This window comes from Janthinobacterium sp. FW305-128 (genome assembly GCF_020858135.1).
Lineage (GTDB): Bacteria > Pseudomonadota > Gammaproteobacteria > Burkholderiales > Burkholderiaceae_D > Janthinobacterium.
The window spans coordinates 114,940-172,610 of sequence record NZ_JACYMK010000008.1 but is presented as its reverse complement, the minus strand read 5'-3'; the positions used below and the strand labels follow the sequence as shown (position 1 = coordinate 172,610).

The 57,671-nt window shown below is 61.5% G+C and carries 49 protein-coding genes (2 of these 49 only partly in view); 18 read left to right on the top strand and 31 right to left on the bottom strand.

Translation table 11 applies throughout. From position 1 onward, the window contains the following. The 3 genes in view from IGS60_RS17895 to tssF are tightly spaced (at most 48 nt apart) and all read right to left on the bottom strand, a layout consistent with a single transcriptional unit that may run on beyond the window. On the bottom strand, positions 1-352 hold the beginning of the coding sequence (locus tag IGS60_RS17895) for a type VI secretion system Vgr family protein (protein WP_230505718.1). It extends 2,393 nt beyond the left edge of the window; the window shows 352 of its 2,745 coding nt (coding positions 1-352); it begins with the start codon at positions 350-352; its stop codon lies beyond the left edge, outside the window. A gap of 48 nt (positions 353-400) precedes the next feature. Beyond that, a complete protein-coding gene (tssG, locus tag IGS60_RS17890; RefSeq protein ID WP_230505717.1) occupies positions 401-1,429 on the bottom strand; it encodes a type VI secretion system baseplate subunit TssG in 1,029 nt (342 codons plus the stop codon). Beyond that, complete coding sequence (gene tssF, locus IGS60_RS17885) at positions 1,390-3,222, bottom strand: type VI secretion system baseplate subunit TssF (RefSeq protein WP_230505716.1); 1,833 nt, start codon at positions 3,220-3,222, stop codon at positions 1,390-1,392. Before tssF ends, tssG begins: the two co-directional genes overlap by 40 nt. Before the next feature lie 291 nt (positions 3,223-3,513). On the opposite strand from tssF, the gene IGS60_RS17880 reads away from it, so the two are divergent. Further along, a complete protein-coding gene (locus IGS60_RS17880) occupies positions 3,514-5,748 on the top strand; it encodes a serine/threonine-protein kinase (protein ID WP_070221417.1) in 2,235 nt (744 codons plus the stop codon). A 17-nt stretch (positions 5,749-5,765) separates the two neighbouring features. Then, positions 5,766-6,302 (top strand): hypothetical protein, encoded by a 537-nt coding sequence (locus IGS60_RS17875; protein ID WP_070221418.1) that lies wholly within the window; start codon positions 5,766-5,768, stop codon positions 6,300-6,302. A 285-nt stretch (positions 6,303-6,587) separates the two neighbouring features. On the opposite strand, the gene IGS60_RS17870 is transcribed toward IGS60_RS17875, so the two are convergent. Beyond that, the gene (locus IGS60_RS17870; RefSeq protein ID WP_230505715.1) at positions 6,588-6,902 is read right to left on the bottom strand and encodes a hypothetical protein; all 315 of its coding nucleotides are present in this window, start codon (positions 6,900-6,902) and stop codon (positions 6,588-6,590) included. A 340-nt stretch (positions 6,903-7,242) separates the two neighbouring features. Continuing rightward, positions 7,243-8,997, bottom strand: coding sequence for a hypothetical protein (locus IGS60_RS17865; protein WP_230505714.1), 1,755 nt, complete (start codon positions 8,995-8,997; stop codon positions 7,243-7,245). 502 nt (positions 8,998-9,499) lie between these two features. Between IGS60_RS17865 and mutS the strand changes: the two genes are divergently transcribed. After that, entirely contained in the window at positions 9,500-12,193 is a 2,694-nt protein-coding gene (gene mutS, locus IGS60_RS17860) for a DNA mismatch repair protein MutS (protein ID WP_230505713.1), read from the top strand. Next, the gene (locus IGS60_RS17855; protein ID WP_070311009.1) at positions 12,190-13,227 is read left to right on the top strand and encodes a hypothetical protein; all 1,038 of its coding nucleotides are present in this window, start codon (positions 12,190-12,192) and stop codon (positions 13,225-13,227) included. Before mutS ends, IGS60_RS17855 begins: the two co-directional genes overlap by 4 nt. A gap of 54 nt (positions 13,228-13,281) precedes the next feature. Here the strand turns inward: IGS60_RS17855 and IGS60_RS17850 are convergent, their stop codons facing one another. After that, entirely contained in the window at positions 13,282-13,827 is a 546-nt protein-coding gene (locus IGS60_RS17850; RefSeq protein ID WP_070221423.1) for a peptidylprolyl isomerase, read from the bottom strand. Positions 13,828-13,920: 93 nt separating this feature from the next. Here IGS60_RS17850 and IGS60_RS17845 point away from each other — a divergent pair, with 93 nt between their 5' ends. Together IGS60_RS17845 and IGS60_RS17840 are read left to right on the top strand one after the other, a co-directional pair. After that, positions 13,921-15,042 carry a cupin domain-containing protein gene (locus IGS60_RS17845; protein ID WP_070291793.1) on the top strand — a complete coding sequence of 374 codons (1,122 nt, stop codon included), beginning with the start codon at positions 13,921-13,923 and terminating at the stop codon, positions 15,040-15,042. Between the two features lie 353 nt (positions 15,043-15,395). Then, positions 15,396-15,650, top strand: a complete 255-nt coding sequence (locus tag IGS60_RS17840) for a hypothetical protein (protein WP_071650198.1) — start codon at positions 15,396-15,398, stop codon at positions 15,648-15,650. Between the two features lie 276 nt (positions 15,651-15,926). Here IGS60_RS17840 and bamC read toward each other — a convergent pair whose 3' ends face one another. The 8 genes from bamC to IGS60_RS17800 form a co-directional block, all read right to left on the bottom strand. Continuing rightward, complete coding sequence (gene bamC, locus IGS60_RS17835) at positions 15,927-17,120, bottom strand: outer membrane protein assembly factor BamC (protein WP_070221425.1); 1,194 nt, start codon at positions 17,118-17,120, stop codon at positions 15,927-15,929. 81 nt (positions 17,121-17,201) lie between these two features. Continuing rightward, positions 17,202-18,080, bottom strand: coding sequence for a 4-hydroxy-tetrahydrodipicolinate synthase (gene dapA / locus IGS60_RS17830; RefSeq protein WP_070221426.1), 879 nt, complete (start codon positions 18,078-18,080; stop codon positions 17,202-17,204). An 84-nt stretch (positions 18,081-18,164) separates the two neighbouring features. Then, positions 18,165-18,737, bottom strand: coding sequence for a bifunctional 2-polyprenyl-6-hydroxyphenol methylase/3-demethylubiquinol 3-O-methyltransferase UbiG (locus IGS60_RS17825; protein WP_121670209.1), 573 nt, complete (start codon positions 18,735-18,737; stop codon positions 18,165-18,167). A gap of 42 nt (positions 18,738-18,779) precedes the next feature. Beyond that, positions 18,780-19,457 (bottom strand): site-2 protease family protein, encoded by a 678-nt coding sequence (locus IGS60_RS17820; protein ID WP_070221427.1) that lies wholly within the window; start codon positions 19,455-19,457, stop codon positions 18,780-18,782. Positions 19,458-19,551: 94 nt separating this feature from the next. Next, positions 19,552-20,175, bottom strand: coding sequence for an L-threonylcarbamoyladenylate synthase (locus IGS60_RS17815; RefSeq protein ID WP_070221428.1), 624 nt, complete (start codon positions 20,173-20,175; stop codon positions 19,552-19,554). A gap of 38 nt (positions 20,176-20,213) precedes the next feature. After that, positions 20,214-21,098: a protease HtpX gene (gene htpX / locus IGS60_RS17810; protein WP_230505712.1), complete on the bottom strand. Its 885-nt coding sequence runs from the start codon at positions 21,096-21,098 to the stop codon at positions 20,214-20,216. 213 nt (positions 21,099-21,311) lie between these two features. Continuing rightward, positions 21,312-22,145: a 3',5'-nucleoside bisphosphate phosphatase gene (locus IGS60_RS17805; protein ID WP_230505711.1), complete on the bottom strand. Its 834-nt coding sequence runs from the start codon at positions 22,143-22,145 to the stop codon at positions 21,312-21,314. Positions 22,146-22,235: 90 nt separating this feature from the next. Then, on the bottom strand, positions 22,236-23,111 hold the full coding sequence (locus IGS60_RS17800) for an alpha/beta fold hydrolase (RefSeq protein WP_230505710.1): 876 nt from the start codon (positions 23,109-23,111) through the stop codon (positions 22,236-22,238). Positions 23,112-23,330: 219 nt separating this feature from the next. On the opposite strand from IGS60_RS17800, the gene IGS60_RS17795 reads away from it, so the two are divergent. The 5 genes from IGS60_RS17795 (at position 23,331) to IGS60_RS17775 (ending at position 28,957) form a co-directional block, all read left to right on the top strand. Then, positions 23,331-23,855 carry a gamma carbonic anhydrase family protein gene (locus tag IGS60_RS17795; protein WP_230505709.1) on the top strand — a complete coding sequence of 175 codons (525 nt, stop codon included), beginning with the start codon at positions 23,331-23,333 and terminating at the stop codon, positions 23,853-23,855. A 4-nt stretch (positions 23,856-23,859) separates the two neighbouring features. Then, positions 23,860-24,840 carry an Hsp33 family molecular chaperone HslO gene (gene hslO, locus IGS60_RS17790; protein WP_230505708.1) on the top strand — a complete coding sequence of 327 codons (981 nt, stop codon included), beginning with the start codon at positions 23,860-23,862 and terminating at the stop codon, positions 24,838-24,840. A 138-nt stretch (positions 24,841-24,978) separates the two neighbouring features. Next, positions 24,979-27,393 (top strand): TonB-dependent receptor, encoded by a 2,415-nt coding sequence (locus tag IGS60_RS17785; RefSeq protein WP_230505707.1) that lies wholly within the window; start codon positions 24,979-24,981, stop codon positions 27,391-27,393. Beyond that, on the top strand, positions 27,393-28,523 hold the full coding sequence (locus IGS60_RS17780; RefSeq protein WP_230505706.1) for a glycerophosphodiester phosphodiesterase: 1,131 nt from the start codon (positions 27,393-27,395) through the stop codon (positions 28,521-28,523). The genes IGS60_RS17785 and IGS60_RS17780 overlap by 1 nt, the downstream gene beginning before the upstream one ends. A gap of 152 nt (positions 28,524-28,675) precedes the next feature. Further along, complete coding sequence (locus IGS60_RS17775; RefSeq protein ID WP_230505705.1) at positions 28,676-28,957, top strand: hypothetical protein; 282 nt, start codon at positions 28,676-28,678, stop codon at positions 28,955-28,957. A 224-nt stretch (positions 28,958-29,181) separates the two neighbouring features. Here the strand turns inward: IGS60_RS17775 and ftsB are convergent, their stop codons facing one another. The 3 genes from ftsB to IGS60_RS17760 all read right to left on the bottom strand — a co-directional run bounded on the left by ftsB (position 29,182) and on the right by IGS60_RS17760 (position 32,643). Then, positions 29,182-29,505, bottom strand: a complete 324-nt coding sequence (ftsB, locus tag IGS60_RS17770; protein ID WP_035821182.1) for a cell division protein FtsB — start codon at positions 29,503-29,505, stop codon at positions 29,182-29,184. Positions 29,506-29,566: 61 nt separating this feature from the next. Further along, complete coding sequence (eno, locus tag IGS60_RS17765) at positions 29,567-30,850, bottom strand: phosphopyruvate hydratase (protein WP_070260371.1); 1,284 nt, start codon at positions 30,848-30,850, stop codon at positions 29,567-29,569. A 140-nt stretch (positions 30,851-30,990) separates the two neighbouring features. After that, positions 30,991-32,643 (bottom strand): CTP synthase, encoded by a 1,653-nt coding sequence (locus tag IGS60_RS17760; protein ID WP_070291785.1) that lies wholly within the window; start codon positions 32,641-32,643, stop codon positions 30,991-30,993. A gap of 246 nt (positions 32,644-32,889) precedes the next feature. Between IGS60_RS17760 and IGS60_RS17755 the strand changes: the two genes are divergently transcribed. After that, complete coding sequence (locus IGS60_RS17755; RefSeq protein WP_070221439.1) at positions 32,890-33,297, top strand: PRC-barrel domain-containing protein; 408 nt, start codon at positions 32,890-32,892, stop codon at positions 33,295-33,297. A gap of 30 nt (positions 33,298-33,327) precedes the next feature. On the opposite strand, the gene IGS60_RS17750 is transcribed toward IGS60_RS17755, so the two are convergent. From IGS60_RS17750 to IGS60_RS17730, 5 genes are all read right to left on the bottom strand, one after another. After that, entirely contained in the window at positions 33,328-35,583 is a 2,256-nt protein-coding gene (locus tag IGS60_RS17750; protein WP_230505704.1) for a TonB-dependent receptor, read from the bottom strand. Between the two features lie 50 nt (positions 35,584-35,633). Further along, complete coding sequence (locus tag IGS60_RS28515) at positions 35,634-36,407, bottom strand: energy transducer TonB (RefSeq protein ID WP_230505703.1); 774 nt, start codon at positions 36,405-36,407, stop codon at positions 35,634-35,636. After that, a complete protein-coding gene (gene exbD / locus IGS60_RS17740; protein WP_230505702.1) occupies positions 36,404-36,829 on the bottom strand; it encodes a TonB system transport protein ExbD in 426 nt (141 codons plus the stop codon). The genes IGS60_RS28515 and exbD overlap by 4 nt, the downstream gene beginning before the upstream one ends. Before the next feature lie 3 nt (positions 36,830-36,832). Then, the gene (gene exbB / locus IGS60_RS17735) at positions 36,833-37,588 is read right to left on the bottom strand and encodes a tonB-system energizer ExbB (RefSeq protein WP_230505701.1); all 756 of its coding nucleotides are present in this window, start codon (positions 37,586-37,588) and stop codon (positions 36,833-36,835) included. Positions 37,589-37,729: 141 nt separating this feature from the next. Next, a complete protein-coding gene (locus tag IGS60_RS17730; protein ID WP_230505700.1) occupies positions 37,730-38,638 on the bottom strand; it encodes a ChaN family lipoprotein in 909 nt (302 codons plus the stop codon). A 181-nt stretch (positions 38,639-38,819) separates the two neighbouring features. On the opposite strand from IGS60_RS17730, the gene IGS60_RS17725 reads away from it, so the two are divergent. Then, a complete protein-coding gene (locus IGS60_RS17725) occupies positions 38,820-40,229 on the top strand; it encodes an FAD-linked oxidase C-terminal domain-containing protein (protein WP_230505699.1) in 1,410 nt (469 codons plus the stop codon). 166 nt (positions 40,230-40,395) lie between these two features. On the opposite strand, the gene IGS60_RS17720 is transcribed toward IGS60_RS17725, so the two are convergent. The 4 genes from IGS60_RS17720 to IGS60_RS17705 all read right to left on the bottom strand — a co-directional run bounded on the left by IGS60_RS17720 (position 40,396) and on the right by IGS60_RS17705 (position 44,942). Beyond that, positions 40,396-40,869 carry a GNAT family N-acetyltransferase gene (locus tag IGS60_RS17720; protein WP_230505698.1) on the bottom strand — a complete coding sequence of 158 codons (474 nt, stop codon included), beginning with the start codon at positions 40,867-40,869 and terminating at the stop codon, positions 40,396-40,398. 39 nt (positions 40,870-40,908) lie between these two features. Continuing rightward, positions 40,909-44,064, bottom strand: coding sequence for an error-prone DNA polymerase (locus IGS60_RS17715; RefSeq protein WP_230505697.1), 3,156 nt, complete (start codon positions 44,062-44,064; stop codon positions 40,909-40,911). Positions 44,065-44,229: 165 nt separating this feature from the next. Continuing rightward, positions 44,230-44,580, bottom strand: coding sequence for a transcriptional regulator (locus IGS60_RS17710; RefSeq protein WP_070291776.1), 351 nt, complete (start codon positions 44,578-44,580; stop codon positions 44,230-44,232). After that, positions 44,577-44,942 (bottom strand): DUF6516 family protein, encoded by a 366-nt coding sequence (locus IGS60_RS17705; protein ID WP_099408966.1) that lies wholly within the window; start codon positions 44,940-44,942, stop codon positions 44,577-44,579. Before IGS60_RS17705 ends, IGS60_RS17710 begins: the two co-directional genes overlap by 4 nt. Before the next feature lie 142 nt (positions 44,943-45,084). Here IGS60_RS17705 and IGS60_RS17700 point away from each other — a divergent pair, with 142 nt between their 5' ends. Both IGS60_RS17700 and IGS60_RS17695 read left to right on the top strand, forming a co-directional pair. After that, entirely contained in the window at positions 45,085-45,870 is a 786-nt protein-coding gene (locus IGS60_RS17700) for a PhzF family phenazine biosynthesis protein (RefSeq protein ID WP_230505696.1), read from the top strand. Between the two features lie 177 nt (positions 45,871-46,047). After that, positions 46,048-48,450, top strand: a complete 2,403-nt coding sequence (locus tag IGS60_RS17695; RefSeq protein WP_230505695.1) for a TonB-dependent receptor — start codon at positions 46,048-46,050, stop codon at positions 48,448-48,450. Positions 48,451-48,568: 118 nt separating this feature from the next. Here the strand turns inward: IGS60_RS17695 and IGS60_RS17690 are convergent, their stop codons facing one another. Further along, positions 48,569-48,964: a VOC family protein gene (locus IGS60_RS17690; protein ID WP_230505694.1), complete on the bottom strand. Its 396-nt coding sequence runs from the start codon at positions 48,962-48,964 to the stop codon at positions 48,569-48,571. Between the two features lie 254 nt (positions 48,965-49,218). On the opposite strand from IGS60_RS17690, the gene IGS60_RS17685 reads away from it, so the two are divergent. The 3 genes from IGS60_RS17685 to IGS60_RS17675 all read left to right on the top strand — a co-directional run bounded on the left by IGS60_RS17685 (position 49,219) and on the right by IGS60_RS17675 (position 53,488). Beyond that, positions 49,219-51,417 (top strand): OsmC domain/YcaO domain-containing protein, encoded by a 2,199-nt coding sequence (locus IGS60_RS17685; RefSeq protein ID WP_230505693.1) that lies wholly within the window; start codon positions 49,219-49,221, stop codon positions 51,415-51,417. Between the two features lie 15 nt (positions 51,418-51,432). Then, positions 51,433-52,080 carry a 2-hydroxychromene-2-carboxylate isomerase gene (locus IGS60_RS17680; protein ID WP_230505692.1) on the top strand — a complete coding sequence of 216 codons (648 nt, stop codon included), beginning with the start codon at positions 51,433-51,435 and terminating at the stop codon, positions 52,078-52,080. A gap of 157 nt (positions 52,081-52,237) precedes the next feature. Next, positions 52,238-53,488 (top strand): hypothetical protein, encoded by a 1,251-nt coding sequence (locus IGS60_RS17675; RefSeq protein WP_230505691.1) that lies wholly within the window; start codon positions 52,238-52,240, stop codon positions 53,486-53,488. Between the two features lie 32 nt (positions 53,489-53,520). Here the strand turns inward: IGS60_RS17675 and coaD are convergent, their stop codons facing one another. From coaD to IGS60_RS17655, 4 genes are all read right to left on the bottom strand, one after another. After that, positions 53,521-54,669: a pantetheine-phosphate adenylyltransferase gene (coaD, locus tag IGS60_RS17670; protein WP_230505690.1), complete on the bottom strand. Its 1,149-nt coding sequence runs from the start codon at positions 54,667-54,669 to the stop codon at positions 53,521-53,523. Between the two features lie 96 nt (positions 54,670-54,765). Then, complete coding sequence (locus tag IGS60_RS17665) at positions 54,766-56,097, bottom strand: ATP-binding protein (RefSeq protein WP_070221453.1); 1,332 nt, start codon at positions 56,095-56,097, stop codon at positions 54,766-54,768. 2 nt (positions 56,098-56,099) lie between these two features. Continuing rightward, positions 56,100-56,759: a response regulator transcription factor gene (locus IGS60_RS17660; RefSeq protein WP_070221454.1), complete on the bottom strand. Its 660-nt coding sequence runs from the start codon at positions 56,757-56,759 to the stop codon at positions 56,100-56,102. Positions 56,760-56,832: 73 nt separating this feature from the next. Further along, positions 56,833-57,671, bottom strand: the 3' portion of a protein-coding gene (locus tag IGS60_RS17655; protein WP_070291803.1) for a Do family serine endopeptidase. It continues 679 nt past the right edge of the window; only the last 839 of its 1,518 coding nucleotides appear in the window; the start codon falls outside the window, past its right edge; it ends in the stop codon at positions 56,833-56,835.

Genomic DNA, 57,671 nt, shown 5'->3' with positions numbered 1-57,671 from the left:
TCAACGCCAGGCCGTCGCGCAGCACCAATTGATAGGTCGCCAGACCGCCATCGCTTTGCCCCGCGCTCGCTTCGGCGACGATGCCGCAGACCCTGCGCAGCTGCCCCTGGTCCGTCACGATCTGCAATTCGGCCGGCACGGCGATGAACTGTTTCAGCGGCAACCGCGCTTCGGTGGCGACGCACAGGATGCGGTATTCCAGGCCACCGCAGACGGCCTCGCTTCCGCTGATGCGCTGCGGCAGCAAGACATCCTCATTGCTGCCTTCCGGATAAGCGAGGCGCAGCCGCAAGGCTCGGTTACCAGCGGTCAAGGCCTTGTCCACGGCCAGCCATTGCGCGAAGTCTTCCATGGTTTTCTTCCTTCCAGCGGTCATCGGGGCACAATATGTATGGCGGTCTCAGGCGGAACCATCAAATCGTATGTCGTAATGCATGTCGTCACGGTCGCGAGCCGGCAGCTTGCCGGCCAGAAAGGCATCCTGCGCCAGGCAGGCGCCCATGCCCAGGACGCAGGTGCGCACGTCTTCCCGCCGCAGCACCAGGCGTATCTCGAAGCCCACGCCGGGCAAGCCGAACAGCGCCAGCATCTGGCGCAGGGCCAGCGCGCCCGTCCGGCCGGGCAAGAAATCCTCGTAGACACGGCGCTCCAACGGTCCCTGCACCAGGCGCACGCGCAAGTCGGCGCGCCGGCAGCGCTCGCCCAGCATGGCGCCGTGCCCCAGCCGGGCGTGCGCGGTGGCCAGCAGGGTGCGCTCCTGCGGCGCGCGCCGGAACCAGGTACCCACAAAACGTTGCATGCGCACGGGCACGCCAAAATACTCGGCCAGCACCGCCTGCATCACATCGGCCGCCACGGGCCGATGCCGCAGCAAGGCCGCGTAATGGGCCAGCACATGCGCAGGCAAGCCATCCGCCTGCCGTGCCACCTCGGCAGGCCAGGCACCGGCCAGGGCCAGTTGCAGGGGCAGGAAATCGCCGCCGTCGGCGTCCATCTGGCATTCGATGCGGTAACGTGCCCAGGCCTGGTAAAACAGGGCCAGCGCGCGCTGCGACAGCGTATCGAGCCAGTCACGGGGACCGCCATCGCCCGTTTGCCGTTCGTGGCGGGCGAACGTTTCCGTGTAATGCAGCGGCAAGCTGCCATGCACGCCCAAAAAACCCAGCATTGCCGCTCGCACATGCACCTGCATATCGCCGTCCGCCTTCGGCTCCAGCCACAGCTGTTCGATTTCTCCCGGCGCAAACGACAGCGATGCGCTGCCATGCAGGCGCAGGCAATCATCAAACACCTGCTCCTGCGAGATACCCTGCTGCATCAGCCAGGCAGACAGCAGCCGCACCGCCTGAAAGAAAGTGGTGCCGGACGGGTCGGCCAGCAGGCGCGCGACTACACCAGCGTCTGGTTTCCATTGCGGGGCAGGCAGCACAGCAACTCCTTTCCCGTCTTCTGCGACAAGACGATCAGGCGGGTAAACGAGCCCAGATGCACATACAGCCCGAGAAAACGTTCGATCACCTGGGCAAACGCATGCAAGCCGCTGCCGACAAAGGCTTCCTCATCGACGGATAGCAGGACGTCGATGCCGAACACCAGGCTGCCGCCCGCCTCGTCGTGCAGCCAGGTACTGGCGGCGCGCTGGCGCAGTCCCGTCAAGCCCGCGATCTGGCGCGCGGCACTGGCCGAACCGGGCAAGTTGTACAACTCGAGTATTTGCTTGAAGAGCGGCAAACCCTGCTCGCTCAGCGACTGATGATTCAGGGACAATTGCGCGATCAGCCGCCAGTGCGACGCCACTCCCGCAGGGAAGCGGCCTGCAGCGCTGGGCTTGCGCAGCAGGCGCACCGGCAAGGCGCTGGCCATGCCGTCATGGCGCAAATCGCCCGCGGCATTGCCGAACACCAGGCGGCTGGGCAAATCGCGGTTGCTGCAGGTGAGCATGATGGACACCGTTTGCGTCGCGTCGTGCAGCGGCTGCATGGCGCCGTCGACAAAGGCGATGCGCATGTCATAGCCGGGATTGCTCAGCGCCATGTCTTCGTCGCGCCGCGTCACCCAGTAGCGCCCCTGACGGCCGCCCGCCTCGCCGTGGCGCATCGAATAGAACGGGTGAAACGTGTCCAGCGTGCCGCCCTGCGGCGTTTCACCGAGCACCTGCACACTGTCGACGCTGTGGATATCGTAGCAATGCGCCTGCCTGACCGATGGCAGCAGCACATGCTCAGCGCTCGTGTGCGTCAGGCGGATGGGACTGGCCGCCTGGCGGAACAGGTTGACGACGGGCGTGCATCCCAACACCAGATGCCTTGCCGACAGCGGCCGCAGGATGCGCGCGATATCCGTATCGACCTGCACCTCGGCCAGCAGCAGATGCACGGTGCAACGCCGGCACGCCGGAGGCAACAGGGGACGCATCGCGGCCATATCCAGGTCGACGAAATTGAATTTATCCGGGAAGGCAAACCATTCGCCCAGCAGGCGGTAAGCGGGATGCGATGCGGCCCGGGCCGGTATCAAGGCGTCTTCGGCGGAAAAACCGACCGGATGCAAGGGCACCGCGTCCAGCGCATGCCAGGCGCCATCGACTTCCACACAGGCGCGCCGGGTGCGCAGGAACAGGCTGTCGCGCAAGGTGGCGCAAAACGCAGGCTCGCCGTCGAGGAACAGACGCAGCATCGACAGCGGCAGCCCATCCAGCGTGGCTGTGGCGCCCGTCGCTTCGAGCGTGATGCTGATCGCCGCCCCCAAATCCGGCGTCAGGCGCAATGCGGGCGGCGCCGACACGATGGACTGAAAGCGCACGTCGGACAGGCGCAGCGGCGCCACGGCGACATCGTAGACAGTGGTGAACTTGCAGGTGACTCCCTGATGCTCGGCAGCATGCATGACCGTGCCGTACGGGATCATGGCCGGCTCGGTCACCGTCGCAAGGTCGTTATCGATGCGGGCAATGGCGCAGGCAGGAAACGGGCGCAAATAATGGGGGAAATTCACTTCCAGCAAGGTTTCGCTGAAGGTGCCGAAACCATCAGCCAGCCGTTTGGCCGTACGTGCGTTGAACATGGCAAACGCCTGCAGCATGCGCGCCAGGTGCGGGTCGCCCGTGTCTCCGCCCTGGATGCCCAGCGCCCCCGCGATGGCCGGATAGCGCCGGGCAAACGCCTCGTTGTGCGCATGCAAGGTGCCCAGCTCGTGCTCGTAAAATTGCAACAACTCATCCATGCCAGCTCCCAACGCCTGACCCGCATATGTAGGTACAGCCCCATCAGCATTATTGAGGAAGCGGGGAAAAGGAAAATTGAGTTTGAACAAGATTGCAAGCATGAATCGGCAAGCAATGCCTTGCCCACGGCAGCAACTTTTGTTCACTCCTTGTCAATACCAATTGACTTATTCGAAACAATCGTTTTAAATCAGGAAGTTACTCAAAATCAATCATTTTGCGCACACAGCCATCGCAATTCCCTTCCCGATGCCTGCTGCGCACCTTGATGCACTCTGAAGCCAAGGTATATGGAACTGCTCGACTCCCTGCGTCAGACCCCGTCGCAAGACGACACGATCAGCGGGCACTACGAAGTGCGCCGCTTGCTGGGCGAAGGCGGTTTCGGCCATGTATTCGAAGCGTGGGATGCCAAGCTGTGCCGTAGCGTGGCGCTGAAGCGCCTGAAACCGCAAGCCGATGTGCTGCATCCCGAAAAACTCATCAATGAAGCGCGCCTGGCCGCCTCGCTCAGGCATGCAGCCTTCGTACGCATTTTCGCCATCGAGGGCCAGGGCACGAGCCAGTCCATCGTCATGGAACTGGTCGAAGGCCAGACCCTGGGGCAGTTCATGCACAGCGGCAAGGCTGACCTGCAGTCTGCGCTCGACATCGCCTACCAGATCGCCGACGCCATGGACGAGGCGCATGCGATGGACTTGGTCCATGGCGACCTGAAACCATCGAACCTGATGCTGGAAGCAAACGGCAGGGTGCGCATCCTCGACTTCGGCCTGGCGCGCCACATCGACCCGCAAGCCACACAAACGACCACCCTGTGCGACCTGCAGGGCACGATCGCCTACATGGCGCCCGAGCGCCTGATGGGCCGCCTGCCCGACACGCGCGGCGACGTGTATGCCTTGGGCGCCATGCTCTACGAAATGCTGGCCGGCCAGCGCCACTTCGCCCACCTGAACGGCCTGGCCCTGGCCGCCGCTCACATGCAGGCAACAGAACCGTGGCCCGACCTGCCGGACTCCGTCCCGCCCGCCATCAACGCCCTCGTGCGCGCGATGACGGCGCACGATCCGGCCGAACGGCCACGCACCATGCGCGACGTGCGCGAGGCGATAGGCGGGGGGCACAGGGAGACGACAACATTGGCAACACCTGTCGTGGCGACGCCACCGCCAGTAGATGTGGCGCCCGCAGTCTCTATCCGCTTGCCCATTCCACGCAAGCGCACATTACAAATCACTGCCGGGATTGCGCTGCTGGCTTTGGCTGCATGGCAAATGCCAATCATTTCTTCCACAGTGAAGTCATTCATCACAGCCAAAGAAGCGCCCGCACCTTTTTCGGAAATCGCCAGCATGGCAGCCGGTATGGAAGCTCTGCGGGTTTTCGACCGCGAGACCAGCCAGACGCAAGCGATCGAACATTTCAACACGGTACTCAAGCATAGTCCGCACAATGCGGCCGCAGCGGCAGGTCTCTCCCTCGCCTACAGCCTGCGCTATATTGGCGATGGCCGCGATGATACCTGGCTCCAGCGCGCCGATGCCAGTGCCCAGCAGGCCCTGATGTCCGACAATCAAGTGGCACTGGCCCATGTCGCCCATGCTTGGGTTCTGGATCTTCAAGGCAAGCAGGATGCAGCAATGCAGGCAACGGCGATTGCGCTCAATCTCGATCCACATAATATGCTGGGACTTGCAGGCAAAGCGCGCCTGTTGATACAGGCAAGTAAATTTGACTTGGCTCAAGTGACGCTGGACAAGGCCATCGAAATTTATCCACGCGAACGCCTTTTCCCTTTGCTCTTAGGCATGATGCGTTATCGTCAAACAGATTATGCAATGGCAGAGCAAGCCTTCCGCACCAGCATAAAACTGGACCCGCAATCGTCAAACGCCTACGCCTATCTGAATGCGGTTCTCCTACGTCAGAATCGCAATGATGAGGCACTTCAAGTACTTCAACAAGGCTTGCAACTACAACCGCATTGGGAGCTATACAGCAACCTTGGTACAAGCCTCTTTGCGAAAGGCGACTATTTAGGAGCAGTGCAGGCTTTTGAAAATGCAGTCTCATCCAATAAGGGTGGCCCTGGCATTTATATGCTTTGGGCTAACCTTGCTGATGCACAACGTTGGATCCCTGCACAAGCCGCCGCCTCCAAAAAATCTTATCAACGCGCAGTCACATTGCTCAAGCCGATATTGGCGCGCCAGCCTGACAATGCCACCTTTAACTCCCGTATGGCGCTGTACTCAGCCTATCTGGGAGAAAAAAAATATGCCATGGAACGGATGCGGCAAGCTATTTCAATTGCACCTGACAGCGCTGATGTCCATTTCAGAGCAGCCTTGACCCATGAGTTACTTGGCAATCGTACAGAAGCGATTCAGGCAGTGCTACATGCCTCCAAACTCGGCTACCCCATCAACCTGATCGATTCGGCCCCCGATCTGTTGAACCTGCGGCGAGATGCCCGCTACCAGCAATTTCTTATCAACATGGAAAGAGATAGTAAAAAATGACACTTGTAAGCCCTTGGATGAAGCTATCCGTACACTTCGATGCAGATCAAATCACTAACCAATTGGATTACAGCTTCACCTCGTGCGATGGAACGGCAGACCCCCGCCACGGTCCCTACATGGGCGGCGTACACTTCCAGAAAGGCCAGCACGTTTACCTCGACGTTACCTGCTGTGGCTCCAAGGAAAGCGGCTTCACCTCGTTCCAGATCGTCGACTGCTGCATCATCACCGTACCGCAATTGACGCAAATCGGTCCGAAAGTACCGACCGTGTACTCGCCGCCATCCCCATTCTTGCAAGCCGTGGGCGCCACCTATCATTTACCACTGGACTTCGAAATTCAGCAACTGCTGGGCGAACCGGAACTGCCGCCCCTGCACCGCATCCGCCAGGAGTGGAAACACAATCTGGACGTAGGCTATGCTGCCGGTCGCTGGGAATTGTCCTTCGTCATGACCGTGCGCATTATGCGCGGCGAAGACGTTCAACCGGAACTGCGCGTATTTTCTTTCGACCCGGAAAGTTCGGTCGGCGGTACCGTCGCTCTTTAAGGTCTGGCACCACTGGCTGAAACAGAAACGCATTACTGGAACAGGGCGCGAGCCCTTACGCGCCACTACCCTGTAAAACGCGAATGACGCCAGGCTTTATGTCAGCACACAAGCTAGTGTGCTGACCGTCAGTAGTAGACGCGTTGTTGGCTGGAGATATTCCTTCCTCGCAGGTATCTACTCCGCCTCGGACGACTTTGAAAAATGGACGTGTCCCGCGACCTTCGCCAGTTCCAGTGCCAAATTTCAGTAATATGGATGGTGACATAACCATTCTGACGCCACTCACTTCCTTGTCCTGACCGCATCGAAATAAAAGCCGTTCCAATAGACCAGGATGCGGCCCGGTTCCTTCAAAAAGAGGTGGGTGCAGCAGATGTCGATCGCCGTGACCGGGTCGGGCAACCCCATGTTTGCCGAGCTCACATGCCCCTGCTCTCGAAACGAGCGCGCCAAGTCGTTGACGCTTCGCTCGTAGGTCGGCGATGCACACGCCGCTCCATTAAACACGAACTTGTCCTTGGTGACCGCGACGGTTTTGCCGATCAACGCACGCGCCTGCCGGTCCGACATCGAGGCGATGTCGGCGGCGTCGATCACCTTCGTCAACCGCTACTGGCCAAGGATGTCCGCGTTGAGCTCGGCTCCGGCGCGCACGCCAGGAACTGGCTCGGCATCCACAGCCGCCGTTATGACGGATGCCCACACCAGCCCCACGAGGAAGAGCGCGAGACCACCTGCAATTTGCGGATCCTTCCAGGAACGGCGCTCACCGACATGACTCTTCCTTTCGTGATGTGGTCCTGATGCTCTGTGGCCTTATGCTGCGTGCCTTTGGTGCTGTGGCCAGGTGCTGAGCCTGAGCTGGCGGGCTACTTCGCCGCGTCGCGGAAAGGTGTGCGTTGCTGGTATGGCCGGTGAGAAAAGTCTATCCAATCGATTAGGTGTAGGGACGTATTACGCGCAGCGTGGCGTTTCCCCTCATGCGGCACCATAGCGATGCAGATGGCAATGCTAGATCAAATCCATACCTCGCCTGCTCTCGGTCTTGTTTTTCGCGCGGTAGTTGCGCCAGATTGCCACCGGCCATCGTGTAAAAATAGTCCAGAACCTGATTTGGGTCTTCGAGCTTCAGCATAGTGTGATGCCGATGCTCGGGCAGGACGATGGCCACGGCATGCGGCCCGCCTGTCCACATGCTACGCTCCATTGCGCCCCTTTGCAGTAGCCTGCGGAACAGGTTCCATTCGTAGATTGCGACACCATCGATCTGATAAGCGCTGAAAGACGGCAGCGTGTGCACAACGACATAATGCGAGTTCGCGAGAATATGCTGGTCGGTCAGCCTGATATCGCCCAGTGCGCCCTTAATCTTTGCAAGCACGTCCTTTTCCGTAAGTCGTTGGCGCAAGGCGACCAGTCGCTTCACGCCTTTCGTCAGCGGCCAATTCTTGCCGCCCCAATAATTCAATTCATCGCCCAGATCAGCCGTACGGCTATTGCGCTTCCACTTCGCCTGGATGAAAAATATCTGCCGCCGCGCCACCTCGAAAATGATCAGGTCGCAGTCGTACATCTTGCCTTTGCCATTTTCGCTCCGCTTGAATCCGGCCCGCACCACATAATCCGCTGGAGAAACGCGTCGCGTGATGTATTCCGTAATTTCCTTTTCAAATTTTTCGCCGAGGTCACGGGCCTGCTCCCCGCTCAGGGCGGCGGATTTGCAGCAATGGACCGCGTGTCCGAGCCCCGTTTTTCCCAGGCTCAGGCAGCCGCCAGCGTGCACGTAAATGCCGCGATTAGATGGAATAGCAGCGGCGCGATCAGCCAGCACGAGGTTCAGCAGGTCTCGATCAAGTTCAAGTCGCTCACATAGAGCATCGTTCGGTATGACGCCCGCTTCGTCGGCGAGTCGGACAATTTCAAGCAGCGCGAACCAACGACACAGTTCGCGCGCGCCGCTGATCAGTTCCGACGACGAGGCATCGCGTGCCATATACGCGCCGATAGAGAAGAAACTGTCCAGAAAAGCGTCTTCCAGCGTGTCGAGCAGCTCGGGCTGCAACAGTGTCAGGATGCTGGCGGTGCGGGTCAGGTCGCCATGACGCAGGTGGGTAATAACGTCACGCAGCACCAGCGTCAACGACAGTTGAGACTGCACCTCCATGGTCGTTGTGATCGTCCGGTTGTACAAGATTTCTCCACCGCGCGGCGTGAAGGAAAACGTCAGCAGTTGGCGCGTTACCTGCGCTTTCAATATCCCCATCAGCGTCAGGAAGACCACTTCGTGGAAGCTGAATGCACGCACGGCATCCCGGCTGCTGTCAGCGTCGAGCTTGAACCGCTGGTTTGGCTGCTCGCTGCGCTGATGAACGAAGTCGGCATGATCGCGGACGAGTTCCTCCAGCAGTTCGACCTGTCGGGCGAGCACCAGTTCCGGAACCAGCGGAAGTTGGTCAGGTCCCAACTGCGCGACCTGCTGAAAGACGCGCTCAGCCTGGTGCACCTGCGACAACAATGTTCCACCTCGCCACGTCGGCATTGAGCCTGCCAGCGCCCGATAAACCTGCGCCAGATGCGGCAACCGCTCAGCCACCAGCGCACAACTTTCGTCGGTAAAGGGCTTTCTAAAAAAACGGGAAAGTGTCTTCCTTTCCGGCTCTTCCAGCATGGCGGCATCGAGATATATCAGCATGGGCAACAGAAAGCGATGGCATCAGGTCGAATAATGATAAACAAGTTTATGATTGTTGCCACCTGTTGCTTTTGAGAGCGGCCCTATGACCAGCGTCTTTCCAGCTGCAATCGCCAGAGCGCAGCATGCCAAGATTGACTGGGCCCAAGAATAACGATGGCCACTTTCGCGAAATGGAGAGCGGAGCCTCCCCGTCCCGAAACACTCGCTCGATGGTCTACTTGAAGACTTGCTCTGCAAAGGCGGCCACGGCCACGGCCAAAGCAAGCACATCGTCTTGCGAAATGGAAATAGAATTTCATTCTACCCAGGCCGCCCCGACCTCCACGAGCGCGGCTTTTTCACGCCCGCACGCAATACCCCGCTCCGCCCGCCGAAAGCGGTAAAATGACGGCCTTGAACCCAAGCTCCGCCCCACTGGCGCGGCTTGGCACGCACAACAGCACCACCCACAGCCCGGCAGGCATGCCTCCCCTGCCGCCGGACCAACGACAAAGAACACATGACCACCGTCCCAAAAGAAATCAACGCCGCCGCGGCAAAGAAGAATTCGGCTGAAAAGCTCACGCCCATGATGCAACAATATATGGGCATCAAGGAAAACCACCCGACGATGCTGGTCTTCTACCGCATGGGCGATTTCTACGAGCTGTTTTTCGAGGATGCGGAAAAAGCGGCGCGCCTGCTGGGCATTACCCTGACGGCGCGCGGCGTGGCCAGCGGCAACCCCATCAAGATGTGCGGCGTGCCGTTTCATTCGCTCGACGGCTACCTGGCCAAGCTGGTCAAGCTGGGCGAGTCGGTGGCCATTTGCGAACAGATCGGCGATCCGGCCACCAGCAAGGGTCCCGTCGAGCGCAAGGTCATGCGCGTGGTCACGCCCGGCACCCTGACGGATGCGGACTTGCTGCCCGAAAAGGCCGAGCGCCCGCTGCTGGCCATGTGCAGCATCACGCAGCGCAAGACAGTGACGACGGGCCTGGCCTGGCTGTCGTTGGCCAGCGGCGCCTTGAAACTGATGGAGTTTTCCGGCGACAGCGCCACCGTGGCGGCGCGCCTGCAGCAGGAATTGGAACGCATCGTGCCCGCTGAAATTCTCAGCGGCGACAACGGCAACCTGTTCGACGACTACGCGGGCACCCACATCAACCGCGTGCCGGATTGGCATTTCGACGTGGTGGGCGGCCACAAGGCACTGCTCGATCAATTGGGCGTGGCGACCCTGACGGGCTTTGGCGCCGATGGCCTCGGCGCCGCGTTCGGCGCGGCCGGCGCCCTGCTGCGCTATGCGCAATCGACGCAAGGGCGGGGCTTGCAGCACGTGCGCTCGCTGACGACGGAAACGGAAAGCGAATTCATCGGCCTGGACGCGGCCACGCGGCGCAACCTGGAATTGACGGAAACCATCCGCGGGCAGGAATCGCCGACCTTGTTCTCCCTGCTGGATCATTGCCGCACGGCCATGGGTTCGCGCATGCTGCGCCACTGGCTGCACCATGCGCGGCGCGACCAGAACGTGGCGCGCGCGCGCCATGAAGCGATTGCCGCGCTGGCGCAAAGCGAGGCGGCCGGTCCGCTCGCCGCCACGTTGGCGCAAGTGCCCGATATCGAACGCATCACCACGCGCATCGCCCTGCTGTCGGCGCGTCCGCGCGACCTGGCCGCCCTGCGCGACGGCCTGCTGCAACTGCCGGCCCTGCGCGGCGACGTCGTGCGCTGCTACGGTCCCGGCCAGGGCGGCGAAAGCGGTTTGCTGGCCGCCATCCACGCGGCCCTGGCCACGCCGACGGCCTGCCTGGATTTGCTGGTGCGCGCCGTGGCGCAGGAACCGGCCGCGATGGTGCGCGACGGCGGCGTGTTTGCCACCGGTTTCGATGCCGAACTCGATGAATTGCGCGCCCTGTCGGAGAACGCGGGCCAGTTCCTGCTCGACCTGGAAACGCGCGAACGGGCGCGCACGGGCATCGCCAACCTGCGCGTCGAATACAACAAGGTGCACGGCTTCTATATCGAAGTCACGCACGGCCAGACGGACAAGGTGCCGGACGACTACCGCCGCCGCCAGACCCTGAAAAATGCCGAACGCTACATCACGCCCGAACTGAAAGTATTCGAAGACAAGGCCCTGTCGGCGCAAGACAAGGCCCTCGTACGTGAAAAACTGCTGTACGACCTGCTGCTGGCCGAGCTGGCGCCGCACATCGGCACCTTGCAGACGATCTCGCAAGGCCTGGCCCAGCTCGACACCCTGAATGCGCTGACGGAACATGCGCAGCAGCACAACTGGGCAGCGCCGCAACTGGTCGACGAGCCGTGCATCAACATCGTCGAAGGCCGCCACCCGGTGGTGGAAAAGCAGATCGAACGCTTCATCGCCAATGACTGCCGCCTCGTCAACGAACGCCGCCTGCTCTTGATTACCGGTCCGAACATGGGCGGTAAATCGACGTTCATGCGCCAGGTGGCATTGATCACCCTGCTGGCCTACGTGGGCAGCTACGTGCCGGCCGCATCCGCCACCATCGGCCCCATCGACCGCATCTTCACGCGCATCGGCGCCACCGACGACCTGGCGGGCGGACGCTCGACCTTCATGGTGGAAATGACGGAATCGGCCGCGATTTTGAACGGCGCCACCGAGCATTCGCTGGTGCTGATGGATGAAGTGGGCCGCGGCACTTCGACCTTCGACGGCCTGGCCCTGGCCTGGGCCATCGCGCGCCATCTGATCGACAGCAGCCGCAGCTTCACTCTGTTCGCCACGCATTACTTTGAGCTGACGCAATTGCCGGACAGCCATCCGAGCGCCGCCAACGTGCATCTGTCCGCCGTCGAACACAAGGACAGCATCGTCTTTCTGCACGCCGTGCAGGCCGGTCCCGCTTCGCAAAGCTACGGCTTGCAGGTGGCGCAGCTGGCCGGCGTGCCGCAACCCGTGATCAAGGCTGCGCGCAAGCACCTGGCGCGCCTGGAAGCGCAGGCGCTGGACGCCACGCCGCAACGCGACCTGTTCGCCGCCCCCGCCGCCGATCCGTATGCGCAAGAGGAAGAAGAGGCAGCGGCGGCGCCGCTGGCCGCGCTGAACGCGGCGCAGCAAGCCCTGCTCGACGCCATCGCCGACCTCGATCCCGACGCGCTCACGCCGCGCGATGCGCTGGAGCAGCTGTATCAGTTGAAACGGCTGGCCGCCGCATGACGATCCGGCGCGGCACGATCCGCCTGCTGGCCGCCGGCTTGCTGGCCGTCAGCCTGCCATGGCAAGCGGCGCTGGCCGCCGCTGGCGACCAGGCCGGCTTCGAGTTTGCCGTGCTGGGCCATTCCTTCAACGCGGGGCCCGACGATGGTCCCCTGAAAAAAGCCATCGCGGACACCAGCGCTTTCAACGCGTCCTTCGTCGTGGCCACCGGCATCAAGGCCGCCAGCGAATCGTGCAGCGACAAGCTGTACAGCCAACGCAAGGACTTGCTGGACGCCAGCGGCCCGCCGCTGATCGTCTCGCTGTCGGCCAGCGACTGGGCCAACTGCCGCAATTCGCGCGGCCGCATCAACGCCATCGAGCGCCTGAACCGCCTGCGCGACGTGTATTTCGCCGACGACCAGAGCCTGGGCCAGCGCAAGCTGACCCTGTCACGATTGTCATCGACGGCGAAATTCCGCAGCTATGCGGAAAACGCCCACTGGGAATACGGCGGCGTGCTGTTTGCCACCATCAACCTGCCCGCGAATAACAACCATTTCCTGCCAGAAGCAGGCCGCAACAGCGAATTCGAAGACCGGCTGGTCGCCAACCGTTCCTGGCTGCAGCGCCTGTTCGCCATGGCGCAACGAAAGAAACTCGACGGCATCGTGCTGTTTTCCGATGGCGACGTGGGCGTGCTCGATGAAGACGACAATTCGCTGCTGCCCAGCTTCAGTTCGAAACAGGATGGTTTTGCCGGACCGCGCAAGCAGGTGCGCACCCTGGCGAAGAAGTTCAGCGGCAAGGTGTTATTGATCGATACGCAGCGCAAAGCCGAAGCGGACGGCAAGGAAGGCAAAAACAAAAAGGCTGCGGCCAGGACGGACGCGCCAAAAATCAGCTGGAAAGGCAACCTGGGCCACGTCAGCATCGACAACGACTGGTCCGCCATTGCCGTACGGCCCGGCAAGACGCCATTCTTTGAGGTACGTCAACGTGCCACCCGCCCATCGGCGCAAGCGAGGGCCAAGGCGTCAACGCTACGTCGTTAATTACAGCGGCACAAACGAACAGGCCGGCATATAGCCGGCCTGGAACAAGCGGTATTAATGAATCGGGTGCGTGCGGAAGTGATCGCCCTCTTCGCCTTCATCATCTTCATCGCCATGGTCATGGCCGTGTGCGCCATGCACGTGGCCATGGGCGATTTCTTCTTCGGTGGCTTCGCGCACGTCAGCGACGGTCAGCGAGAAGCGCAGCGCGATGCCGGCCAGTGGATGGTTGCCATCCAGCACGACTTTGTCGTCGGCGATATCGGTCACGGTGAAGATCATCGCTTCTTCGTCCGGCGAATCGCTTTCCGGCATGCCTTCGAACTGCATGCCCACTTCCAGCGGCTCAGGCAGGCGATTGCGCGGCTCGACCTTGACCAGGGCGGGATCGTATTCGCCGAAAGCATCATCCGGTTCGATCTGGATCGTGTTGGAATAGCCAACTTCCTTGCCGTCGAGCTCTTCTTCGATCTTCGGCAGGGTGTTTTCATAATCACCGTGCAGGTAGACCATCGGCTGACGGCCGTCTTCGATCAGATTGTCTTGCGCGTCTGACAGTTTGTAGTTGACAGTCACGACCGTATTTTTGGCAATCTTCATTATGCTTCCTTTCATTGTATAAGCTGGCAAATTATACCTTCACGCCGCCAACGGCAGGCGCATTCCTGCATTTCCGGTTGTTATAATGGGCGCATGAAAAAATTAACTCTCCTCGGCGATATCACGCCGGCGCAATTCCTGCGCGACTACTGGCATAAAAAACCCTTGTTGATCCGTCAAGCCGTGCCTGGCTTCAAGGCGCTGTTCGACGTCAAGGCCCTGGCCGAGCTGGCTGCCCTGGACCACGTCGAATCGCGTCTGGTCAGCCATGCGGATGGCCACTGGAACATGCAGCAGGGTCCGCTGACCAGCCTGCCCTCGCTGAAACAGAAGGAATGGACCTTGCTGGTGCAGGGCGCCAACTTGCACAGCGCCAAGGCCGACGCCCTGCTGCGCCAGTTCCGCTTCCTGCCCGACGCGCGCCTGGACGACCTGATGGTCAGCTTTGCCACCGATGGCGGCGGCGTGGGCCCGCATTTCGATTCCTATGACGTGTTCCTGCTGCAAGGCCAGGGCAAGCGCCACTGGCGCATCGGTGCGCAGAAGGACCTGAGCCTCATCGACGGCTTGCCGCTGAAAATCCTCAGCAACTTCACGCCCGACGAAGAATTCACGCTGGAACCGGGCGACATGCTGTATTTGCCGCCCCACTACGCGCACGACGGCGTGGCCATCGGCGACTGCCAGACGTATTCGATCGGTTTCCGCTCGCCATCGTTCCAGGAACTGGGCGAAGCTTTCCTGCAATTCATGGCCGATTCGATCGACTTGCCGGGCATTTACAGCGATCCCGACCTGAAAGCGTCGGGCAAGCCGGCGGAAATCCCCCGTGAAATGCTCAGCACCATCGCGGAAGAAATGAACAAGGTGCGCTTCACGGAAGAAGACGTGACCATTTTCCTGGGCGAACACCTGTCGGAACCGAAGCACAATGTGTTTTTCACGCCGCTGTCCAAGCCGCTGACGGTGGGCCGCTTCGCGGACGCCGCGCAGAAAAAGGGTGTCGTGTTGTCGCGCAAGACGCTGATGCTGTATCGTGGCAAGAATGTCTTCATCAATGGCGAATCGTTTGCCATTGGCAAGGCCGACAAAACGGCCCTGGAAACCTTGGCCAACGAACGCGCCCTCGATGGCGCCGCCGTGGCACAGGCGTCCGATGACGTGATGGATGCTTTGTATACCTGGTATCAGGATGGCTGGATCGAACTGGCTTGAATGAGCGTGTCGTAGCAAAGTGGTATTACAGTAGGTAAAATAACAGCTTCTGCGCCAGCGCAATGAAACATATTATTTTTATATCGTTTTGTCGCGCTTTCGCAAATCGCTTACACTTGCTTGCAATTTGCTTCGGCAAATATTGCGATATCACAAAATAGTTGCGAATTTGCCTCTTGCTCCTATTGCGACGCACCAAAAATCGCTATAATATTCGGTTAGGAAGTTTCCGTTGTCTGGCAGGCACCACCTGGTACGAAAAGCCTTCGAAGACGACCTAACGAGCGATAATTACCGGTAATTATTCATCGCAACAATATTGATTTATTTTTTGAAATAATTAAGGAAAACAAATGAAAAAATCCCTGCTGATCGCCTCCCTGATGGTTGTTGCTCTGGCTGCTTGCAGCAAAAAAGAAGAAGCTCCTGCACCAGCACCAGTAGTTGAAACCCCAGCACCAGCACCAGCAGTTGAAGCTGCTCCAGCTGCTGCTGCTGACGCTGCTGCTTCGGCCGCTACCGACGCTGCTGCTGCTGCTTCGAGCGCTGCTTCGGCCGCTTCGGACGCTGCTGCTGCCGCTTCGGCTGCTGCATCGGCTGCTAAGTAATTAGCACCCAGCACTAGAGAAAGCCGGCCTTAGGGCCGGCTTTTTTGTTGGGTAAACGCCCAACCAAACCTACTGCGCGCGGCGCTTTGCGGCCTGCGATGCTCACCGTACTAAAGTACGGTTGCGCTTCTTAGCCACAAATCACTGGCGCTCGCTACGGTTTTGTTGGGCGTTGCTACGTCCAAGTGCATTCACAATTAAAAAAGGCTGATCCGGTTTCCCGGGCCAGCCTTTTTAATGCGCGGCAGGTTCTGATGCCTGCCGCGAATGTAGCGCTTATTTCAACTGATCATTCAGCAGACCCAGGATCTTCTCGGCCACTGGCGAGGTATCGGGTTTGCCTTCGTTGCTGAGGACGCTAACCAAGCTGGTCGAGCCAGTGCCGGCCTTGACCAGGACGCGGTAGCGCTGCGCTTCCTTGTCCTTGTCGGACGACGAGCCCCAGCTGAACAGCTTCGAGAAGAAGCCATCTTTCTTGACCGCGTCCGGATCGACGTAACGCACGAAATACGTGCCTTGCGTGCGGTCGCGGTCTTCCACGGTGAAGCCGACGCGGTCCAGCGCCAGGCCGACACGGCGCCAGGCGCGGTCGAAACCCTCATCGACTTCGATGGCGCGCGCCGGCGTGGCGGCATCGCCCACCAGCTTGGCGTGCTGCGGCTGCACAATCGCGGCATCGACGGACGTCTTCGCTTGTGCTTCGTCGCTGGCCGCGCCCAGGCGCGTCATCAGCTTGGCCAGGAATTGCGCTTCCAGGCCCGGATCGTTCGGGCGAGCGGTCCAGGTGGTGGTTTCCTTGTCGCGGCCGGTGACAACCTCTTCCACGCCGCGGTGGCTGATGTAGATCTCGGTCGAACCGTCGGCCAGGCGCTCCACGCGGGTACGGAACTTGTCTTTTTCACCGGTCGAGTACAGCGAATCGAAGGCCTTGCCGATGGTGCTGCGGATAAAGTCTTGCGGCACCTTGGCGCGGTTTTCGTTCCACTCGGTTTCCATGATGCCAGCCGTCGGCTGGTCGACGGCAATGGTAAAGCCCGAATCTTCCCAGAATTGCTTGAGCTGCGGCCACAGCACCTCGGGCGACTGCTTGACGACCAGCCAGCGCTGGTTGCCCGCGCGCTCGACCTTCACGCCGCCTGCCGTGACCGGCACCACGCCGACCACGCCGTCGGCGCCCACAACGACCGGGGTACCGGCCGTGGCGTTGCGCTGCGCGTTGTAGCCGGACGCCGTGGCCACGCCGTTTTTCGCATCCGGCAAGGAGTAGCGGTTGTCCTGCTGCAATTGCGTCAGGTCAGGCGGCACGTCCAGGGTGCCGGCTTTCTTGACCGACTTGTAGTCGACCTTGTCGCCGCCGACTACCGAACTGATCATGCCGCAGCCCGCGAGGCTGGCTGCGACGGCGCCGATGACGATGCCGCGGACGGCGATGGTGGCAGGCGCCGATTGGTTTTTCTTGCAATTAGTCATGTCGTAACTGGATAAGAAGCTAAGTAGCAGCTGGAATCAGGGAAGGTCCGGACTGGTCAAGTCCGGGCTTGAAGTTCGGCCTTAAGACAGGACGCCGGCGTCACGCAAGGCATCGCGCACGGTGGCATGGCAGTTTTCAGCCAGCGGCACCAGTGGCAAGCGTATGCCGGCAGGCATCAGGCCCATTTCGGCCATCGCCCATTTGACGGGCACCGGGTTGGGCTCGACAAACAATTTCTGGTGCAGAGGGAAAACTTTGTTATTGATGGCAATCGCCTTGGCACGCTCGCCCGCCATGGCCGCGACGCACAGTTCGTGCATGGCGCGCGGCGCGACGTTGGCCGTCACGGAAATGTTGCCGTGGCCGCCGCAGAACATCAGCGCCATGGCCGTCGGATCGTCGCCCGAGTACACGGCGAAGTCGGCCGGCACCAGGCGCAGCAGGTCGATGCCGCGGCCGATATTGCCGGTCGCATCTTTCACGCCGACGATATTCGGGATGGCGGACAGGCGCACGATCGTTTCGTTGCTCATGTCGGCAACCGTGCGGCCAGGCACGTTGTACAGGATGACGGGGATGTCGACGGCTTCGGCGATGGCCTTGAAGTGCTGGTACATGCCTTCCTGGGTAGGACGGTTGTAGTACGGCACCACTTGCAACACAGCATCGGCGCCCGCTTCTTTCGCGTAACGCGTCAGTTTGATGGCCTCGGCCGTGGAGTTGCCTCCGGCACCGGCGATGATAGGAATGCGTCCCTTGGCATGTTCGACGGTCAACTGGATCAGTTCGCAGTGTTCCTCCACGCTGACTGTTGCCGATTCGCCCGTTGTGCCAACGATGACGATGCCATCCGTACCCTCGGCGATATGCCAGTCGATCAGCTTGCGCAGACCTGGAAAGTCCAGACTGCCGTCTGCGTGCATCGGGGTGACGATTGCTACAATGCTGCCCTTGATCATAGTAAGTTTATAGCGCCGATAAATAAAACAACGATTGTAGCGGATAGCCCGCGCCTGTGGTGCATTCTGACATAGTATGGCCGCTCAAAACGTCGGCAGCAAGGCTGCCAACCGTGGAAAATCCGGCCGGACGGCACAAATTCGTTGCACCAGAGCAGCTTTTGGCTGTTCGACGCGCCCATCTTCATACGCTACCACACGCAAACCCTGCTGCACCGCCCAGGTCAGCATTTCGCCTTCCTTGAGCAGGAATTTCGGATTCGACGGCTTGCCGAACTGCTCATTACCCTCGGCAAACGTTTCATACAGCAGCACGCCATCGGGCGCCAGGCTGGCAATCATGGCTTCCAGCAACGGCCGGTGCAGATAATTGGTGACGACGATGCCGGCAAAGCGGCCGGGAGCGAAGGGCCACACGGCGCCCGGCGCCTCCAGGTCCACCAGCGAGGTGGTGATACCCGTGCCGGCCGCCTTTTCCAGCATTTCCGGATCATGGTCGAGCGCGAGCACCGGGTGGCCCAGGCTCACCAGATGGCGCGCATGGCGGCCTGCGCCGCAGGCCAGGTCCAGCACTTCGCCGCCCGGGATCAGGGGCGCCCAGCGGCGCAGCCAACCGGAAATCGTTTCAGTGTCTACTGTTGGTTCAATTGCTTGCATCGGTACTTCCATCAATTATTTACAACCATCCAGTTGCTTGCATCAAGTCAACAGGGCCGTCAGGGGCGTGACCACGGTGACAAAAATGCCTATGACAAATTCGATCGCCGTCAGCAGGGCGCGGTTCAGGATGCCCGTGTACATCAGCAGCACCAGGGCGCCGAACACATACAGGCTGTAGCGCTCGATGCTGGCGTACGGGCGCGCCAGCTGCATCGGCAGCAAGCCCGTCATGATGCGTCCGCCATCGAGCGGCGGCACGGGAATCAGGTTAAAGACGAACATGGCCGCATTGACGCTGACGCCGGCGCCCGCCATCTTGCGGAAAAACATGCCCATTTCCGTCGGCGGCAGCACGCTGAGCACGACAAAGGCGATCATCCAGCCCAGGCCCATGACGAAATTGGCGCCAGGCCCGGCAAACGCCACCCAGGCCATCTGTTTCTTCGGATTGCGCAGGCGGCTGAAATCGACGGGCACCGGCTTGGCATAGCCGAACGGTACCTGGATCGTGAAATACAGTATCAACGGCAGCAGGATCGTGCCGAAAGGATCGATATGCCGGATCGGATTGAGGCTCAGCCTGCCCTCGTTCGAGGCCGTGGGGTCGCCGAAATAGCGGGCGGCGTAGCCATGCGCCGCCTCATGCAGGGAAATGGCAAACAGCACCGGCACCAGGTACACCGCAACGGTCTGGACTATCGTATTGAAATCGCTCATGACCGCGATTCTACCAGAGGCGTCCCAGGCCCTTTCTTACGTTGTCATTAAGAACAAATGAAGAGCTGCGCCGCAACAGGTGGGCAATGCCCCTCTACAAGCCCAGCACGGCAGGGTCGCCGCGTCCCACGCGCACCACTTCAGGCTCTGGCCCCGTCAGGTCGATCACGGTGCTGGGGCCGTGCGCGCAGACGCCGCCGTCGATGATCAGGTCGACCAGTTTTTCCAGCCGTTCGCGGATGGTGTCGGCATCCGTCAGGCTCTCCTCGTCGCCGGGCAGGGTCAATGTCGCACCCAGCAGCGGCTGGCCCAGCTCTTCCAGCAGGCATTGCACGATGCGGTGCTGCGGCACGCGCAGGCCGATGGTCTTGCGCGAAGGATGGCTGAGGCGGCGCGGCACTTCCTTGGTCGCTTCCAGGATGAAGGTGTAGGCACCCGGCGTGGCCGCCTTGAGCAGGCGGAACTGGCGGTTGTCGACTCTGGCATACACGCCCAGCTCGCTCAAGTCGCGGCACAGCAAGGTCAGATGGTGCTTTTCATCCACGCCACGGATGCGGCGCAGGCGCTCGACGGCGCCCTTGTCGTCGAGCTGGCACACCAGCGCGTAGCAGGAATCCGTGGGCAAGGCCACGACGCCGCCGGACTGGATGATCTGGGCCGCCTGCTTGATCAGGCGCAATTGCGGATTCTCAGGGTGAATCTGGAAAAATTGACTCATGTTTAAGCGTTCTGGCGAACCAGCTTGTTAAGTTAGCATTATTGTACGCTGCGCAGCGCGGCGATACGTTCTTCGATGGGCGGATGGGTGGCGAACAGCGCGCCCCAGCCGCCATTGCCGCCGCTGATGCCCAGCGCCTGCATCGATTGCGGCAGTTCGCCCGGCGGCACGCCGCCCAGGCGGGCCAGCGCATGCATCATCGGCGTGGGGCTGCCCAGCAGCTTGGCTGAACCGGCATCGGCGCGAAATTCGCGCTGGCGCGAGAACCAGGCGACGATGATGGAAGCGAGCAGGCCGAAGATCACTTCGCACACCATCACGGTCACAAAGTAACCGATGCCGCGCCCGCCGCCTTCGCGGTTGTTATTTTTCAACAGCACATTGTCGACAAAGAAACCCACGACGCGGGCCATGAAGACGACAAAGGTATTCACCACGCCCTGGATCAGGGTCAAGGTGACCATGTCGCCATTGGCAACGTGGGCGATCTCGTGGCCCAGCACGGCTTCGACTTCATCGCGGTTCATGCTTTGCAGCAAACCGGTGGACACGGCCACCAGCGCCGAATTCTTGAACGCGCCCGTGGCAAACGCATTCGCGTCGCCTTCGTACACGGCCACCTCCGGCATGGCGATGCCGGCCCGCTCGGACAGCGCACGCACGGTATTGACCAGCCACAACTCCGTCGAGGACGTCGGGTTGTCGATCACGCGCGCGCCCGTGCTCCACTTGGCCATCGGCTTGCTGATCAACAGGGAAAAGATGGACCCGGTGAACCCCACCACCAGCGAAAACACCAGCAGGCTGCCCAGGTTCAGCGTACTGCCGCGCGCCGGATTGCCCACGCCCAACAAGCTGAGGACGAGCGACAGCACCAGCATCACGGCCAGGTTGGTTGCGATAAAAAGAACGATACGTTTCATGGGCGATGGCTCCAGATGACTATGTATAACAAGAATAACAAAAAGATATGCACGCAAACGCAGATTTCAAGCAGCGACACGACGGCGCATCGGCAGCCAGGAAAATCGTCGCGAGCGGCAGTGATTTGTGGCCGAGAAGCGCAACCGTACTGGAGTACGGTGAGCATCGCCGGCCGCAAAGCGCGCCGCGCAGCAGATTTGCCTGGCTGTCAGCTAAAACCAGTCGTGCCAGATGGGGGTCACGTTGGCAGGCAACGGCGGCAACATGGCAAAATCCACGCGCGACTCGCCCGGCGCATGGAAATCCGTGCCGCGCGAGGCGAGGAAGCCGTAGGCATTGGCCAGCTGCGCGTATTCCGGATACTGGTCCGGACTGTGGCTGCCCGTGACGACTTCGATGGCCGCGCCGCCGAGTTGCTTGAATTCATCGAACAGCACGCCTTGCGCCATGTCGCTGAAGCGGTAGCGGCCCGGGTGGGCGATAACGGCCACGCCGCCCGCGCCGCGTATCCAGCCCACGGCTTCGGCCAGGGTGGCCCAGCGGTGCTCGACATAGCCTGGCTTGCCTTCCGACAGGTATTTCTTGAACACGTCAGGGATATTCGCGCATTTGCCCGTTTCCACGATGTAGCGGGCAAAGTGCGTGCGCGACATCAGGTCCGGGTTGCCGACGAATTTCAAGGCCCCTTCATAGGCGTCGGGGATGCCGGCCAGGTCCAGCTGGCGGGCGATTTCCCGGCCGCGCGCGTCGCGTCCCGAACGCGTCTGGTGCAAGCCCTGCACGAGGCCCGGGTTGTTTTCATCGACTTGCAAGCCCACGATGTGCACGGTTTCGCCGGCCCACGTGATCGAGATTTCCACGCCGGCCACGAAACGCATGCCCAGGTCCAGCGCGGCAGTGCGCGCGGCGGCGACGCCGGACACTTCATCGTGGTCCGTCAGCGCCCACACATCGACGCCCGCCTTGCGCGCGTGCGCAGCCACGGCGGCCGGTGACAGCACGCCGTCAGAGATATTCGAATGACAATGCAGGTCGACTTTAAGCATGTGAAAACAATACCCTGCACGGGCTCAGCATGGAAGAAGTTTTCATTGTACGCTGCTTGTCAAATCGCGCTGCGGCGTTCCCGATACACATCAGGTCAAAAATGCTTCCACCAGGCGCGCCAGTGCCGCCGGCTGATCATGATGCAGCATGTGGCCCGCGTCCAGCATCATCTCGCAGCGCACATCCTTGATGCAGGCCAAACGCCGGTCGATCTCGATGCGCGCCTGTTCCTTGGGCCCCATCCATTGCCACATATTCGTCTCAATAGCTTCCACCCACAGCACGGGCGCCGTGATGCGGCGCCAGCAGGCCATCACTTCTTCCACCTGGTACAGGATGGGATTGACGCGCTTGTGCTGCGGGTCGCCCATGATGTCCCACTCCCCCGCCTCGTTCTGCGCCGACCAGTGTTCGGCGAGAAAGGCCGCGCGGTCGTCCGGCAGGCGCGGATTGGTCTTTTGCAGGCGCTCGGCTACGGCCTTTTGCGTGGGATAACTGCGCATGGCGGGCGGCTCGCGCAATTCATCCAGCCACTTGGCGTAGCGGCCCGGCGCCTGCTCCGGTTTTGTTGCCATCATGCCGAAGCCCTCCAGGTTGATGAAGCGGCTGATGCGCTCGGGCCGCACGCCCGCGTACAGGCCAGCCACGTTGGCGCCCATGCTGTGACCGAGCAGGTTAACGGGCGCGTCCGGCGAATAGTGCAGCAGCATGGCGTCCAGGTCGGCCAGGTAGTCGGGGAACCAGTAGGTGTCCGATTGCGTGTAGTCGCTCAGGCCAAAGCCGCGCCAGTCGGGCGCGATCACGTGCCAGTCGCCGTGCAACTCGTCGACGACGAACTGGAACGAGGCGGCCACGTCCATCCAACCGTGCACCATGAACAGGATGGGCGCGCCTTCGCGGCCCCAGTGGCGCACATGCGTGCGGGCACCGCGGATGTTGATGAATTCGGAACGGGAAAGTTTCATGGGTTTCATCTGATTGCCTGCCTTGAAAGTGGCGCAGATGGCGCCACATGCTGTGTCTGTAGATAGGATGGACATAAAAGTACGACCGTTCGATAATTATACCGGATTGGCGGTCGGCGGCAGGACTTGTCCTGCAACAGCGTAAAATAGCGTACGCAACACAGTAAAACTTTCGCGTCCGGCCCTGCCCGGCGCTTCCACCACCGCCACAGGCTGACGATGACACTCTACCAATTGGGCGACTATGCGCCGCAGATTGATGCTTCCGCTTTTGTTGCCGACACGGCCAACGTGATCGGCAAGGTGACCCTGGAAGCGAATACCTCCGTATGGTTCGGCGCCACGATTCGCGGCGACAACGAACGCATCACCGTGGGCGCCAACAGCAATGTGCAGGAAGGCGCCGTGCTGCACACGGACCCGGGCTACCCGCTGGACGTCGGCCGGAACGTGACCATTGGCCACCAGGCAATGTTGCATGGCTGCACGATCGGCGATGGCGCCCTGATCGGCATCCAGGCCGTGATCCTGAACGGCGCGAAGATCGGCAAAAACTGCCTGGTCGGCGCGGGCGCGCTGGTCACGGAAGGCAAGGAATTTCCCGACAATATGCTGATCATCGGCTCACCGGCGAAAGCCGTGCGGGCCCTGACGGCAGACGATATCACCAGGCTACAAGGCAACGCCGTGAACTATGTGCAGCGCGGCCAGCTATTTAATACGCAACTCAAGAAGATTGGATAAGAGAATGACGACTGAAACCACGGGCGCCGTCAGCGCAGCCGCCACCGGCCAGGATACCCTGCAAAAATTTATTTTCGACAACGCCGCCGTGCGCGGCCAGTTCATCGACGTATCGACCACCTGGCAGGAAGTGGTGTCGCGCCACGCCTACCCCACGGCCGTGAAAAAAGTGCTGGGCGAAATGGTGGCCGCCGCCGCCCTGCTGTCGGCCAACCTGAAATTCAACGGCTCCATCATCATGCAAATCCACGGTGACGGTCCCGTGCGCCTGATGGTGGTCGAATGCGATTCCGACCTGCGCCTGCGCGCCACGGCCAAGCTGGACCCGGACGCCGCCATTCCCGACGTGGCCACCGTGCCGCAATTGCTCAACGCCACGGGCAAGGGCCGCTTCATCATCACCCTGGACCCGGCCGACAAGGTGCCTGGCCAGCAACCGTACCAGGGCATCGTGCCGCTGGACGGCGACGACATGGCCACCGTGATCGAAAACTACATGTTGCGTTCGGAACAGCTCGACACGCGTCTGTGGCTGGCCACGGACGACACCGTCTCGCGCGGCCTGCTGCTGCAAAAACTGCCGCACCATGGCGGCAAGGCCGAGGCGACGCCCGTGTCGGAAGAAGATGCGCTGGACACGTGGAACCGCGCCGTGATGCTGGCATCGACCCTGAAAGAGACGGAAATCCTGTCGACGGACATCGATACCCTGATGCAGCGCTTGTTCTGGGAAGAAACGATCCGCGTGTTCGATCCGCTGCACCCGAGCTTCCATTGCAGCTGCACGCGCGAAAAAGTGGGCAATATGCTCAAAATGCTGGGGGAGGAAGAAGTCAACAGCACCCTGGAAGAAGTGGGGCAAGTGGGCGTGAACTGCGATTTCTGCGGCCAGCATTATGAATTCGACAAGGTCGATTGCGCGCAGCTTTTCATCACGGATGCGCCGGCCGAGGTGCTCATTCCACCCGCAGCCAGCATTAACTAATTGTAATATTCTTCGCGCCGCCTCTCAGGCGGCGCCTTTGTTTCTGCTGTCATCTTCCCGTCATCAGTTCGTCATCAGCCCGTCACGCGCCGCCGTTACGCTGCGCAGCTTGTATTACTTCCCACTTTCCACAGGCTGATGATGACCACCCACTTGACGCTGGCCCTGCGCCGCCATTCCTTCCACGTTTTGCTGGGCGCCTGCGCCGCAGGCTTAAGCTTGCCGGCCCTGGCGCAAACGGCCGTGGCCGCCGCCGTGGCATCCGCCACTACCGACATGGCAGCCGCTGCCGCCCCGGCTGCCGACGACAACGCACCGATGGCCACCGTGGAGATTTCCTCGCGCAAAACGCGTTCTTCCGTCGCCCTGAGCAAGAATGAAATCCAGAAAATCCTGCCCGGCACGAATCCCCTGAAAGCCTTACAAACCTTGCCTGGTGTCAGCTTCCAGACGGCCGATCCATGGGGCAACAACGAGCAGAACCTGTCGCTGTTCGTGCATGGTTTTTCCGGCCAGCAACTCGGTTACACCATGGATGGCGTGCCGCTGGGCGACCAGCAGTACGGCAACTACAACGGCCTGTCGCCGCAGCGCGCCGTCATCAGCGAAAACGTGCGCAGCGTCGTGCTGTCCTCGGGCGCGGGCGACCTGGCGACGGCTTCGACCAGCAACCTGGGCGGCACCATCGAAACCTATTCCAGCGATCCGCTGGCCACGCAAGGCGCCAGCGTGCAGCAAACGGTGGGCAGCCACCGCACCTCGCGCACATTTGCCCGCTACGACACGGGCGTTTTCGGCGACGGCAGCAGCGCCTACTTTTCCATTCTGCACCACGAAGCGCGCGCCTGGGATTTCGATGCGCGCCAGGGCGGCGACCAGTTCAACGCCAAATACGTCAACCGCAGCGAGGCGGGCAAGCTGACCCTGTTCTTCAATTACTCGGACAAGATCGAGCCGAACGAAGACAGCACCGTGCACGTGGCGGGCGAAACGAGCGCACCGTACACGCGCCCCTTCCTGTACCCGGACTTCAAGGCGGCCCTGAACTACCTGTCGCCGACGGGCGCCACGCCTGCCGCGGACGGCAACAATTACCGCAATTACTACAGCGATGCGCAGCGCACCGATTACCTGGCCTACGCCAAGTTCGATGCAAACTTGTCCGATGGCATGACCTGGTCCAACCAAGTGTATTACCACAAGGATGACGGCGCCGGCGTGGTGGCCGGCCCCATCGGCGTGGCCGGCTTGCCGGGCCTGTTCAGCGTGTACTACCCGAAACAGAACCTGAAACAGGTGTTCGGCAACTCGGGCTACGCCGTGCGCACGACGGAATACGACATCAAGCGCGGCGGCTTCATTTCCACCCTGCGCAAGGAAATCGGCGAGCACCAGCTGGAAGCGGGCCTGTGGCTGGAACAGAACCGCTCGTCCGCCTACCGCCGCTGGTATGCGCTCGATGTCAACAACCCCACCTCGCCGTATGACCGCCCCAGCAATCCCTTGATCACGCAGTACGGCAGCGAGATCGACAACAAGGTGGTGCAACTGCACTTGCAGGATGAATGGCGCATCCGCCCCGATATCGCCCTGCAGGCCGGTTTCAAGTCCAGCCTGCAGTTTGCCGACGGTCAATTCCCCGTGCAGCCGGCGCTGGGCGCCATCGCGGGCGGCTCGACGGCCTTGCCGGTCGGCACCATCAACACGAAAAAATGGTTCCTGCCGCAAGTGGGCGCGCGCTGGGACTTCACACCGCAAGACCAGCTGTACTTCAACATCCAGAAAAACATGCGCCAGTTCGTCACCTACGGCGGCGGCGGCGCCTCGCCATGGAGCTTGTCGAGCCAGGCCGCGTTTAATTTGTTCAAGCGCGACGCCAAGCCGGAAACGGCGCTCACCTATGAAGTGGGCGTGCGCGGCAGCCATCCTTTGAGCCTGGGCGCCATCACGGCCATCGATGGCCAGGTCAATGTATATCACGTCGACTTCAGCAACCGTTTGCTGCAGATCAGCCCCACGCCCGTGATTTCGTCCATCATCGGCGGCAACCCCGTGCTGGCCAACGTGGGCAGCGTGCGCACGGACGGCATCGATATCGCGGGCACCGTGCACTTTGGTAACAATTTTTCGTTCTACAATGCCCTGTCGTACAACCGCTCGCAGTACGCGGACAATTACAACAATGGCGCCGCGCTGGTCTTGACCGCTGGCAAGAACGTGCCCGGCTCGCCGGAATGGCTGAACAAGTTCGTGGCTTCGGCCACGTTTGGCGATATCGAAGTGCAACTGACGGGAGACTATGTGGGCAAGCGCTACGCGACGTACACCAACGATTTGTCCGTCCCCAGCTATTTCCTGATGGGCCTGGGCGTGTCGGGCAAGCTGCCGGCCATGGCCGGCTGGCTGAAAAACCCGCGCTGGCGCGTCAACGTCAGCAACCTGGCCAACCGCGAAGGATCGCTGAACGTGGTCGTGGGCGCGGCCGACAAGACGTACAACACCTTCCCGATTGCCCCACGCCAGGGCTTCCTGACCTTGACGGCGGACTTCTGATGCGCTCACCCATCCTCCCGCAACGGCACTTTTCGCGCCGCAACTTCGTCCAGGCGGCCGTGGGCGGCCTGGCCCTGGCGGCAGCACCGGGCTTTGCCGCCGGCCTGCTGGCCACGCCCCCGAGCCGTCCGCTCGTGTTCGCCCACCGGGGCGCCAGCGCCCTGCGCCCCGAGCATACCTTGGCGTCGTACGCCAAGGCCATCCTCGATGGCGCCGACTACGTCGAGCCGGACCTGGTGGCCACGCGCGACGGCATCCTCGTGGCGCGCCACGAAAGCAATCTGATCGACACCACCGACGTGGCGCGCCGGCCCGAGTTTGCCAGCCGGCGCGGCAAGAAGATGGTCGACGGCGAATGGCACGAAGGCTGGTTCGTCGACGACTTCACCCTGGCGGAACTGAAAACCCTGCGCGCCATCGAACGCTTGCCCAAAGTACGCACAGGCAACACCTTGTACGATGGACAATTTCAGATCCCCACGTGGGAAGAAATCATCGATTTTGTTGCAGCGCAATCTGCCGCCAGCGGCCGCGTCATCGGCCTCGTGCCGGAGCTGAAAAGCTCCACGTATTTCCGCGATGCGGGCCTGGCGCTGGAAGACCGTTTCCTGTCGACCATGCTGGCGCACGAATACACGCGCCGCGCGCCGATCGAAATCCAGTCCTTCGAAGTGGCGAATCTGAAGTACCTGCGCGAGAAGCTGGGACGGCGCGCCAACGTGCGCCTGATGCAGCTGGTGGTGGGCGGCGACGTGCGCCCGATGGATGTCGTCAAGGCGGGCGGAAAGTTAACGTTCGGGCAGATGACGACGCCGGCCGGCCTGCGCGACATCGCCGCCTACGCGGACGTGGTGGCGCCGCCAACGCGAGCAATCATACCGCTGGACGCCGACCAGCGCCTGGCAAAACCCTCGTCCATCGTCGACGATGCGCACCAGGCGGGCTTGCTGCTGCACACGTGGACCTTCCGCCCGGAAAACCGTTTCCTGGCGGCCGACTTCCGCGATGGCAATGGCGAGAATGCGCGCAACGAAGCCGGTTCCGTGGCGGAAATGCGGCGTTACATCGAGACGGGACTGGACGGCTTTTTCAGCGACGATCCCGGTTTGGGACGCATCGCCGCCGGATAAACATTTGGTAACAAATTCTTTTTCAGGGCGTGGCTGGCGGCTACGCCCTTATTATTCGTTTCTTGAATTTCTGAAATTGGAATTTGAAATTAGACATATATCGCCAACTCCATTATTGTGCAATGCAACAACAGACCATTCATGGAGGGCATATGTCCACTTTTACCAACACCTACAGCAACGACAACGACAACTACTTCAGCAACCTGGGCCGTGCGACGAGCGCCTTCCTGGGCGCCCTGCTCGCTTCCAAGCCGTACAGCGAACTGGCCCAGAAGGAAGTCATCGCCAGCGCGACGACCAGCGCCGACGACGAGCGCTATGTGCGCCCAAGCAAGCGCGATTTCGCCCTGCTGAACTCGGAAGCGAACCGCTACGAAAAGCTGATGCCTAACCTCGCAGCCGAGTTGCGTTTCTTGGCCTCGCGCGGCTAACTAAATACTGAAAGGATTTTTATATGATGTTTCTCGAAACCGCACTGATCGCCGTAGCCGTCGTCGTTACCGGCATCCATTTCTACCTGATCTCGACCGGCAAGGCGCGTTTCTGATCAGCAAGCAGCAAGCAGCAAGGCAATAGTGTGCAGCAGTACAAGGTAACAATATGACAGGTCAGCCTGGCAATCGGTCCAGGCTGGCAAGCGGGAAATGTGTATGACTTAGTGCGGCGCAGCAGCGTCCACCGGTGTTTCCAGCAGTGGCGGGGTTTGTCCCTTGCGCACGATCTGCACGAAAATCTCATTCTGTTTGACCATGCCCAGCTCATAGCGGGCACGCTCCTCGACGGCGCCCGTACCATCTTTCAGGTCGCGCACTTCGGATTCGAGCTTGGCGTTGCGCGCCTTCAATTCCATATTCTTTTTATTCGCCACCGCCACCTGGGCTTCCATGTCGGCAACGCGCAGCCAGCCGCCTTTACCCAGCCAGAGGGGAAATTGGATCAGCAGCAGCAGGGCTGCCAGGGCGAGCGTAATCAGGCGCATGGGGTAGTCGGTTAACAAACCGGCCGGATATCTCCGGCCGGCCAGTGGGTTTTACATCAGCTTACTTCAGATTATAGAATGCATCGCGGCCAGGGTAGCTGGCGATGTCGCCCAGGTCTTCCTCGATACGCAGCAGCTGGTTGTACTTGGCCATGCGGTCCGAACGCGACATCGAGCCGGTCTTGATCTGCAGGGCGTTCGTGGCAACGGCGATATCGGCGATGGTCGAATCTTCCGTTTCGCCCGAGCGGTGCGAAATGACGGCCGTGTAGCCGGCGCGCTTGGCCATTTCGATGGCGGCGAAGGTTTCCGTCAGCGTGCCGATCTGGTTGATCTTGATCAGGATCGAGTTGGCGATGCCTTTCGAGATGCCTTCTTTCAGGATCTTGGTGTTGGTGACATACAAGTCGTCGCCGACCAGCTGCACTTTCTTGCCCAGTTCCTTGGTGAGGATCGCCCAGCCGTCCCAGTCGCCTTCGTGCATCGCGTCTTCGATCGAGATGATCGGGTACTTGTCGCACCAAGTCGCCAGCAGGTTGGTGAACTCGGTAGCCGTCAGGCTCAGGCCTTCGCCTTCCATTTCGTACTTGCCGTTCTTGTAGAACTCGGACGCGGCGCAATCGAGGCCGATGGCGATCTGCGTGCCTGGCTCGTAGCCCGCTTCTTCGATGGCCTGGATGATCAGCTTGATGGCTTCTTCATGGTTGGCCAAGGATGGCGCAAAACCGCCTTCGTCGCCCACGTTGGTATTCAGGCCCTTCTTGTGCAGGATCTTTTTCAGCGTGTGGAACACTTCCGCGCCGTAACGGACGGCTTCCTTGAACGATGGGGCGCCCACGGGAATGATCATGAATTCCTGGATGTCCAGGTTGTTGTCGGCGTGCGCGCCGCCGTTGATGACGTTCATCATCGGCACTGGCATCTGCATGGCGCCCGAACCGCCGAAATAGCGGTACAGCGGCAAGCCCGCTTCTTCAGCGGCAGCCTTGGCGACAGCCATGGAGACGGCCAGGATGGCGTTGGCGCCCAGGCGCGATTTGTTTTCCGTGCCGTCCAGGTCGATCAGGGTACGGTCCAGGAAAGCCTGTTCATTGGCGTCCAGGCCCATGATGGCTTCGGAGATTTCGGTATTGATGTTTTCGCATGCTTGCAGCACGCCCTTGCCGAAGTAGCGCTTGGCATCGCCATCGCGCAATTCCACGGCTTCGCGCGAACCGGTCGAGGCACCCGACGGCACGGCCGCACGGCCCATCACGCCCGATTCCAGCAACACATCGCATTCGACGGTCGGGTTACCGCGCGAGTCCAGGATTTCGCGACCGATAATATCAACAATAGCACTCATGTCATTCTCCAAAGTTAAGCGTAACAGGGGCTGCACACTGCGTTCTGATGCGCAATTGCACAAAGGGGGCAAAGAAACTCCCGGCGGGAACCATCTGGCCGGGAGCTGTCTTACAGGTAATACTGTCGTGATCGACCGCGTTATTGCGCAGCGGCGTTGGCTTCTTTGTGCGCCAGCGCTGCCTTGATGAACGAGGTAAACAACGGATGGCCGGTGCGTGGCGTCGACTTGAACTCGGGATGGTATTGCACGCCCATATACCATGGGTGGGCATTTTCACCCGTGCGTGGCAATTCCATGATTTCGCACAAATCTTCGCTCGGCGTGCGGGCCGAGACGATCAGGCCAGCCGCTTCGACACGGGCCAGGTAGTGATTATTGGCTTCGTAGCGATGGCGGTGACGCTCGGTCACCACGCTGCCGTAGATCTCGGCGGCGAGGGTGCCCGGATTGACGGCGCAGGTCTGCGCGCCCAGGCGCATGGTACCGCCCAGGTCCGAGTTTTCATCGCGCAACTCGACTTTACCATCGTGGTTTTGCCACTCATTGATCAGTGCAACAACAGGTTGATCCGTATCAAGGTCGAACTCGGTCGAATTCGCGTTCGGCATGCCAGCCTTGTTGCGCGCGTATTCGATCAGGGCCACTTGCATGCCCAGGCAGATGCCCAGGTAAGGGATCTTGTTTTCGCGGGCGAACTGGGCCGCCTTGATCTTGCCTTCCACGCCGCGCTTGCCGAAGCCGCCCGGTACCAGGATGGCATCGTACTTGGCCAGGTTCTCGCAACCCGTCGTTTCGATTTCTTCCGAATCGATGTACTCGATGTTGACGCGGCTTTCCGTGTGGATGCCGGCGTGGCGCAGCGCTTCGATCAGCGACTTGTACGACTCGGTCAGCTCGACATACTTGCCGACCATGCCGACGGTCACTTCCGCCTTCGGGTGCTCCATCGTGTAGATCAGCTTGCTCCAGATCGACAGGTCGGCCGGTGCGGGATCGAGGTCCAGCGCATCGCAGATGATCTTGTCGAGGCCCTGGTCGTGCAGCATTTGCGGCACTTTGTAGATGGTGTCGACGTCCCACACGGAAATGACGGCGTCTTCCTCGATGTTCGAGAACAGCGAGATTTTCGCGCGCTCGTCTTCCGGGATGGCGCGGTCGGCGCGGCACAGCAAGGCGTTGGGCAAGATGCCGATTTCGCGCAGCTTTTGCACCGAGTGCTGGGTCGGCTTGGTTTTCAGTTCACCGGCCGAGGCGATGTACGGCACCAGGGTCAGGTGGACGAACGCCGTGTTCTTGCGGCCGGCGCGCAGGCTCAGCTGACGCGCCGCTTCCAGGAATGGCAACGATTCGATATCGCCGACGGTGCCGCCGATTTCGCACAGGGCCACGTCGTAGCCTTCGGCGCCACGGCGGATGTAATCCTGGATTTCATTGGTGATATGCGGGATCACCTGCACGGTCTTGCCCAGATACTCGCCCCGGCGTTCCTTGCGGATCACCGATTCATAGATCTGGCCAGTGGTGAAGTTATTCACCTTTTTCATGCGGGTGGAAATGAAGCGCTCGTAGTGACCGAGGTCGAGGTCGGTTTCGGCCCCGTCGTCGGTGACGAATACTTCACCGTGTTGCATAGGACTCATCGTGCCAGGATCGACGTTGATATACGGGTCGAGCTTGAGCATGGTGACTTTAAGGCCGCGCGATTCGAGGATCGCGGCGAGGGAGGCGGCGGCAATCCCTTTTCCAAGGGAGGACACAACGCCACCAGTGACGAAGACAAATTTGGTCATTGCAGATGGTGCCGAACGGCACGTGCGGGAAATTGAAATTATACACTAAAGCCCGCCTGCGTCGCCCCCCGCGCGCGGAAATTTGCGCCAAATACCGACTATCCCTCCCCCTCCTGCTGTCTACGCACAACAAAATTACCCGATAGCAAGAATTGAAATATTTCCAATTCCATACTTTGTGTGGGCGAGCGAACAGACCCTGCCGCGCCCTGGCCGCAGACTGGGATTTTTCAACAGGAGGTCACCATGAGCTACGAAGAACGCGACGCCTACGGCATGTATGTCAACCGCGGCCACAAAGGCCCCGGCCCTGAACTGATGGGTGCCGACACCCTGATCGGCGACCATGTGCACAACGCCAAGGATGAACACCTGGGCGAAATCAAGGAAATCATGATCGACATGCGCAGCGGCAAGATCGCTTATGCCGTCATGTCGCACGGCGGTGTCTTCACCATCGGCGAAAAACTGTTCGCCGTGCCCTGGGAAGCGCTGCTGCTCGACACCGTCAACAAGCGCTTCACCCTGAACGTCGACAAGGAACGCATCGAAAACGCGCCCGGCTTCGATACCGATAACTGGCCGAACATGGCGGACCAGACGTGGGCCAATTCGATCCACAGTTACTACGGCACCACGCCGCGTGAGTATTAATTAAGCCAAAGCGCGGGGCTGAGGTCTGCTCTAAAACCGGTACTCCAGCCCCGCCACATAGGTCCTGCCCCGCGCCGTGCTCAGCGGCGTGTTGTCCTGCGACTGCGACGGCATCGAGTTCAGGCGGTTCAGCGCTTCCGAAAAATCCTTGTTCATGGCGTTCTGTACGGACAGGCGCAGGAACAGGTTTTTCGACACCTGGTAACTCGCATACAAGTCGATCACGGCCGGAATCTTCGGATTGTCGGCCTTCAGCACTTCGCCCGTCGCTTCATCGGCTTCGTTGTCCGGCGACAAGCGGCGGTTCGACCCCGTGTGCTTGATGATCGCGCCGATCTCCATTTTATTGTCCAGCAAACGCGTGCCCACGTCGAGATTGTAATAAGTGCTGGGCAGCTCGCTGATGTCGGCCGCGCCGAACCAGGCGCTGGCGATCGAGGTGGGCTGGCGCGTCGTTTCGCGCGTGTACGACAGGCGCGCATACGCCGGTCCCAGATGATATTGCGCTTCCAGTTCCCATCCGCGCGAATACACGGGCGTGGCCGAGTTGATGTAGATATACATATTCGTCATGTAGTCATCGACATTCTGCCAATCATTGGCAAGCACTTCCGCGATATTGCACTTGCGGCCGCGGTCGCACACGAGGAAGGACTGGCTGGTGATATAGCCATCGATCTTGCTCTTGAAATACAGGGCCTTGAAATTCAGCACGTCATTCTTGCTCAGCAAGCCATGCAGGCTGGAATTGAAGCCCAGCTGATAGGTCGTCGCTTTCTCGCCCTTCAGAAACGGGTTCATCGAAGCCCCGCCGTCATTCGAGAAAAACACTTCCTGCGGATTCGGCCCGCGCATGGTGCGCTCGGCGCTGGCAAACGGCTGGAACCACGGCGTCACTTGCGCGGAAACGAGCAGCGAAGGGTTGATGCCGTGTTCTTTCAGCGCAATATTGCTCGCCCCTTGCGGGAAACACTGCACGCGCGGATCGCAGGCGGGCTTGTGGCCCGTCAATTCAAAACGCGTGGTGTTCAGCCCCGCGTTGACTTGGTAGATGCCGCGGTTGTATTGCAGGCCTGCGTACAGACTGCTGATCTTTTGCACGCCCTCGGGGCCGAAGGTATTGTTTTCAATCGATTGCTGGTTCGCATCCGGGTTGTCCGGATCGTCGACGAGGCTTTCCACGTGCTTGCTGTACTTGTTGCGCATCAGCTTGCCGCCCACCGTCAGCAGCGCATCGCCGCCGGCCAGCTTGAAGCTGCTCGTGTTGTTGATGTCGATGGCATCGGCGCGGTTGGCCGCATTCGTGTTGATGAAATTGGTCAACGCTTCAGGCATGTATTTCTGGTTGCCACGGCTGCTGCTGGCCACCACATTGAGGTCGATCAATTCCGAAAACGGCGTGTAGTGATATTTGACGTAGTAGTCATCGCTGCGGATATCGCGGCGCGTAAACGTGTTGCGGTAATCGCGTGCCGACAGTTCCAGCGAGTGGAAGTCGCTCAATCTGAGATCCAGCTTGAGCAACTGCGATTTCGGTTTTTGCTTGTAATAGCGGTTGTAGCCGAAACCGAATTCCTCGCTGTTGACGCCCTTCGCATTCTTGTAGTTGTTGCCGATTACGCTGGCACTGGTGGCCGCCATGAAGCCTACGCTGCCGCCATCGAAGGCAGGGTTTTTCATGCCCACGGCCAGCATGGCGCTGCGTCCTACACCGTTGTTCCCTGTCGACATCTTCGTGCGCGCGCCCACCTTTTCGCCGGCGAAGACCACGTCATCGACGCCGATGGTGCGGAAGTTGGCGCTGCCGGCCAGTGCATTGACGCCATCGCCGCCGACCACATTGCCGCGTGACACGTCCACGCCGATAATGAAGTTCGGGTCGATCAGGGCGCCGAACTGGCTGCTGGGCACGCCGCCGTGCGACACGGACGACGGTGCGCTGCCATAGTAATTCTGGCTCACGCCATCGACCATCATGTTGACGCGCCCCAGACCCGACAAGCCGCGGATGTTGACGCTGACGGCGCCCTGCGCCGGATCGATCTGGGTAAACGTGCCCGGCATGCTGCGCACGATCTGGTCCACGGGTTGCAAGCGCGTGTCCGCGCCGCGCGCGCTGACGGCGCCCGGTTTTTCCAGCGCCTGCTGTTCCACAGGAATATTTTCACCCGATACATTCAGCGGCGAAAACACGACCTTGCCGTCGCTACTCTCTTGCGCCCATGCCTGCTGCGCCAGCAACGCCATGCAGACGCCCACGGCTCGTGTCATTGTCTTGATATGCATACACCCTCGATTTGTTATGGTTGGATTTTTAATGAATACAATCGGCATCCTCATGCCTTGTCCTGCCCTGGCTCCAGCTTGAACGAGACGGGCAAGGTGACGGTCACCGTGCCCTGGTGTAAGACCTTGTCGGGCGGCGCCGGCAGCGGCTGCGCGCGCTGCAGCACTTGCAGCGCTTCGCGGTCGAGCAGCACCGTGCCCGATGAAGTGACCAGTTCGCTGGCCAGCAGCTTGCCGTCGCGGTCCACCTGGAAGCGTACCCAGGCGGCGCCGGCCCGCTTGCGCTGGCGCGCGTCGCCCGGATAGCGTTTGAAATGGGCCAGATGGCTGAGCACCCGGCTTTGCCAGCTGGCGGGCGCTGCGCTGACGGGCGGCGTGTCGCTGTCGAACGGCGCCGCCTGCGGACCGCGCACCGAACTTGGCGCCGGCGTGGCGCTGCTGCTGGCCTGGGCTTGCATGGACGCTTCCCTGGCGGCATCCTTGCCGGGATCTGGCGACGGACTGGCTTCTGCCTTCGCTTCTTTTTCGGCCGCGACGATTTTCGGCGCGGCGGCGCGCGCCAGCACGGGCAACGCTTCTTGCCCGGTCGTACTCTTTTTCGGTTGGGCTGCGCTGGATGCGGCCGACTGGCGCGCCCCTGCCGCTGCCGCCTGTTGCGTCTCCGGCGACATCGCTTGCGCGGCAAATACGACCATCACGCTGGCGGGCGGCTGCGCGGGCGCGACAGCGACGGGCTGCCAGGCCGCACACAGCAGCAGCGACAGTGCGGTAGCCGCCACCAGCGACGTGGCGATGCCCCAGCTCAATACCGGACGGGGATTCACCCTTCCTCCCGGGCCACCAGGCCCACTTTCAGATAGCCGGCCTGGCGCAGGGCATCCATCACGCCCAGCACGTCTTCATACGCGGCTTGCTTGTCGGCCTGGAAGAACAGCGTGCGCTGGCGGTCGCCGCCCGTTTGTGCATCGAGGAGGCGACCCAGCTGCCCGCGCGCCACGGGCGACTCGCCCAGGTACAGGCTGTGGTCGGCTTTCAGGGAAACGAACACCGGTTTTTCGGGGCGCGGCTCGGGCTTGGCCGTGGCGGCCGGCAAGTCGATCTTCAGGTCAACGGTGGCCAGCGGCGAGACCACCATGAAGATGATCAAGAGCACCAGCATCACGTCGATGAAGGGCGTGACATTGATCTCACTCAATTCCGGCATGTCGGCCGTGTCGTCGTCCTGCGATGGGAAAAGGCTGGCCATGGCTCAGGCCTGCTGGCGCACGTCGAGGTCGCGGCTCAGCATCAGCAGCACTTGCGCGGAAGCGGCCCGCAGCTGCGCCTTGTACTGATTGATGCCACGGCTCAAGACGTTGTAGATGACGACGGCGGGTATCGCCGCCACCAGGCCCAGCGCTGTCGCCAGCAAGGCTTCCGCGATACCGGGCGCGACGGTCGCCAGATTCGTGCTCTGGCTGACGGCGATGCCGATAAAGCTGTTCATGATGCCCCACACGGTGCCGAACAGCCCCACGAACGGTGCCACGGCGCCTATGCTCGCCAGCAAGCCGATGCCTTGCGCCATGCTGCGTACCTTGTGCGCGATCAATTGCTCCTGGCGAAACCCGGCCCGCTCCTTCAGGGCCGCCGCCGGCGCGCTGGCATGCGACAGACTCAGTTCCTGCTGCACCTCGGCCAGCAGCTGCTGCGCCAGCGAATTGCTGCCTGCGCCCTCCACTTTGACGGCCGCGTCCGGCAAGGAGATGGCCGTTTTCAGCATGGCAACGGCTTGCGCCGCCGCGCGCCGCGCTTGCAGCAAGCTGGCGCCCTTCACCAGCAAAACCACCCAGGTGGCCAGCGCGGCGAGCAGCAAGCCGATGAGCACGCTTTTGACGATCTGGTCGGCGGCAAAGAACATGCCCAGCGGCGACATATCGTGCGGCAAGGCGGACGCTTGCGCCGTGGCATGGAACAGGGAAAGAAACACGCCGCCGGCGGCGGCTTTGATACAGAGGATACGCATGGGAGCTTCAACAGGTAACAGGCATGGCTGCGCCAACGGCGCGCACGCGCATGCAAAAAAATCGGAAAAACTACCTGGCTGCTGCGAAGAAGCTTGCTGGGGAGGAGTGCCGGGCTGAACGCCCGGCGGAGTTACAACGGATTACTTGGCGCTGGCGACGGCGGGTGCCGCCACCGGCGTGTACCACACAAAATCCGCCTGCGGCGCCAGCACCGTGGCGCCCTGCTGGGCGAGGACCAGTACCAGCGGCGCGGGGCCGCCCGTCAAGTCCTGCACATGCAGCGGCACGCCCAGGTCCTTGTGCGCATGGTAGGCGCCGGCGATCAGCACGGCGGGCGCGGGCGCGGCCAGCAGGCGCTCGGCCATGCGGCGGTCGCGCTGCTGCTGCACCGACAGCATGGCGGCCAGGCGCGGCGCATCGATCTGGTTGTCGTGCATGACGCGGATGATGTCTTTGAGTTTGTCATGCACCTTGCCATCATTGGCCAGATTCGAATGCTTGCCCTGCACGGCCAGCTGGTCGACAAACAGTTGCTTGATTTCGCTGCGGTCCAGGTTGGCCGACCAGACGGGATACGGCGCGCGCATCACGGTCATGACCAGGTCGCCATATTGCGCCCACTTCCAGCCCGGCTGCCAGGCCAGCAGCTCGGCCACGTGTTCGGGGCGCACGACGGGGTCCGTCTGCAGCCACGGCTTGACCTTGTCCACCTTCGCTTGTTGGTCCGGGTTCAGCATTTCCAGCAGCACGCTGCCTTGCGGACGCTGGCCCTGCAATTGCTGCAGCAGCCACTGCTCGATCTTGTGGTGGCTGAGCTGGTCATGCTGCTCGCCCACGATGACCCTCGGGGCGGCGGCCAGCTGGGCCAGCAATTGCTCGGCAGTCAAGCGCTGGCCGCTGCGCAGGTCGACGATCTCGCCCAGCTGGCGCACGTCTTGCACAGTAGCGGATGCCGCAGTCGTGGTACTCAGCGGAGCGACGCTGCTGCAGGCGCTCAGCGCCAGCACGCAGACGGGCAGGATGGCGGCGAGGGAAAGGGGGAATTTCATGGCATGGCCTTTCGGGTGGAAGCATGCATTGCAAAATAACTACTGGCGGGCATTTTAATAGAAATGATTCTCATTTACAACCTATGCACGGCGCACCATGCAAAATTTTTACAACTGGCAAAAATAGTGCTTCGGTGAAATCCCCGGGCGCGGAGTAGAATAAAAAAAACGGAGGACTTGCGTGAATCAAACTGACCAGTTGGCGGTACTGAAAAAACCGCTGCCAGAATCTCTTGCTGCCGTACTTTCCCTGATCTTTGCCGACCGCTTTTCCATGACGCAAGCCATGCGCGCACACCATGGCCGCGACGAGTCGAGCTATCCCCCCATGCTGCCCGATGCCGTCATCTTCGCCCATTCCACCGAGGAAGTGGCGGCCGCCGTCAAGCTGTGCAGCGCGCACGACGTGCCCGTCATCGCCTACGGCAGCGGCACCTCGCTCGAAGGCCATGTGCTGGCCCTGCATGGCGGCGTGACGATTGATCTGTCGCAAATGAATCACATGGTCGCCGTGCACAATGAAGACTTGACGGCCACCGTGCAGGCGGGCGTGACACGCAAGCAGTTGAACGAGGACATCCGCGACACGGGCCTGTTCTTCCCCATCGATCCGGGCGCGAATGCGTCGCTGGGCGGCATGGCGGCCACGCGCGCCTCGGGCACGAACGCCGTGCGTTACGGCACCATGCGCGAAAACGTGCTGGCCCTGACGGTGGTGACGGCCGACGGGCGCATCATCAGGACGGGGACCCGGGCGAAAAAATCGTCGGTCGGCTACGACCTGACGCGTTTATTTGTCGGCAGCGAAGGGACCCTGGGCATCATTACGGAAGTGACCGTGAAACTGTATCCGCTGCCCGAAGCGATCTCGGCCGCAGTGTGCTCGTTCCCCGGCACGGGCGAGGCCGTCAGCGCCGTGATCCAGACCATCCAGATGGGTATTCCTGTGGCACGGGTCGAGTTTCTCGATGAAAATGGCGTGAAAGCCATCAACGCCTACGACAAGATGGCCTTGCCGGAAAAGCCGCTGCTGCTGTTTGAATTCCACGGCACGCCGGCCAGTGTGGCCGAGCAGGCGCAGCTGGTGCAAGCCATCACGGCGGAACATGGCGCCAGCGATTTCGAGTGGGCCAGCCGACCCGAAGAGCGCTCGCGCCTGTGGGCTGCTCGCCACAACGCGTATTTCGCCCTGCTGCAGATGCGTCCCGGCAGCCGCGCCATTTCCACCGACTGCTGCGTGCCGATTTCGCGGCTGGCCGAATGCATCCTCGCCACCAAGGCCGATTGCGAGGCGCAGGGCCTCGTCTATGCCATCATCGGCCACGTGGGCGACGGCAATTTCCACGTGCAGATGCTGGTCGACCCCGACGACCCGGCCGACATCGCGCGCGCCGAAAAGGTCAACAGCGACATGGTCACGCGCGCCATCGGCATGGACGGCACGTGCACGGGCGAGCATGGCGTGGGCATGCACAAGATGGCTTTCCTCGTGGAAGAACATGGCGAGGGCGCCATCGACACCATGCGCGCCCTCAAGCACGCGCTCGACCCGAAGAACATCATGAATCCGGGGAAGATTGTCAGATGGTAGGTCGCTCCCTTCGGGATCGGCATTTTTCCCACTGGGAAAAATGCCCTCTCTGGGTACGTCTCCAGTCCTTGCCGTTGGCTTAATTTCTACGCCGTCATCAGAGTCATAAGCCCGCAAGCAAAAAATGGGGTCAGACCCGCCGGGTCTGACCCCAGCCTTGGCCATTTTACAATTCCATGCGCATCGGCACGAAAGCGATGCCGCCCGTTTCCACCTTCGGCCCCGTGGCGACAAAGCCCAGGCTTTGATACAGGGGCAAGGCGTAGGCCGAGGAATTGACGGTAAAGGCCGTCACATCGCCCTTGGCCAGCGACGCGTCGCGGGCCGCCTGCCACAAACGGCGCGCCATGCCGCGCCGGTGCAGGGCGCGCGGCACGAACATGTGGAACAGATGCGTGTTGTCGCGCATGGCCACCACGCCGGCCAGTTCGCCGTCGATATGCGCGAGCTGGTAGGCGTAATTGGGCAGCGACAGATAGCCTTCGATGGCGGGCTGGCGGCAGTTCTCGATGAACTTTTCCGCCCCCGCGCCGTCCGGGTGCAGGGTCAAAAAGGGCATCAAGTCGTCGATCAGGGCGACGATGGCGGGCGCGTCGGCGACCAGGGCGGGACGCAGTGTCGGTTCGGGTAATGTTGTCATATTCAAATAATGCCATGCCCTCCTCCCCGCCGGCAACTCTCAGCAAAAATCGCGGCTGCTGGTCCGCAAGCGCCCCAGCAAGTGCGACATATCGACCAGGTGCTTGGCCACCAGGTTGCGCACGATGCCCTCCCTTTGCCACACGCCGTACACGCCCAGCAGCGGCGCGCTCAGCACTTCGCGCCGCTGGCTTGCCACCAGGTCGGGCCAGACGATGACGTTGACCGTGCCCGTCTCGTCTTCCAGGGTCATGAAGATGACGCCCTTGGCCGTGCCCGGACGCTGGCGCACGGTGACGATGCCGCAGGCGCGCGCCACTTGCCCGCTCGTGTACGTCATCAGCGTGGACGCCGGCATGAAGCGCTGTTCCAGCAATTGTTTGCGCAGCAGCGCCAGCGGGTGGCGGCCCAGGGTCAGGCCTTGCGCGCGGTAGTCGCTGACGATGCTCTCGCCTTCCGTCGGCGCGGCCAGCACGGGCAAATCTTCCTCTTGCGTGGTATCGCGCAGCAAGTCCCTGTCGGGTACGGCGCCGGCCGCCTGCCACAGCGCTTCGCGCCGGTGCCCGGCCAGCGCATGCAGCGCGTTGCCGGCAGCGAGCACTTGCAAGTCATGGCGGTCCAGGCCGCCACGGCGGGCCAGGTCGGCCACATCGACGAAGGCGGCGATGGCACGCGCATCCTCGATGCGTTGGGCAGCCTGCGCGCGCATGCCGAACAGGCTATTCAAGCCCAGGCGCACGGCCGGTGCATCACGCTGCCCGCCCTGCCCTGCCGGCGCTTCCAGCGCCGCCTCCCAGCCGCTGACGGCCACGTCGACGGGCAGCACCTGCACGCCATGGCGGCGCGCATCCTGCACCAGTTGCGAAGGGCTATAAAAGCCCATGGGCTGGCTGTTGAGCAAGGCGCACAGGAAGGCAGCCGGTTCGTGGCATTTCAGCCAGGAACTGGCGTACGTCAGCAGGGCGAAACTGGCCGCGTGCGACTCCGGAAAACCGTATTCGCCAAAGCCCTCAATCTGGCTGAAGATGGCCTCCGCGAACTCCCGTTTATACTCATTTTTGACCATCGTTTCGACGATGCGTTCCTTGTAATTGTTCATGCCGCCCTTGCGTTTCCAGGCCGCCATGGCGCGCCGCAACTGGTCCGCCTCGCCGGGCGTGAAATCGGCCGCGATGATGGCCACCTGCATCACCTGCTCCTGGAAAATCGGGATGCCGAGGGTGCGCCCCAGCGCCTTGTCCAGGCCCTTCGGATACTCGACCGGCTCTTTCTGCTGGCGCCGCTGCAGATAAGGATGCACCATGCCGCCCTGGATGGGCCCGGGGCGCACCAGCGCCACCTCGATGACGAGGTCGTAGAATTCACGGGGCCGCAGGCGCGGCAGCATGCTCATCTGCGCGCGCGACTCGATCTGGAATACACCGATGGTGTCCGCCTGGCACATCATGTCGTAGGTGGCGGGGTCTTCGCGAGGAATATCCTGCAGGCGAAATTCCTCGCCGCGCCGCCCACTGACCAGCTCCAAGGCGCGGCGCAGGGCCGACAGCATGCCCAGCGCCAGCACGTCGACCTTCATCAAGCCCAGTTCTTCCAGGTCATTCTTGTCCCACTCGATGACGCTGCGTTCGGCCATGGTCGCGTTTTCAATCGGCACCAGGCGCGACAGCTTTCCCTGAGCGATGACAAAGCCGCCCGGATGCTGCGACAAATGGCGGGGAAAGCCCAGCAGCTGCTGCGCCAGGCCCGCCCACTGCTGCGACAATTCCGCTTCCGGGTCCAGCCCGCATTCGGCCAGGCGCTCCAGCAGATCGCGCTTGCCGTCGAACCAGCGATGCGCCTTGGTCACTTTTTCCACGATGGCCAGATCGATTCCCAGCGCCCGCCCGCTGTCGCGCAAGGCGCTCTTCGGCCGGTAGCTGATCACCACGGCCGCCAGCGCGGCCCGTTCGCGCCCATATTTGCCGTAGATATATTGGATGACCTCTTCGCGCCGCTGGTGCTCGAAATCGACGTCGATATCGGGCGGCTCGTTGCGCTCGCGCGACATGAAGCGCCCGACCAGGCAATTGCCGCGCGCCGGGTCCACTTCCGTGATGTGCAGGCAATAGCAGACGGCCGAATTGGCGGCCGAACCCCGGCCCTGGCACAGGATGTTTTGCGAGCGCGCAAAGCGCACGATATCGTAGACGGTCAAAAAATACGCTTCGTAGGAAAGATCCCGGATCAGCTCCAGCTCCTGCTCGATCTGTTCCTGCACGTTCGCCGGGATACCGAGCGGAAAGCGCAGGCGCGCGCCCGCATACGTTTCCTCGCGCAGATACGTCGCCGGCGTGTGGCCGTGCGGCACCAGCTCGTCCGGATAGTCATAGCGCAAGCTGTCGAGGGAAAACGTGCACTGACCGGCGATGCGCACGGTTTCCGCCAGCGCTTGCGGCGGATACACATTGGCCAGGCGCAAGCGCGCGCGCAGATGCTGTTCCGCATTTTGCGCCAGCGCATAGCCGCACTCGCCCACGGGTTTGCCCACGCGGATCGCGCACAGGGTGTCGAGCAAGGGCTTGCGCGACCGCACGTGCATGCACACGTGGCCGACGGCCGCCACGGACAAGCCCAGCGCCTGCGCCGCCTCCTGCACGGCGCCGCGGTGCGCGTCATCCTGCGCCCGCTGCAGCAGGTTCAGGCCGATCCAGCTGCGCTCGCGGCCAAAGGTGGACGCCATCCACTCACCCTGCGCGCGCATGGTTTCCGCCTCGGCCGCATAGCCGGGCAGCAAGATCATCAAACAGCCGGGCAAGCCCCGCAAATGGGCAAACTCCGCCGCAGGCGCGGTGAAATCATCGGGCGTCAGCAGATAGCGCCCCTTGGCCGCCCGCGTGCGCGCCATGGTGATCAGTTCCGACAAGTTGCCGTAACCATCGATATCGCGCACCAGCGCCAGCAGGGACGGCCCCGGACTGCCGTCGGCCTGCGTCAAATGGAAATGCGCGCCGATAATCAGGTGAAAACCGGCCCGCTTGGCCACCGCATGGGCGCGCACGACGCCGGCCAGCGAACACTCGTCAGTAATGGCCAGCGCCTTGTAACCGAGCTGCACGGAGCGCGCCACCAGCTCTTCCGCATGCGAGGCCCCATGCAGGAAGCTGAAATTGCTCAGGCAGTACAACTCAGCATACTCGGGTAAGACGGCGCCCCACATGATCTACCTCAATACTGTATATAAACACAGTATAATATACTCATCCTGAGTCAAGTAGCCGGCTCCAGTCGGATAGTGTTCATTTTGATGGGCGCATAGAGCGTCTGCCGGCCCGCGCTAGGCTTTGGCCTGTCGCATGACAGGCCACATTGACAGTCCGGCAAATCAGTTAGCAACTATGCGAAACTCCGTCGCTGTGGCTACGGGGCGAACTTGATTTCGCTCCCGTTTCAATTCCACGATGCCGTAATTGGACATTGTTTTCAATGTGCGCGACAGGTTGCTCGGTTTACGACCCGTTGTTTCAGCCAATGCAGAGATGGATTCCGGTTGCGTTTCCAGAATCACGTGCAACAACGCCCGGTTTTCGTCGCTCAAGACTTCCGCCAGCGATTTGATCGAAGTGAACCAGACCTTGGGCTCATCCGCCTTCGGTTTATATATGCCGCGAGCGATGGCGAGCACGCGTTCGCGGATTTTCTCTTGCGGCATGATGCCAATAAAAATCGGTTTCATTGCTTTTTTATCTCCAGCAAAATGCGGTCCACGTCAGCAAAAAAATCATTGATGAGATGCTGCGCATCCTTGAATTCGTATGGCACTCCCTGATCTGACGGATGCCGGTGTTTATGGTCGAATGCCACGATACGTCCCGCATATTTGAATTTCTTTGGCGGCTTTACCATGTGCGCATTGTCGTAACCGAGGATGCGTTTGCCATACGGTTCGTGCAGCGTCAGCGAGTAGCGTATGCCGTGAGGAATCTCATCCGACACTTCCGTCCGCCTGGCTTCTATCTTGATCCAATAACCCCCATCCTGGTCGAGGATGGAACCATCCAGGTCCAGCAATGTATCGATGGCAGGATCGGTCCTCATGCGGGAAGTATATCATCTGCTGATATGTCACTTCCACGAAAGCGTCAATAGGCGCAGCCTTTGACTCCATCCAGCCAAGACATCGCGAAGCTTTGCACTTATTTTCGTTTATGCTGATGTTTTATCTTGCCCATCGACCGCCATGATCGTCCACTTATTAAAATGTTTCGGCGCCGTACCCGGCGGCGGCAATGCGGCGCTGGTCGTGGAAAACGACGGCAGCAGCGAAACGGTGCGCCAGACCTTCGCGCGCGAACGCCAGGTCAGCGCCTGCGTCTTCCTCGACCGGCAGGCGGACGGTGCCATCGTGCTTGACTATTTTTATCCGCACACGCGCAGCCCCCTGTGCCTGCATGCCACCCTGGCGGCCGCGCATGTGCTGCTGACGGCGCCCGGCGCGCCGCCGGCGCTGACGGTGAGCACGGCCATGCGCGGGCAAGCCTTGCAGCTGGTGCGCCGCGCGGAAGGGATATTCATCGGCTTGACATCGCAGCCGGCACCGGTCGTCATGCTGGAAAAATATGTGCCGTCGGAACTGATGGGCCAGCACATGCACTTGCTGTCGCCGCCCGTGATCGCCTCCGTCGGCAGCCCGAAGCTGCTGCTGGAAGTGGCCGACCGCACCACCCTGCGCGCACTGCGGCCTAACCTGGAACTGATCGCCGACTGGAGCGCCTTGCATCAGGTCAGCGGTTGCTATGCGTATTGCCGCACGGGCGAGAGCGAATATGAAGGACGCAACTTCAACCACCGCGACCCGGCGCTGGAAGACAGCGCCACGGGCGTGGCGGCAGGCGCGCTGGCGGCGCACCGACAACAGTCGCTGCGCCTGCATCAGGGCTACGTGACGCAGCAGCCGTGTCTGATCGAGGTGCAATACAGCACGCAGGCAATCTGGGTGGGCGGCATGGTGCAACGCAGCACCTGAACGGGGCATCACGCACCAGTACAAGGCAAGCCCGGCAGCGCCCAAAAGAGAATCAACCAGGAAACAACAGTTACAGCAAATTTGTAATAACAAAACAAAGTATCGCTGGTGAATGCTGAAATGATGGCACTAGAATCAAGTCACGAATCTTGCTCATCAGCCACTTGGAGATACTGCGTGCCGACCCTCACCACCTTGCGTAAAGCCATCCTCATCAGCCTGTACGGCAGCGCCGCCCTGGCCGCCTTCAGTCCCGCCGCCATGGCCCAGTCCACGGAAGCGGCCGCCACGGATGGTCCCGTGCAAACGGTCAGCGTGGTCGGCTCGCGCCGGGTCGCCAGCTCCTCCACCGATACGATGGTGCCGGTCGATATCATTCCGATTTCCAAGGTGGCCGAGCAAGGCGGCCAATTCGACCTGGCGCAATCGCTGCAATACATCTCGCCCTCGTTCAACTCCACGCGCCAGACGGGCGCCGACGGGGCCGACCTGATCGATTCGGCCGCCCTGCGCGGCCTCGGTTCCGACCAGACCCTGGTGCTGGTGAATGGCAAGCGGCGCCACACGACGGCCCTGGTCAACCTGTTTGGCGCGCGCAACCGCGGCAACACGGGCACGGACATGAATGCGATTCCTTTGCTGGCGATCAAGAACGTGCAAGTGCTGCGCGACGGCGCCGCCGCCCAGTATGGCTCGGACGCCATTGCCGGCGTGATCGACATCGAACTGAAGAAAAGCCTGGGCTGCGAAGCGGTGGCCGGCTACAGCCAGTATTCCGAAGGCGACGGCAAGAATTACATGACGTCCGCCTACTGCGGCATCGCGCTGGGCGACAAGGGCACGCTTGCCATCACGGGCGAATACCTGGACCGGGGCCGCTCGAACCGGGCCGACGCGGACAGCATGCGCATCATCGGCGACACCAAGTCCAGGAACAAGACCCTGTACGTCAATGGCGACTACGCCACCAGCGGCACGGGCAAGCTGTACTTCACGGCCGGCGCGCAGACGCGCGACGCGTCCAGCGCCGCGTTCGGCCGGGGCGGCATCGGCAGCGACGACATCCCTGCGCGCAATTCGGCCGCCATGTACCCGGACGGTTTCGTACCGTTCATTAACGGCAAGATCGACGACCAGTACGCCACCATCGGCCACCGCAGCCAGATCGGCGAATGGCATGCGGACTTTTCGCAAACCTATGGCTACAACAAGATGCGCTACGACATCAGCCATACCCTGAACGCCTCGATCGCCAACCTCGACCTGATGAACGGCGGCAAGGGCGTCAGCGCCAGCAACTTTGACGCGGGCGGCTTCTCGTTCCAGCAGCTGACCAGCAACGCCGATTTCAGCCGCTACTACGATACGGTGATGAGCGGCATGAACGTGGCCTTCGGCGCCGAGTACCGCAGCGAGGAATACAAGATCATGGCCGGCGAACCGGGCTCCTACATCGACGCCGACGGCGTGGGCGTGGGCGGCAACGGCCGTAGCCAGGGCTTTCCCGGCTTCCAGCCCAGCGATGCCACCAAGGCCAGACGCCACAGCATCGCCGCGTATGGCGACGTGGAACTGGACTGGACGGAACGTCTGAAAACCCAGGCCGCCCTGCGCTACGAAAAATTCAGCGATTTCGGTTCCACCGTGACGGGTAAGCTGGCCGCCAGCTACAAAGTGGCGCCCAACGTGCTGCTGCGCGGCTCGGCCAGCACGGGCTTCCGCGCGCCGTCGCTGCAGCAAGTGTATTTCTCGTCCACCTTTACCGACTTCGTCAGCGGCGTCGCCACCGACGTGGTGCTGGCGCCGAACGGCGGCGCCGTCGCCAACGCGGCCGGCATTCCCAAGCTGAAAGAGGAAAAATCCACCAGCTTTACGTTTGGCGCTACCTGGACGCCGACGCAGGCCATTTCCGTGACGGCCGACTTGTACAATATCAAGATCAAGGACCGCATCGTGCTGTCGGGCCGCTTCAATGCCGGTAACTATCCTGACCTGGCCGCGCGTCTGGCCCTGCTGGGCGTGACGGAAGCGCAATTTTTCGTCAATTCCGTCGACACGCGCACGCGTGGCCTGGACCTGACGGCCTCGCACAAGGGAGAATTCGCCGGCAACCGCCTGAACACCTTCCTGGCCTTGAATTTGAGCAAAACGGAAGTGACGAAAGTCAAGACGCCCGCCTCGCTGACGGGCTTTGAAGACGTGCTGCTGTCCGAGCGCGAACGCCTGTTCATCGAACAGGGCGGCCCGCGCGCGAAAGCCACCCTGGGCTTCGACTACATCACGGGCAAGCTGGAATCGGACTTGCGCATCATTTATTTTGGCCCGCAAACCTTGGGCACCTTCAGCGGCACGGCCGAGGGCGTACCGAACGCCCGCTACGCGGCCAAGACCTCGGCCGACCTGAGCTTCACCTACAGCATCAACAAAAATACCAAGCTGACCTTTGGCGGCAACAACATCTTCAACGTCAAGCCGACCACGCAAAACGCGGACGAGACGGACAACGGCTTCAAATACGACAGCGTGCAATTCGGCCTGAACGGCGCCTCGTATTTCGGCCGGCTGTGGGTGAAGTTCTGATCGCCGTGTCCACCTGAAGAAACAGCGGCTGCGCCGGCATGGGCAGCCGCTGTTTTTTTGCATCAACTCCCGGTCGGCAGACGCTGGACGAGGGATGGTTCCCCCTCGTCTAGGCAATTCAGACAGGACAGTTCAACATCCACTGCACCCCGAACCGGTCGGTCAATTTACCGAAATAATCGCCCCAAATCTGTACGGCGAGCGGTGTCGTGACCACACCTTGATCCGCCAACTTGTCAAACAGCTGTTTTGTTAACTGCCTGTCCTTCATCTGCAAAATATGCGCAGACCCTCGCATTGGCTCCGCATCACCATTATCCGAAGCAAAGAACAACACGCCTGGCCCCTCAAACCGTGCATGCATGATTTTCCCGCGCATGGCTTCATGCGGGACAGGCATGCCATCGACGCCAAATCGCAATACCTCGGTAATCTTGCCCAGCCCGCATTGCGTGTAGAACCCCAGTGCTTGTTCGCACGTCGTGGTAAAGAATAAATAATTAGACAATTGCATCAGCTCATCCTTACAGTAATGTAGGCAACGCGAAAGTAAAAAGACGGTGAACCCGCATGGGACTCAGTGGCGGTCAACATCCCGGTACTGCTCCCATGGAGGATAGCCACTTATCGAACCGAAAAACTCATGCATTGTCACGACAACAGGGGGGACCGCTCCCGGCCAGCGCTGCCGCGGCGAACAATCTTTGCCCTACGGCGGAAAGCACGGATAATAGCGGCTAACTCATAAGCACAGTATTGGATTACCTCATGGAAATTAAAGTCAACTTTCTCGACAAGCTGCGTCTCGAAGCCAAGTTCGACGATTTTACGGTCATCGCCGACCAGCCCATCCGCTACAAGGGCGATGGCTCGGCGCCTGGCCCGTTCGATTACTTTTTGGCATCGTCAGCACTATGCGCCGCGTACTTCGTAAAGTTGTATTGCGATACGCGCAATATTTCCACGGAAAATATCCGCCTGTCGCAAAACAATATTGTCGATCCGGAAAACCGTTACCAGCAGATTTTCAAGATCCAGGTCGAGCTGCCGGCCGATATCTCGGCCAAGGACCGCCAGGGCATCCTGCGCTCGATCGACCGTTGCACGGTGAAAAAAGTGGTGCAGACGGGCCCCGAGTTCGTCATTGAAGAAGTCGAAAACCTGGACGCTGATGCCCAGGCCTTGCTGGCCCTGAATCCGGCGCCGGGCGCGAATACCTATATCGTCGGCAAGGATTTGCCGCTGGAACAGACCATCGCCAATATGTCGGGCCTGCTGGCGGGCCTGGGCATCAAGATCGAAATCGCCTCGTGGCGCAACATCATTCCGAACGTGTGGTCGCTGCATATCCGCGATGCGCATTCGCCCATGTGCTTTACCAACGGCAAGGGCGCAACCAAGGAAAGCGCGCTGGCGTCGGCCCTGGGCGAGTATATCGAGCGCCTCAGCAACAACCATTTCTACGCCGGTTCGTTCTGGGGCGAGGACATCGCCAACGCGGATTTTGTCCATTACCCGAACGAGCGCTGGTTCAAGCCGGGCCGCAAGGATGCGCTGCCGAAGGAAATTCTCGACGCATATTGCCTCGACATCTACGATGCCGATGGCGAACTGCGCGGCTCGCACCTGATCGACACCAACTCCGGCAATGCCGAGCGCGGCATCTGCTCGCTGCCATACGTGCGCCATTCCGACGGCGAGGTCGTGTATTTCCCGTCGAACCTGATCGAAAATCTATATGTCAGCAATGGCATGAGCGCCGGCAATACTTTGGTCGAAGCCCAGGTGCAATGTCTGTCGGAAATTTTCGAACGGGCCGTCAAGCGCGAAATCATCGAAGGCGAGATCGCCCTGCCCGACGTGCCGCAGGAAGTGCTGGCGAAATATCCGGGCATCCTGGCGGGCATACAGGGGCTGGAAGAACAGGGTTTCCCCGTGCTGGTGAAAGATGCGTCGCTGGGCGGCGTGTACCCGGTGATGTGCGTCACCCTGATGAACCCGCGCACGGGCGGCGTGTTTGCCTCGTTCGGCGCGCACCCGAGCCTGGAAGTGGCGCTCGAGCGCAGCCTGACGGAATTGCTGCAGGGCCGCAGTTTCGAAGGCTTGAACGACTTGCCGCAGCCGACGTTTGCCAGCGAAGCCGTCACCGAGCCGAACAACTTCGTCGAACACTTCATCGATTCGAGCGGCATCGTCTCGTGGCGCTTTTTCAGCGCCAAGGCCGATTACGATTTTGTCGAGTGGGATTTTTCCGGCCACGGCGAAAACTCGAATGCCGAGGAAGCGGCGACCCTGTTCGCCATCCTCGCCGACATGGGCAAGGAAGTGTACACGGCCGTGTATGACCAGCTGGGCGCCACCGCCTGCCGCATCCTCGTGCCCGGTTATTCCGAGGTGTATCCGGTCGAAGATTTGATCTGGGACAACACCAACAAGGCGCTGCTGTTCCGCGCCGACATCCTGAACCTGCATCAGCTGGACGATGCCAGCCTGGAAGACTTGCTCGACCGGCTGGAAAACAGCGAGCTCGACGAGTACGGCGACATCGCCACCCTGATCGGCATCGAGTTTGACGAAAACACGGTGTGGGGCCAGCTGACGACCCTGGAATTGAAGCTGCTGATTCATCTCGCCTTGCAGCAATTCGAGGAAGCGAAGGAATTGGTGGAAACGTTCCTGCAGTACAACGACAACACGCTTGAGCGCAAGCTGTTCTATCAAGCCTTGAACGTGGTGCTGGAAGTGGAACTCGATGACGAACTGGAACTGGACGATTACGTGGTCAATTTCCGCCGCATGTTTGGCAAGGAACGCATGGACGCGGTGCTGGGCTCGGTGAACGGCAGCGTGCGTTTCTTCGGCCTGCCCCCGACCAGCATGCAGCTGGAAGGCCTCGACAGGCACCAGCGCCTGATCGACAGCTTCAAGAAACTGCACGCGGCGCGCGCCAAGGCGGCTGCCGCCTGACCCAGGAGCGATACCATGGCCGCACTGGAATTCTGGTTCGATTTCGGCAGCAACTACAGCTACCTGAGCGCCATGCGCATCGAAGCGCTGACGCGCGAAAAGCAGGTCCATGTGATCTGGAAACCCTTCCTGCTGGGCGTCGTCTTCAAGGCGCTGGGCTGGGAGACGTCGCCCTTCGTCCTGCAAAAAATTAAGGGCGACTACACGTGGCGCGACATGGCGCGCCAGTGCGAAAAGTACGGCTTGCCATGGCAGCAGCCGGGCGTCTTCCCCCGCACGGCCCTGCTGCCCATGCGCGTGGCGCTGATCGGCGCGGACCAGGGATGGATTGCGCCCTTTGCGCGCCGCATGATGGCGATGAATTTTGCCGCGGACCGCGATATCGACAACATCGAGGCCGTCAGCGAGGCTTTGCAGGAACTGGGCCTCGATGCACGCGCCATCCTGGCGCTGGCTTTAACGCAGGACAACAAGCTGCGCCTGCGCCGCCAGACCGAGCAGGCACAAGCGCTCAAGCTGTTCGGCGCCCCTAGCTTCATCAGTGACGGTGAACTGTTCTGGGGCAACGACCGGCTCGACGATGCGCTGCAGCATGCGGCGGGCATACGGGCAGGCGGTAGCGCCGGCTTGGTCGCTTCCCTCTACTCGCTGGGCCAGCAATAGACGCTGTACGCCAGGGCGGCCTTGGGCGAGCTTGCCCTGGCCGCAATCGGCTCCTGCATCCTGATCGGCAAACCCAGGGCGGAATCAATCCCTTACGGTGAACTTTCACCGGAGTGCGATGACAAACCATATTCCGATGACAACCTGGAGCATACCCATGGACAAGGAACTGAGCAAACAAATCATCGCGGCGGCCAATAGCGATGCACTGCTGCACGCAGCCCAGCAGCGCGCGGCTGCGGAGCTTGGGCTGAAAAACGCACAGCCGCCGCTGGAGAAAGGTTGCGCGGCAACATTGAGCGCACTGCTGATCTCTGCAGGCGTGGATATCCCCCTCACCTTGGGCGCGGGACACCTGGCGCAACGCCTGGGCGGCAGCGGCAGTCAATCGCGCCGCTGGCAGCGCATCGGCGTAGGAGAGCAGCAGGCCGGCGATGTCGGCGTCACGTATGACCTGAAGAAGCCGCCTGGCGCCGACCACATCTACCTCGTGGCGGAACGCCTCGACGCCGATGCCATGCGCATCGCCGACAACCAGCAGGCGCAGACCCATACACGCTATGCCTCAGGCAAGGACAAAACACGCACCGAGTATTTCCTGCGCCCCAGCGATCCAGACATCGCCACCGCCCCGCTGACGGCACCGGCCTTGCCGCTGCCAGCTGATGTGCCCGCCCAATTGCCGGCCCAGTTACAAGCAACAATACTGGACATTGCAGCCCATTCCGAACTGGCACGTTACGACTGGCCCGAGCGCGGCATCGCGCCGGCAGGCTACATCAAGGGCATGGCCCTGGCATTTACCAAGGCATACCACAACTGGCAAGAAAACGATGCCACGGCCGTGGCAATGGCCGCGGCCGCACATGGCAACGACAACGACGATGCGCTGGACTGGTATGGCGGACAATTCGCGGCCTTGGGGATGCGGAATGACAAGGATGGCGCCGATACCCTGCGGCACTTATATGTGCTCCTGACCGGCCTGGGCATGCGCGAAAGTTCAGGCCGCTATTGCGAAGGCCGCGACAAGAGCGCCAAGAATACGGCAGCCAGCACGGCCGAGGCGGGACTGTTCCAATCCAGCTATAACCTGATCGGGCACTCGCGGCTGATGCGCCAGCTATACGCGTCGTACACCAACTCCACGGAACTACTATCGGTTTTCCAGGAAGGCGTGCATCGCAGGCCCGGCGATCTGGAAAATCATGGCGTGGAAAAGGATGGCCTGGCGTTCCAGCAACTATCCAAATCCTGCCCCGCCTTCGCCGTCGAACTGGCGGCCCTGGGACTCAGGCAGAATCGCCACCATTGGGGGCCCATCAACAACCGGGAGGCGGAACTGCGCCTCGAATGCGACTGGATGCTGCTGCAGGTACAACATGCGGTGAAGCGATCCACGCAATAGACGCGGGCGGCGGCAAACGCCCGCGCATCGGATCAGCCGCCCGCCAGCGCTGCGATCTCTTTCTGCATGTTGTCAATCGCCCGCTCGTTGTACTGGTCGGCGAAATACGCATCGCCAAACAGCTGGCCCGCCTGTGCCTTGGCGCACAGATGCTGCAGGGCCAGGCCCCGCTGTTCGTTGAAACGCGCGGGGTCCACGTGCGCGTATTCTCTTCCGATGGCTTGCGTGTAGGCTTGATACACTTCTTCATCTTGCCCGAGGATGGCCAGGTCGGCGCTGAGCATGGCGTCTTTCAACGCGTGGCTGATGCCGGGGCCCTGGAAATGGTCGGTGGCACGTATCAATTGCGCCACATCCTGGTTGTCGCCCGCATCGAGGCCGCTGGCCAGCCACAGCTGGGCACTCGCCTCTTCGCTCGAATACAGGGCATCATCGTCGTGGCTGTAGACGGCGTCGTGGAACCAGAACGCCTTCTTGACCAGCGCGCTGTCGCGCTTGGGCGCATAGGTGTTGTCGGCCCACACGCGGATTTCGGACAGGCCGTGCACCAGATGGTCGAGGTTGTGATAATGGCGGTCCGCGCCGCCATACGCCTGCGGTCCCGTCAGGTGCGCGAACCAGTGATCCGCCAGGGCGATGTCATCTTGCGAGGCGGTCGCGTAGTGCCACAACGCTTCCCACTCCTTGCGCAGGCAGTCGAGTATCCATGCCTGGTAGGCCGGACCGGGAACGAATTTCTTCATGGTCCAGTTCCAGCCGACAGGCCCTTCCAGCGCCTTGACGAAGCTGGAACTGACGGAGCCGAGGTCGCGCGGCGGCATGACGAAGATCGTCTTGGCGCCCTGCAACACGTCCACATTGGTTTGCTGGATCAGGTTTTCATAGTCGAAATCAGCCGTCGTGCGGATGCCGCGGATCAGGTAGTCGCAGCCGTGCTTTTTCGCCGCGCGCGCCGTGTAGTCGCCCTTGACGATAACCACCTGCACATTGTCCCAGCCGCACTCGCGCGCGCTCTGTTCGATGATGCGCTTGCGGTCTTCGGCGGGAAATTGGGGACGCTTGGCGGGGTTTTGCGACAGGAACACGATCACCTCGTCGGCGAGCGAACGCGCTTCGCCGATCACCCACATGTGGCCGTTGGTGATGGGGTCGAGGGTTCCTGAAAATCCGATTCTCTGCATGCTGCGCTCCGTGGTCTGGTTCTGCTTGTTTCGCAGACAATATAGGGCCACGGCGCGCGCGTCAATGCAACATGCCAAAGATGACGATTAAAACGCTCATTTCACGGCTTGCGGGAATTCCACGCGCACGCACAGGCCGCCCAGGCGCTCGGATTTATCGAGCACCAGACGCGCGCCATGGCGCTCGGCGATGGCCTTGATGATGGCCAGCCCCAGGCCGCTGCCGTTGGCGTCCGTGCCGGGCACGCGGTAGAAGCGGCTGAAGACGCGCTCGCGCTCTTCGGGCGGGATGCCGGGGCCGCTGTCTTCCACCGATAACGTCACGCCGACGGGGCTGGCGCGCAGGTCGATGTCGACGGTGCCGCCCTGCGGCGTGTACTTGATGGCGTTGTCGACCAGATTGCGCAGCATGATGTTGAGCGCATCGGCCTGTCCGGCCACCTTGGCCGCATCCATGTGGTGCAGGCCCAGATCGATCTTGCGTGCCTGCGCGATGCCGGCCATGTCGCCCAGCGCGCGCTTGACGACGTCGTTCAAGTCCACGACCTGCAGCTGGTCGCCGCTGGCGGCGCTCGCTTCCTGGCGCGCCAGCACCAGCAGCTGCTCGACCAGGCGCGTGGCCCGCTCGATGCCGGCGCTCACGCGGCTGATCGCCAGGCTGCGCTTTTCTTCCGATTCGGCCCGTTCCAGGCTCAATACCTGCAGTTTCAATGCCGCCAGCGGCGTGCGCAATTCATGCGCGGCATCGGCGACGAAATGCTGCTGTGCGTCGAACGCCGTCTTGACACGGCCGAACAAAAGATTGAGTTCATGCACCAGGGGCCGCACTTCGTCGGGCAAGCCCGCTTCCGATACGGGAGATAAATCGTCCGCCTGGCGCGCCGCCACCTGCTTGCGCACGCGCGAGACGGGCGCCAGCGAACCGCTGACGACCCACCAGACGACGAGCATCAAGATAGGCGCCATCAGGGCAATCGGCCCCACCGTGCGCAGCGCCAAGCTGCCGGCCATGCGCTTGCGCACGGCCATGTCCTGGGCGATCTGCACGGTCTGGGAACTGGTTTGCACTGAAAAGATGCGGTAAGTCGTGCCGTTGGCTTTCACGTTGGAAAAGCCCAGCACGGCGCGCTGCGGCAATTCCGCGCGCGTGATCGAGCGGAACACCTGCACGCCGTCCGGCGTCCACACCTGCACCACCATGTCGTTGTTGACAGGGTCGGCCGGCAAGGCTTGCGCATGGTTGGCCAGCGGCGCGCCGGAGCGCAGCGACAGGGCCATCTGCTGCATGTGGTAATCAAAAATCTGGTCGGCGTCGTACAGGGCGCTGCGGTAGGCGATCGACGCCTGCGCCAGGGCCGCCATGATGATGGCCGCCAGCAAAAACCACAGCAGGCGGCCGCGCAGCGAGTGCGTCACCGTAACCTTCATCCTCATGCCTTGGGCACCATGTAGCCGAGGCCGCGCACGTTCTGGATCAAGTCGCTGCCGAGCTTCTTGCGCAAGCCATGGATATACACTTCCACGGCATTGCTGTTGACTTCATCCTTCCAGCTGTACAGTTTTTCTTCCAGCTGCGCGCGCGACAGCACGATGCCGGGGCGCGCGATCAACGCTTCCAGCACGGCCCATTCGCGCGCCGACAGGTTCACGGGATGGCCCTCGGCGATCACTTCGCGCGTCAGCGGATTGATGGAGACGCCCTGGTGCTCGAAGACCGGTTCCGGCCGTCCCGAGGCGCGCCGCAGCAAGGCGCGTATGCGCGCCAGCAATTCGTCAAGGTCATACGGTTTTAATACGTAATCGTCGGCGCCCGCGTCGAGGCCGGCGATACGCTGCTCGACGGCATCGCGCGCCGTGGCGACCAGCACCGGCGTGTCCAGCTTGCGCAAGCGCATCGAGCGCAGCACGTCGAGACCGTCCTTGCGGGGCAAGCCCAGGTCCAGCAGCACCAGGTCATAGGTCTGCGTCTGCAGGGCCGTATCGGCCATGTCGCCATCCTTGACCCAGTCCACCGCGTAATGCTCGGCGCGCAGCAAGTCGAGCACCACCTCGCCGATCATCGTGTCGTCTTCTACCAGCAATAGCCGCATGGCCGCTCCTTTTTTATTTATTTGCCCCATAGCGGAAGGCTGGGGTCAGACCCGGCGGGTCTGACCCCGGTATTTACCCCAGCCGCACGGGAATGAAGATCTTATCGGGGCCGCGCTGTATCAGCAAGGCCACCGACTTGGCGGATTTCTCCACCACATCGCGCACCTGCTCGACCGTGTTGACGGGACGGCCATTGACCGACAATAGCACGTCGCCCGGCTGCACTCCGGCATTCGCAGCGGCGCCGCCCGCGTCTTCCACCAGCAGGCCGGCGCTGATGCCCGCCTCGCGTTTTTCATCCGATTGTAACGGACGCAGGGCCAGCCCCAGCTTTACCTTGCCGGCGGCGCTGTCGCTCTTCGCCACGTCGGCCACCTTGTCGGCTGCATTGCCCAGGGTTGCCGTCAGGCTGACGATCTTGCCGTCACGCCAGACATCCATGGTGATCTTGTCGCCTGGCAAGGAGGTACCCACCAGCGCCGGCAAGTCGGCCGAACCGATGATGCGCTGGCCATTCACCTTGCGCACGACGTCGCCCGATTTCAGGCCCGCCTTGTCGGCCGGGCTGCCCCGTTCGACGTTGGCCACCAGCGCGCCTTCCGGCGTGGCCAGCTTGAACGAGTCGGCAAAGCCCTGGTTGACTTCCTGCACCGTGACGCCCAGCTTGGCGTGGCTGGCCTTGCCCGTGGCGACGATCTGGTCCTTGATGCGGCCGGCCAGGTCGATCGGGATGGCGAACGACAAGCCCTGGAAGCCGCCCGTCTGGCTGTAGATCTGCGAATTGATGCCGACCACTTCGCCGCGCGTATTGAACAGCGGACCGCCCGAGTTGCCGGGGTTGACCGCCACGTCCGTCTGGATGAACGGCACATTGCTGTCGTCGGGCAGGGAACGGCCCTTGGCGCTGACGA

Bases quoted from the DNA above. Each gene is read 5' to 3' on its own strand.
- tssF (WP_230505716.1), bottom strand. From the start codon at position 3,222: ATGGATGAGTTGTTGCAATTTTACGAGCACGAGCTGGGCACCTTGCAT.
- IGS60_RS17880 (WP_070221417.1), top strand. From the start codon at position 3,514: ATGGAACTGCTCGACTCCCTGCGTCAGACCCCGTCGCAAGACGACACG.
- IGS60_RS17875 (WP_070221418.1), top strand. From the start codon at position 5,766: ATGAAGCTATCCGTACACTTCGATGCAGATCAAATCACTAACCAATTG.
- IGS60_RS17865 (WP_230505714.1), bottom strand. From the start codon at position 8,997: ATGCTGATATATCTCGATGCCGCCATGCTGGAAGAGCCGGAAAGGAAG.
- mutS (WP_230505713.1), top strand. From the start codon at position 9,500: ATGACCACCGTCCCAAAAGAAATCAACGCCGCCGCGGCAAAGAAGAAT.
- IGS60_RS17855 (WP_070311009.1), top strand. From the start codon at position 12,190: ATGACGATCCGGCGCGGCACGATCCGCCTGCTGGCCGCCGGCTTGCTG.
- IGS60_RS17850 (WP_070221423.1), bottom strand. From the start codon at position 13,827: ATGAAGATTGCCAAAAATACGGTCGTGACTGTCAACTACAAACTGTCA.
- IGS60_RS17845 (WP_070291793.1), top strand. From the start codon at position 13,921: ATGAAAAAATTAACTCTCCTCGGCGATATCACGCCGGCGCAATTCCTG.
- IGS60_RS17840 (WP_071650198.1), top strand. From the start codon at position 15,396: ATGAAAAAATCCCTGCTGATCGCCTCCCTGATGGTTGTTGCTCTGGCT.
- bamC (WP_070221425.1), bottom strand. From the start codon at position 17,120: ATGACTAATTGCAAGAAAAACCAATCGGCGCCTGCCACCATCGCCGTC.
- dapA (WP_070221426.1), bottom strand. From the start codon at position 18,080: ATGATCAAGGGCAGCATTGTAGCAATCGTCACCCCGATGCACGCAGAC.
- IGS60_RS17825 (WP_121670209.1), bottom strand. From the start codon at position 18,737: ATGCAAGCAATTGAACCAACAGTAGACACTGAAACGATTTCCGGTTGG.
- IGS60_RS17820 (WP_070221427.1), bottom strand. From the start codon at position 19,457: ATGAGCGATTTCAATACGATAGTCCAGACCGTTGCGGTGTACCTGGTG.
- IGS60_RS17815 (WP_070221428.1), bottom strand. From the start codon at position 20,175: ATGAGTCAATTTTTCCAGATTCACCCTGAGAATCCGCAATTGCGCCTG.
- htpX (WP_230505712.1), bottom strand. From the start codon at position 21,098: ATGAAACGTATCGTTCTTTTTATCGCAACCAACCTGGCCGTGATGCTG.
- IGS60_RS17805 (WP_230505711.1), bottom strand. From the start codon at position 22,145: ATGCTTAAAGTCGACCTGCATTGTCATTCGAATATCTCTGACGGCGTG.
- IGS60_RS17800 (WP_230505710.1), bottom strand. From the start codon at position 23,111: ATGAAACTTTCCCGTTCCGAATTCATCAACATCCGCGGTGCCCGCACG.
- IGS60_RS17795 (WP_230505709.1), top strand. From the start codon at position 23,331: ATGACACTCTACCAATTGGGCGACTATGCGCCGCAGATTGATGCTTCC.
- hslO (WP_230505708.1), top strand. From the start codon at position 23,860: ATGACGACTGAAACCACGGGCGCCGTCAGCGCAGCCGCCACCGGCCAG.
- IGS60_RS17785 (WP_230505707.1), top strand. From the start codon at position 24,979: ATGATGACCACCCACTTGACGCTGGCCCTGCGCCGCCATTCCTTCCAC.
- IGS60_RS17780 (WP_230505706.1), top strand. From the start codon at position 27,393: ATGCGCTCACCCATCCTCCCGCAACGGCACTTTTCGCGCCGCAACTTC.
- IGS60_RS17775 (WP_230505705.1), top strand. From the start codon at position 28,676: ATGTCCACTTTTACCAACACCTACAGCAACGACAACGACAACTACTTC.
- ftsB (WP_035821182.1), bottom strand. From the start codon at position 29,505: ATGCGCCTGATTACGCTCGCCCTGGCAGCCCTGCTGCTGCTGATCCAA.
- eno (WP_070260371.1), bottom strand. From the start codon at position 30,850: ATGAGTGCTATTGTTGATATTATCGGTCGCGAAATCCTGGACTCGCGC.
- IGS60_RS17760 (WP_070291785.1), bottom strand. From the start codon at position 32,643: ATGACCAAATTTGTCTTCGTCACTGGTGGCGTTGTGTCCTCCCTTGGA.
- IGS60_RS17755 (WP_070221439.1), top strand. From the start codon at position 32,890: ATGAGCTACGAAGAACGCGACGCCTACGGCATGTATGTCAACCGCGGC.
- IGS60_RS17750 (WP_230505704.1), bottom strand. From the start codon at position 35,583: ATGCATATCAAGACAATGACACGAGCCGTGGGCGTCTGCATGGCGTTG.
- exbD (WP_230505702.1), bottom strand. From the start codon at position 36,829: ATGGCCAGCCTTTTCCCATCGCAGGACGACGACACGGCCGACATGCCG.
- exbB (WP_230505701.1), bottom strand. From the start codon at position 37,588: ATGCGTATCCTCTGTATCAAAGCCGCCGCCGGCGGCGTGTTTCTTTCC.
- IGS60_RS17730 (WP_230505700.1), bottom strand. From the start codon at position 38,638: ATGAAATTCCCCCTTTCCCTCGCCGCCATCCTGCCCGTCTGCGTGCTG.
- IGS60_RS17720 (WP_230505698.1), bottom strand. From the start codon at position 40,869: ATGACAACATTACCCGAACCGACACTGCGTCCCGCCCTGGTCGCCGAC.
- IGS60_RS17715 (WP_230505697.1), bottom strand. From the start codon at position 44,064: ATGTGGGGCGCCGTCTTACCCGAGTATGCTGAGTTGTACTGCCTGAGC.
- IGS60_RS17710 (WP_070291776.1), bottom strand. From the start codon at position 44,580: ATGAAACCGATTTTTATTGGCATCATGCCGCAAGAGAAAATCCGCGAA.
- IGS60_RS17705 (WP_099408966.1), bottom strand. From the start codon at position 44,942: ATGAGGACCGATCCTGCCATCGATACATTGCTGGACCTGGATGGTTCC.
- IGS60_RS17700 (WP_230505696.1), top strand. From the start codon at position 45,085: ATGATCGTCCACTTATTAAAATGTTTCGGCGCCGTACCCGGCGGCGGC.
- IGS60_RS17690 (WP_230505694.1), bottom strand. From the start codon at position 48,964: ATGCAATTGTCTAATTATTTATTCTTTACCACGACGTGCGAACAAGCA.
- IGS60_RS17685 (WP_230505693.1), top strand. From the start codon at position 49,219: ATGGAAATTAAAGTCAACTTTCTCGACAAGCTGCGTCTCGAAGCCAAG.
- IGS60_RS17680 (WP_230505692.1), top strand. From the start codon at position 51,433: ATGGCCGCACTGGAATTCTGGTTCGATTTCGGCAGCAACTACAGCTAC.
- IGS60_RS17675 (WP_230505691.1), top strand. From the start codon at position 52,238: ATGGACAAGGAACTGAGCAAACAAATCATCGCGGCGGCCAATAGCGAT.
- coaD (WP_230505690.1), bottom strand. From the start codon at position 54,669: ATGCAGAGAATCGGATTTTCAGGAACCCTCGACCCCATCACCAACGGC.
- IGS60_RS17665 (WP_070221453.1), bottom strand. From the start codon at position 56,097: ATGAAGGTTACGGTGACGCACTCGCTGCGCGGCCGCCTGCTGTGGTTT.
- IGS60_RS17660 (WP_070221454.1), bottom strand. From the start codon at position 56,759: ATGCGGCTATTGCTGGTAGAAGACGACACGATGATCGGCGAGGTGGTG.